The sequence below is a fragment of the Acinetobacter sp. YH12099 genome (assembly GCF_013419195.1).
GTDB lineage: Bacteria > Pseudomonadota > Gammaproteobacteria > Pseudomonadales > Moraxellaceae > Acinetobacter > Acinetobacter towneri.
Genome location: NZ_VPAP01000013.1, coordinates 1 through 57,671, shown reverse-complemented (window position 1 = coordinate 57,671; position 57,671 = coordinate 1). Strand labels below are relative to the sequence as shown.

The 57,671-nt window shown below is 40.1% G+C and carries 59 protein-coding genes, 1 other RNA gene and 1 pseudogene (1 of these 61 running past the window's edge); 46 read left to right on the top strand and 15 right to left on the bottom strand.

What is annotated here, in order from left to right; all coding sequences use genetic code 11:
- The 17 genes from FTU39_RS09300 to FTU39_RS09220 all read left to right on the top strand — a co-directional run.
- A protein-coding gene (locus FTU39_RS09300; RefSeq protein WP_004976800.1) for a TatD family hydrolase crosses the window boundary here: on the top strand, positions 1-719 show its 3' portion. It extends 55 nt beyond the left edge of the window; only the last 719 of its 774 coding nucleotides appear in the window; its start codon lies beyond the left edge, outside the window; it ends in the stop codon at positions 717-719.
- Between the two features lie 93 nt (positions 720-812).
- Positions 813-1,427: a TetR/AcrR family transcriptional regulator gene (locus tag FTU39_RS09295; protein ID WP_004976797.1), complete on the top strand. Its 615-nt coding sequence runs from the start codon at positions 813-815 to the stop codon at positions 1,425-1,427.
- 6 nt (positions 1,428-1,433) lie between these two features.
- The gene (locus tag FTU39_RS09290) at positions 1,434-1,985 is read left to right on the top strand and encodes a prepilin-type N-terminal cleavage/methylation domain-containing protein (RefSeq protein ID WP_131261481.1); all 552 of its coding nucleotides are present in this window, start codon (positions 1,434-1,436) and stop codon (positions 1,983-1,985) included.
- Positions 1,975-2,355, top strand: coding sequence for a type II secretion system minor pseudopilin GspI (gspI, locus tag FTU39_RS09285; RefSeq protein ID WP_179990279.1), 381 nt, complete (start codon positions 1,975-1,977; stop codon positions 2,353-2,355). The genes FTU39_RS09290 and gspI overlap by 11 nt, the downstream gene beginning before the upstream one ends.
- On the top strand, positions 2,352-2,975 hold the full coding sequence (gene gspJ / locus FTU39_RS09280; protein ID WP_180052082.1) for a type II secretion system minor pseudopilin GspJ: 624 nt from the start codon (positions 2,352-2,354) through the stop codon (positions 2,973-2,975). The genes gspI and gspJ overlap by 4 nt, the downstream gene beginning before the upstream one ends.
- A 13-nt stretch (positions 2,976-2,988) precedes the next feature.
- A complete protein-coding gene (gspK, locus tag FTU39_RS09275) occupies positions 2,989-3,972 on the top strand; it encodes a type II secretion system minor pseudopilin GspK (RefSeq protein ID WP_180052081.1) in 984 nt (327 codons plus the stop codon).
- 175 nt (positions 3,973-4,147) lie between these two features.
- Positions 4,148-4,744 (top strand): 6-carboxytetrahydropterin synthase, encoded by a 597-nt coding sequence (locus FTU39_RS09270; protein ID WP_104851897.1) that lies wholly within the window; start codon positions 4,148-4,150, stop codon positions 4,742-4,744.
- A gap of 37 nt (positions 4,745-4,781) precedes the next feature.
- Entirely contained in the window at positions 4,782-5,495 is a 714-nt protein-coding gene (gene ung / locus FTU39_RS09265; RefSeq protein ID WP_004976786.1) for a uracil-DNA glycosylase, read from the top strand.
- Entirely contained in the window at positions 5,492-6,613 is a 1,122-nt protein-coding gene (locus FTU39_RS09260; RefSeq protein WP_004976784.1) for an enoyl-CoA hydratase/isomerase family protein, read from the top strand. Before ung ends, FTU39_RS09260 begins: the two co-directional genes overlap by 4 nt.
- Positions 6,614-6,640: 27 nt before the next feature.
- Positions 6,641-7,132 (top strand): tRNA adenosine(34) deaminase TadA, encoded by a 492-nt coding sequence (gene tadA, locus FTU39_RS09255; RefSeq protein ID WP_004976782.1) that lies wholly within the window; start codon positions 6,641-6,643, stop codon positions 7,130-7,132.
- A 101-nt stretch (positions 7,133-7,233) separates the two neighbouring features.
- Complete coding sequence (locus tag FTU39_RS09250) at positions 7,234-7,665, top strand: SRPBCC family protein (protein WP_019836521.1); 432 nt, start codon at positions 7,234-7,236, stop codon at positions 7,663-7,665.
- Between the two features lie 16 nt (positions 7,666-7,681).
- Entirely contained in the window at positions 7,682-8,374 is a 693-nt protein-coding gene (gene cmk, locus FTU39_RS09245) for a (d)CMP kinase (RefSeq protein WP_154320795.1), read from the top strand.
- Between the two features lie 119 nt (positions 8,375-8,493).
- Positions 8,494-10,170, top strand: a complete 1,677-nt coding sequence (gene rpsA, locus FTU39_RS09240) for a 30S ribosomal protein S1 (protein WP_004976774.1) — start codon at positions 8,494-8,496, stop codon at positions 10,168-10,170.
- A gap of 159 nt (positions 10,171-10,329) precedes the next feature.
- A complete protein-coding gene (locus tag FTU39_RS09235) occupies positions 10,330-10,635 on the top strand; it encodes an integration host factor subunit beta (protein WP_004976773.1) in 306 nt (101 codons plus the stop codon).
- 17 nt (positions 10,636-10,652) lie between these two features.
- Positions 10,653-11,018: a lipopolysaccharide assembly protein LapA domain-containing protein gene (locus FTU39_RS09230; protein WP_179993845.1), complete on the top strand. Its 366-nt coding sequence runs from the start codon at positions 10,653-10,655 to the stop codon at positions 11,016-11,018.
- A gap of 182 nt (positions 11,019-11,200) precedes the next feature.
- Positions 11,201-11,881 (top strand): orotidine-5'-phosphate decarboxylase, encoded by a 681-nt coding sequence (gene pyrF / locus FTU39_RS09225; RefSeq protein WP_180052080.1) that lies wholly within the window; start codon positions 11,201-11,203, stop codon positions 11,879-11,881.
- A 110-nt stretch (positions 11,882-11,991) separates the two neighbouring features.
- Positions 11,992-12,189, top strand: a complete 198-nt coding sequence (locus tag FTU39_RS09220; protein ID WP_179997006.1) for a hypothetical protein — start codon at positions 11,992-11,994, stop codon at positions 12,187-12,189.
- A 62-nt stretch (positions 12,190-12,251) separates the two neighbouring features.
- Here the strand turns inward: FTU39_RS09220 and FTU39_RS09215 are convergent.
- Positions 12,252-12,392: pseudogene (locus FTU39_RS09215) on the bottom strand (LysO family transporter); the annotation flags it as partial.
- A gap of 95 nt (positions 12,393-12,487) precedes the next feature.
- Here FTU39_RS09215 and FTU39_RS09210 point away from each other — a divergent pair.
- Positions 12,488-13,255, top strand: a complete 768-nt coding sequence (locus FTU39_RS09210; RefSeq protein WP_180052079.1) for an META domain-containing protein — start codon at positions 12,488-12,490, stop codon at positions 13,253-13,255.
- A 49-nt stretch (positions 13,256-13,304) separates the two neighbouring features.
- Here the strand turns inward: FTU39_RS09210 and FTU39_RS09205 are convergent, their stop codons facing one another.
- Positions 13,305-14,810 carry an NAD(P)/FAD-dependent oxidoreductase gene (locus tag FTU39_RS09205; RefSeq protein WP_179997004.1) on the bottom strand — a complete coding sequence of 502 codons (1,506 nt, stop codon included), beginning with the start codon at positions 14,808-14,810 and terminating at the stop codon, positions 13,305-13,307.
- A 169-nt stretch (positions 14,811-14,979) separates the two neighbouring features.
- Between FTU39_RS09205 and FTU39_RS09200 the strand changes: the two genes are divergently transcribed.
- The 5 genes from FTU39_RS09200 (at position 14,980) to FTU39_RS09180 (ending at position 22,453) form a co-directional block, all read left to right on the top strand.
- Positions 14,980-15,987 (top strand): AraC family transcriptional regulator, encoded by a 1,008-nt coding sequence (locus FTU39_RS09200; protein WP_171501106.1) that lies wholly within the window; start codon positions 14,980-14,982, stop codon positions 15,985-15,987.
- Between the two features lie 89 nt (positions 15,988-16,076).
- Positions 16,077-17,231 (top strand): cell division protein ZapE, encoded by a 1,155-nt coding sequence (gene zapE / locus FTU39_RS09195; RefSeq protein WP_004976758.1) that lies wholly within the window; start codon positions 16,077-16,079, stop codon positions 17,229-17,231.
- 358 nt (positions 17,232-17,589) lie between these two features.
- Positions 17,590-19,755, top strand: coding sequence for a malate synthase G (locus tag FTU39_RS09190; protein ID WP_180052078.1), 2,166 nt, complete (start codon positions 17,590-17,592; stop codon positions 19,753-19,755).
- A gap of 465 nt (positions 19,756-20,220) precedes the next feature.
- Positions 20,221-21,660: an aldehyde dehydrogenase family protein gene (locus tag FTU39_RS09185; RefSeq protein ID WP_180052077.1), complete on the top strand. Its 1,440-nt coding sequence runs from the start codon at positions 20,221-20,223 to the stop codon at positions 21,658-21,660.
- 115 nt (positions 21,661-21,775) lie between these two features.
- Positions 21,776-22,453: an SOS response-associated peptidase family protein gene (locus FTU39_RS09180; protein ID WP_096901413.1), complete on the top strand. Its 678-nt coding sequence runs from the start codon at positions 21,776-21,778 to the stop codon at positions 22,451-22,453.
- 54 nt (positions 22,454-22,507) lie between these two features.
- Here the strand turns inward: FTU39_RS09180 and FTU39_RS09175 are convergent, their stop codons facing one another.
- The gene (locus FTU39_RS09175; protein ID WP_004976754.1) at positions 22,508-22,972 is read right to left on the bottom strand and encodes a MarR family winged helix-turn-helix transcriptional regulator; all 465 of its coding nucleotides are present in this window, start codon (positions 22,970-22,972) and stop codon (positions 22,508-22,510) included.
- 777 nt (positions 22,973-23,749) lie between these two features.
- Between FTU39_RS09175 and FTU39_RS09170 the strand changes: the two genes are divergently transcribed.
- Positions 23,750-25,273, top strand: coding sequence for a TerC family protein (locus FTU39_RS09170; protein WP_004976753.1), 1,524 nt, complete (start codon positions 23,750-23,752; stop codon positions 25,271-25,273).
- A 267-nt stretch (positions 25,274-25,540) separates the two neighbouring features.
- On the opposite strand, the gene FTU39_RS09165 is transcribed toward FTU39_RS09170, so the two are convergent.
- Positions 25,541-26,401 (bottom strand): alpha/beta fold hydrolase, encoded by an 861-nt coding sequence (locus FTU39_RS09165; protein ID WP_096901415.1) that lies wholly within the window; start codon positions 26,399-26,401, stop codon positions 25,541-25,543.
- Positions 26,402-26,541: 140 nt separating this feature from the next.
- On the opposite strand from FTU39_RS09165, the gene FTU39_RS09160 reads away from it, so the two are divergent.
- Positions 26,542-26,994 (top strand): hypothetical protein, encoded by a 453-nt coding sequence (locus tag FTU39_RS09160; RefSeq protein ID WP_004976749.1) that lies wholly within the window; start codon positions 26,542-26,544, stop codon positions 26,992-26,994.
- Positions 26,995-27,167: 173 nt separating this feature from the next.
- Here the strand turns inward: FTU39_RS09160 and FTU39_RS09155 are convergent, their stop codons facing one another.
- Positions 27,168-27,404, bottom strand: a complete 237-nt coding sequence (locus FTU39_RS09155; RefSeq protein WP_004976747.1) for a hypothetical protein — start codon at positions 27,402-27,404, stop codon at positions 27,168-27,170.
- 572 nt (positions 27,405-27,976) lie between these two features.
- The gene (gene brnQ / locus FTU39_RS09150) at positions 27,977-29,269 is read right to left on the bottom strand and encodes a branched-chain amino acid transport system II carrier protein (RefSeq protein ID WP_179990290.1); all 1,293 of its coding nucleotides are present in this window, start codon (positions 29,267-29,269) and stop codon (positions 27,977-27,979) included.
- Positions 29,270-29,635: 366 nt separating this feature from the next.
- Between brnQ and FTU39_RS09145 the strand changes: the two genes are divergently transcribed.
- From FTU39_RS09145 to map, 3 genes are all read left to right on the top strand, one after another.
- Positions 29,636-30,250, top strand: a complete 615-nt coding sequence (locus FTU39_RS09145) for an IS607 family transposase (protein WP_075167936.1) — start codon at positions 29,636-29,638, stop codon at positions 30,248-30,250.
- Entirely contained in the window at positions 30,247-31,404 is a 1,158-nt protein-coding gene (locus FTU39_RS09140; protein ID WP_154320786.1) for an RNA-guided endonuclease TnpB family protein, read from the top strand. The genes FTU39_RS09145 and FTU39_RS09140 overlap by 4 nt, the downstream gene beginning before the upstream one ends.
- 178 nt (positions 31,405-31,582) lie before the next feature.
- Positions 31,583-32,377: a type I methionyl aminopeptidase gene (gene map, locus FTU39_RS09135; protein ID WP_004976729.1), complete on the top strand. Its 795-nt coding sequence runs from the start codon at positions 31,583-31,585 to the stop codon at positions 32,375-32,377.
- 224 nt (positions 32,378-32,601) lie between these two features.
- Here map and FTU39_RS09130 read toward each other — a convergent pair whose 3' ends face one another.
- Together FTU39_RS09130 and FTU39_RS09125 are read right to left on the bottom strand one after the other, a co-directional pair.
- Positions 32,602-33,501, bottom strand: a complete 900-nt coding sequence (locus FTU39_RS09130) for a LysR substrate-binding domain-containing protein (RefSeq protein WP_004976726.1) — start codon at positions 33,499-33,501, stop codon at positions 32,602-32,604.
- Positions 33,502-33,564: 63 nt separating this feature from the next.
- On the bottom strand, positions 33,565-34,005 hold the full coding sequence (locus FTU39_RS09125; protein WP_136143954.1) for an HD domain-containing protein: 441 nt from the start codon (positions 34,003-34,005) through the stop codon (positions 33,565-33,567).
- Between the two features lie 120 nt (positions 34,006-34,125).
- Here FTU39_RS09125 and FTU39_RS09120 point away from each other — a divergent pair, with 120 nt between their 5' ends.
- Complete coding sequence (locus FTU39_RS09120) at positions 34,126-34,455, top strand: hypothetical protein (protein WP_004976724.1); 330 nt, start codon at positions 34,126-34,128, stop codon at positions 34,453-34,455.
- A gap of 94 nt (positions 34,456-34,549) precedes the next feature.
- On the opposite strand, the gene glnG is transcribed toward FTU39_RS09120, so the two are convergent.
- Entirely contained in the window at positions 34,550-36,028 is a 1,479-nt protein-coding gene (gene glnG / locus FTU39_RS09115; protein WP_154320780.1) for a nitrogen regulation protein NR(I), read from the bottom strand.
- Complete coding sequence (gene glnL, locus FTU39_RS09110) at positions 36,015-37,124, bottom strand: nitrogen regulation protein NR(II) (protein WP_004976718.1); 1,110 nt, start codon at positions 37,122-37,124, stop codon at positions 36,015-36,017. The genes glnG and glnL overlap by 14 nt, the downstream gene beginning before the upstream one ends.
- Before the next feature lie 350 nt (positions 37,125-37,474).
- On the opposite strand from glnL, the gene rimO reads away from it, so the two are divergent.
- From rimO to lpxA, 12 genes are all read left to right on the top strand, one after another.
- On the top strand, positions 37,475-38,818 hold the full coding sequence (gene rimO, locus FTU39_RS09105) for a 30S ribosomal protein S12 methylthiotransferase RimO (RefSeq protein WP_096901422.1): 1,344 nt from the start codon (positions 37,475-37,477) through the stop codon (positions 38,816-38,818).
- Between the two features lie 84 nt (positions 38,819-38,902).
- Positions 38,903-39,631 (top strand): UMP kinase, encoded by a 729-nt coding sequence (gene pyrH / locus FTU39_RS09100; protein WP_004976712.1) that lies wholly within the window; start codon positions 38,903-38,905, stop codon positions 39,629-39,631.
- An 88-nt stretch (positions 39,632-39,719) separates the two neighbouring features.
- Positions 39,720-40,274, top strand: coding sequence for a ribosome recycling factor (gene frr, locus FTU39_RS09095; RefSeq protein WP_004976711.1), 555 nt, complete (start codon positions 39,720-39,722; stop codon positions 40,272-40,274).
- A 3-nt stretch (positions 40,275-40,277) separates the two neighbouring features.
- On the top strand, positions 40,278-41,030 hold the full coding sequence (gene uppS, locus FTU39_RS09090; RefSeq protein ID WP_004976709.1) for a polyprenyl diphosphate synthase: 753 nt from the start codon (positions 40,278-40,280) through the stop codon (positions 41,028-41,030).
- 3 nt (positions 41,031-41,033) lie between these two features.
- A complete protein-coding gene (locus tag FTU39_RS09085) occupies positions 41,034-41,858 on the top strand; it encodes a phosphatidate cytidylyltransferase (RefSeq protein WP_004976707.1) in 825 nt (274 codons plus the stop codon).
- Complete coding sequence (gene ispC / locus FTU39_RS09080; protein ID WP_180052076.1) at positions 41,859-43,055, top strand: 1-deoxy-D-xylulose-5-phosphate reductoisomerase; 1,197 nt, start codon at positions 41,859-41,861, stop codon at positions 43,053-43,055.
- A 3-nt stretch (positions 43,056-43,058) separates the two neighbouring features.
- Positions 43,059-44,414: an RIP metalloprotease RseP gene (rseP, locus tag FTU39_RS09075; RefSeq protein WP_180052075.1), complete on the top strand. Its 1,356-nt coding sequence runs from the start codon at positions 43,059-43,061 to the stop codon at positions 44,412-44,414.
- 42 nt (positions 44,415-44,456) lie between these two features.
- Positions 44,457-46,967 (top strand): outer membrane protein assembly factor BamA, encoded by a 2,511-nt coding sequence (gene bamA / locus FTU39_RS09070; protein ID WP_180052074.1) that lies wholly within the window; start codon positions 44,457-44,459, stop codon positions 46,965-46,967.
- A gap of 41 nt (positions 46,968-47,008) precedes the next feature.
- Positions 47,009-47,509, top strand: coding sequence for an OmpH family outer membrane protein (locus FTU39_RS09065; RefSeq protein ID WP_004976699.1), 501 nt, complete (start codon positions 47,009-47,011; stop codon positions 47,507-47,509).
- 3 nt (positions 47,510-47,512) lie between these two features.
- Entirely contained in the window at positions 47,513-48,583 is a 1,071-nt protein-coding gene (gene lpxD, locus FTU39_RS09060; protein ID WP_180044309.1) for a UDP-3-O-(3-hydroxymyristoyl)glucosamine N-acyltransferase, read from the top strand.
- A gap of 2 nt (positions 48,584-48,585) precedes the next feature.
- Positions 48,586-49,074: a 3-hydroxyacyl-ACP dehydratase FabZ gene (fabZ, locus tag FTU39_RS09055; RefSeq protein ID WP_004976697.1), complete on the top strand. Its 489-nt coding sequence runs from the start codon at positions 48,586-48,588 to the stop codon at positions 49,072-49,074.
- The gene (lpxA, locus tag FTU39_RS09050; protein ID WP_004976696.1) at positions 49,071-49,859 is read left to right on the top strand and encodes an acyl-ACP--UDP-N-acetylglucosamine O-acyltransferase; all 789 of its coding nucleotides are present in this window, start codon (positions 49,071-49,073) and stop codon (positions 49,857-49,859) included. Before fabZ ends, lpxA begins: the two co-directional genes overlap by 4 nt.
- Before the next feature lie 70 nt (positions 49,860-49,929).
- Here the strand turns inward: lpxA and FTU39_RS09045 are convergent, their stop codons facing one another.
- Positions 49,930-50,775, bottom strand: coding sequence for a YbgF trimerization domain-containing protein (locus FTU39_RS09045; RefSeq protein ID WP_180050935.1), 846 nt, complete (start codon positions 50,773-50,775; stop codon positions 49,930-49,932).
- 348 nt (positions 50,776-51,123) lie between these two features.
- On the opposite strand from FTU39_RS09045, the gene ffs reads away from it, so the two are divergent.
- Positions 51,124-51,220: signal recognition particle sRNA small type (gene ffs, locus FTU39_RS09040), an RNA gene on the top strand.
- Positions 51,221-51,286: 66 nt separating this feature from the next.
- Here the strand turns inward: ffs and FTU39_RS09035 are convergent.
- The 4 genes from FTU39_RS09035 to FTU39_RS09020 form a co-directional block, all read right to left on the bottom strand.
- On the bottom strand, positions 51,287-51,976 hold the full coding sequence (locus FTU39_RS09035) for a regulatory protein RecX (protein WP_180052073.1): 690 nt from the start codon (positions 51,974-51,976) through the stop codon (positions 51,287-51,289).
- 81 nt (positions 51,977-52,057) lie between these two features.
- Positions 52,058-53,104 carry a recombinase RecA gene (gene recA / locus FTU39_RS09030; RefSeq protein ID WP_004976691.1) on the bottom strand — a complete coding sequence of 349 codons (1,047 nt, stop codon included), beginning with the start codon at positions 53,102-53,104 and terminating at the stop codon, positions 52,058-52,060.
- Positions 53,105-53,248: 144 nt separating this feature from the next.
- Positions 53,249-53,689: an RNA-binding S4 domain-containing protein gene (locus tag FTU39_RS09025; RefSeq protein ID WP_019836488.1), complete on the bottom strand. Its 441-nt coding sequence runs from the start codon at positions 53,687-53,689 to the stop codon at positions 53,249-53,251.
- Complete coding sequence (locus FTU39_RS09020; RefSeq protein ID WP_180052072.1) at positions 53,682-54,356, bottom strand: HAD-IA family hydrolase; 675 nt, start codon at positions 54,354-54,356, stop codon at positions 53,682-53,684. Before FTU39_RS09020 ends, FTU39_RS09025 begins: the two co-directional genes overlap by 8 nt.
- A gap of 285 nt (positions 54,357-54,641) precedes the next feature.
- Between FTU39_RS09020 and FTU39_RS09015 the strand changes: the two genes are divergently transcribed.
- From FTU39_RS09015 to FTU39_RS09000, 4 genes are all read left to right on the top strand, one after another.
- Positions 54,642-54,887: a hypothetical protein gene (locus FTU39_RS09015; protein WP_004976684.1), complete on the top strand. Its 246-nt coding sequence runs from the start codon at positions 54,642-54,644 to the stop codon at positions 54,885-54,887.
- A gap of 547 nt (positions 54,888-55,434) precedes the next feature.
- On the top strand, positions 55,435-55,614 hold the full coding sequence (locus FTU39_RS09010; RefSeq protein ID WP_180052071.1) for a hypothetical protein: 180 nt from the start codon (positions 55,435-55,437) through the stop codon (positions 55,612-55,614).
- A gap of 182 nt (positions 55,615-55,796) precedes the next feature.
- Positions 55,797-56,654: a 3'(2'),5'-bisphosphate nucleotidase CysQ gene (locus FTU39_RS09005; protein WP_131261461.1), complete on the top strand. Its 858-nt coding sequence runs from the start codon at positions 55,797-55,799 to the stop codon at positions 56,652-56,654.
- Between the two features lie 57 nt (positions 56,655-56,711).
- Positions 56,712-57,446 (top strand): histidine phosphatase family protein, encoded by a 735-nt coding sequence (locus FTU39_RS09000; protein WP_004976677.1) that lies wholly within the window; start codon positions 56,712-56,714, stop codon positions 57,444-57,446.
- The last annotated feature ends 225 nt before the right edge of the window (positions 57,447-57,671 follow it).

Genomic DNA, 57,671 nt, shown 5'->3' with positions numbered 1-57,671 from the left:
GTGACTTAGACGCAGCAATTGCTCAGGCACGCCTAGCGGGGGTGTCTAAAATTATGGGTATCTCTGTCGATTTAGACGATCATATTGCATTGTCAAAAATTGCAGCACGTCATGCCGATGTCGGTTATAGCGTGGGTGTGCATCCTTGTGAAAACGCTGAAAATATGGCACGCGCCACCACCGAGCAACTGATTGCTTTGGCACAAGCAGACAAAGTCTGGGCTTTGGGCGAAACAGGTCTAGATTATTTTCACAGTACCGATTTTGTCGCAGAGCAAAAAGCCTGTTTTGCACGGCATATTCATGCGTCACAAGCTGTAAAAAAACCTGTGGTGGTACATACCCGTGCTGCTAAGCAAGATACGGTAGATATTATCCGTGCAGAAAAATCGACACATGGTGTATTACATTGCTTTACTGAAGACTGGGCAACCGCCAAAGCGGTGTTAGATTGCGGTTATTATGTGTCGTTTTCAGGCATTGTTTCCTTTAAAAATGCACAAGATTTACGTGATGTGGCTAAGCAAGTACCTTTAGACCGTGTCTTAATTGAAACTGATAGTCCATATTTGGCACCTGTGCCATATCGCGGTAAGACAAATGAGCCAAAATACGTTCCGTATGTAGCCAAAGCCCTAAGTGATGTATATGATAAGTCCTTAGAGGAAATGGCTTTCATAACAACACAAAACTTTGAAAACCTGCTCAAAGGACATTAATTTGCATAGTGGAATGATGCAAAAATTTAATGTTCTGGTGATATTAAAAATTTCCATTGATTGAATAGTGAAAAGAGAGTTTATCGGGTGAAGATGGATCGTCAGGCTCAGTTTCGAGCAAGAGAAACGTTAATTTTCCAAGTGGCAGAGCAGTTGCTTTTGGAAAATGGTGAAGCAGGAATGACCCTTGATGCTTTGGCAGCAGAACTGGATTTGGCCAAAGGTACTCTATATAAACACTTTCAAAGTAAAGATGAACTATATATGTTGCTTATTATTCGTAATGAGCGCATGTTGCTAGAAATGATTAAAGATGCGGAAAAACAGTTTCCTGAACATCTAGCATTTTTTATGCTGCATCACTTACATCATCCTGAACGTACTGTGCTTTTTCATCAAATTGAAGAACGCCTTTCTACAACGGGTGTTGGCATTGGCTTGTTGTTTAGTGAACTATATCAGGTTCGTAAAAGCCGATTACGCATCATTATCCGTATGACTGAACAATATTTGGAATCTATTAATAGTCACATGGAAGTGCGTGATTATCTGGCTTCAATTTGGGCACTTACGCATGGTGCGGCAGCCATTTTAAACTCAAGTTTCTATCAGCGTTATTTAGGTTCCCGGGATACTTTACGTGTGGCCTATATCGATCAAGCGTTGGCGATGCCCAAACAAGCACAATCTTTCGAGCAATTGAATTAATACGCTATGAACACACCACTATCTTCGGTTCGCGGTTTTACGCTCATTGAATTGATGGTGGTGATAGTCATTATGGCGATTATGGCATCGCTGGTTTTAATGAATATCGGTGGTGTTGATCAGCGTAAAGCCATGCAGGCGCGGGAAGTGTTTTTATTGGATTTGCGTAAACTGAATCGTGAAGCCAATGATCAAGCGCGTATTTTTGCACTCAATTTGCATCAAGCAACCGATGTTTCACCTGCGCGATATGATGTACTGGAATATCAGCCTTATGCTTCAGAACAACAATTAACCCTGCAAAATAATCAAAAATGGCAAAACTATGGCGAATTTAAAAGCAGAACGTTGCCTGAACAAGTTTCTATCCAAATTTTATCTTTAGAACAAAGCTATCCGAATGCTAACAATAGTGAGTTGCTGCAAGGTAATGCACCCGCACTGATTTGGCTGGGCAATGGTGAAGCCAAACCTGTGCGTATTCAGTTCTATTTAGAACAGCGTCCTGTAGGTGCGGAAATAGAGGTCGATCATTTAGGAAAAATCCATGAAAGCTAAAGGATTTACACTACTTGAAGTTATGGTGGCTTTGGCAATTTTTGCAACAGTAGCTATGGCAATGACCAAAGTGGCGATGCAATATACCCAATCCACCGCCAATGCAATTTTAAGAACCAAAGCACAATTTGTGGCTTTGAATGAAGTGGCATTGATGGAAATGAATCGGCAATGGTTAAGTGGAACAGAGTCAAAGCAAGTGACACAACAGGGCGAAACATGGCAAATTGACAAGTCCACACAGCCAACCATTAGCCCGAATGTGCAACGTGTTGATCTCCAAATCAGTTTATATAATCAAGACACGGGGCAAGTTGAAGCAGGGGTGACTTCTTTGGTGTTTTTTAATGCCCGTGAGCAGCAATCATGAGTACAAAGAGAGGCTTCACTTTAGTTGAGTTGCTAGTCGCTATTGCAATTTTTGCAGTGCTGTCTGCTTTGGGTTGGAAAGTATTTGATTATCTCGCCAAAGTCAAAGATCGCAATGCGATGCATGAAGCCAATTTAGAGCAGTTGCAAGAAAGCTATCAACAAATTTTACGTGACACGATGCAGGCTGTTCCATTAACGGCCAATGTTAAAGGGCAGCAACAACCTGCTTTAGTTTTACAAAATGGACGCTTTAATTTCAGTAAAACAGGGGTGACCGATCCTTTGCAGCAGGGTATTTCACCCCATGAGCGTGTTGAATATCAATATCGTGCCGATGAAAAAAAATTGTATCGTTTAAAATATCGTAATTTGCATCAAACGGGCAATGATCAGCCTGAGTCGAGCGTGATGTTGGATGAAGTTGAAGCCTTTGAGATTATGGTATTGAATCCAAATGAATTAAGTAGTTGGCCTGAAAGCAATATTGATCCTCAGCAAACTGAACAATTAAGGCTACTCCCGAAAGGAATAAAAATAAATTTAACCGTGCGTGACGTGCAATATGAATGGATATTTAGCTTATTGCAGACTGATTTTTTAAAGAAGAAAGACAATTAAAGGCACAATGGCAATGTATTCGAAATCGACTCAGCGCTTAGGTAGCATCATCAAATCACAACAAGGCATCGCCTTGATTACGATTTTGATGTTGGTTGCTTTAGCCACGATTTTGGCAGCGACCATTGCCAAGCGGCAAATGTACACCAGTGAAAATACCGCGTATTTGATGCGTCAAAATCAGGCATTGTTATATGCCAAAAGTGCCGAAGTATTTTTTGCAGAATTACTGCAAGATGATGCTGAAAATGCTGGTCAAGTTGATCATTTACAAGAGAACTGGGCAAAACCGATGCCGCCATTTCCAGTCGAAGATGGTTATGTATCGGGCGTATTACAAGATGAGTCGGGGAAATTTAATTTAAATAGTTTGCTGACAACCGAAGATCAAGTGAACGAAAAAGCAAAAAAATATTTTGAAAAGCTGTTGCAGCGTGTTGGGCTACCTGCTCAATTAAGTGAAGCCGTGATTGACTGGCAAGATGCAGATGATGAGCCGAGTGGTGCAATGGGTGCAGAGTCGAGTTATTACCAAGGTTTAGCAATTCCTTATTTACCGCCCAATAGCTTATTTCACAGCGCAGAAGAATTAAAACAAGTCCGTGGTTTTGAAGGTACGAAGTATCAGCAAATTGCGCCTTATGTGAGTGCCTTGCCAAAACGGGATACCACTATCAATATTAATACCGCACCTGCTTTGGTTTTGGCGAGCTTAGATGAAAAACTGGATGTGGTTGTAGTGCAAAATCTATTTGATCGTCGTAATGCCAATTTGGAACACTTTAGCAATGTAAACGCTTTGTGGGAGTTAGATGGCTTTCAAGCTGTCGATAGCGCGATACGCAATGAATTTACAGGTTTATTGGGTGTACAATCACATTATTTTAAAGCCAAAATTGAAGTGGTATTGGGCGAGCGCAAACGTCAATTTAGCAGTGATTTGGTGCGTAGTGAAAAATCTGTCAATGTTAGTGGGCGAAGTCTGACGCCATTTTAAGTATCATCATTAACCTTGTGCTGCTATTTAGATGTAAATGCATTGCATGTCTGTGCTGAAACTGATCATTACGATTTTTGTCTGGCAATCTGTGGGCTAAAATTGGCTTATTGTTCACGTTTTGCATTATACTTAAAAAGAATATCCCCCAAATATTTTGATGACGTTAAGACCCATGTTAATTCGAAAGTTATTTAAGTTTGAAAATGCGCATATTGTGCGTAATTGCACTTCAGACCGCTGTAAGCGCTCGATTCATGGTCATAGCTATAAAGTAGAATTGTTACTGAAAGCTTCAAAACTCGATCATGGACAAATGGTGTATGACTTTGGTTTGCTTAAAGGTGTAATCAAAGAATTATTTGATGCTTTTGATCATGCCATTTGTTTTTGGGAGCAGGACGATCCTGCATATATTCAAGCCTGCAAAACGTTCAGCGCACGTTGGGTTTCTTTACCAGTATCGCCATCGGCAGAGCAGTTTTCACGTATTTTCTTTTATTTGGCACAGCAAGTTTTGGCATCGACCATCACACAAAATGGGGAGGGTGATGTAGAGGTCTATTCTGTAATTGTGCATGAAACTGATACAGGCTATGCACAAAGCTTTTTGGAAGATATTGAAAATGCGCAGATGGGATTGCTAAGTCTGGATCAAATTCATTTCTCTGAGCAAGTACAGACAGAATGGTCAGACCCACAAATGTATGAAAAATTAAAACAGGGGATGACATTCCAAAACCCGAATGTCGAGTTACAAGTTAAACTTTAAATCACATCATTAGACATCAACAAGGATTGATAGCGGTATGTCTTTTACTGAGCAGCAATATGCGAGCTTAAATAAAGTTCAGTTAGATGAGAGTTGGAAATACAATCTAGCTGAATTTTTATTGAGTCCACAAATGGATGCGCTACGCGATTTTTTGTTGCAGGAAAAACAACAGAATAAGGTGATTTATCCACCAAGTTCACTGATATTTAATGCTTTAAATACCACGCCTTTAAATCAGGTGAAAGTCGTGATTATTGGGCAAGACCCTTATCATGGACCTAATCAGGCACATGGACTTAGTTTTTCTGTACAAAGAGGGGTTGCATTGCCACCATCTTTGCGTAATATTTTCCATGAGTTACATACAGATTTAGGTGTGCCTATTCCAAGACACGGTGATTTAACGCATTGGGCAGAGCAAGGGGTATTGCTGCTCAACAGCGTGTTAACGGTAGAAGCAGGACAACCAACCTCGCACCAAAAGCAGGGTTGGGAAGATTTTACAGATCATGTGATTGATGTGTTAAATCAACAACGTGAGCATATTGTGTTTATTTTGTGGGGCGCGTATGCACAACGTAAAGGACAACGTATAGATCCAAATAAACATCTGATTTTGAAGGCAGCGCATCCATCCCCATTGGCAGCAAACCGCGGTGGTTTTTTTGGATGTAAAGTATTTTCAAAATCAAATAATTATCTTAAACAAAATGGCATTGAGCCTATAGACTGGCAGCTGGACGCATGACACATTCTCCCATTTCTAAAGAATATCATCCGGATTTAATTGTCGAAGAAGCAAATAACGGTTGGCGCATTGTACGTTTGAATCGCCCAAAATCTTTGCATGCTTTAGATGAATCTATTGTTTCTGCATTATTGGCAGTATTTGAAGACTTTCATACCGATGATAGCGTAAAAGCAATTTGGCTAGATTCGACCACACCAAAAGCATTTTGTGCAGGCGGTGATGTGCGTAAATTACGTCAGCTTGTCATTAATGATGAGGTTGCAACTGCCAATAAATTCTTTGAGCAAGAATATGCGTTGGACTTGTTGCTACATAACTATGCCAAGCCTGTTTTAGTGTGGGGTGAAGGTTATGTCATGGGTGGTGGCTTAGGTCTATTTATGGCTGCACCATTCCGTTTGGTGACACCGTATTCACGTTTAGCTATGCCAGAAATTAACATTGGTTTATACCCAGATGTAGGGGCAACTCGTTTCTTGGCTGACCGTGGTGCGATTGGCTTGTTCACAGGTTTAACGGGTTCAATTATGACTGCTGCAGGTGCGTATGGTATTGGTTGGGCAACCCATATTTGTGATGCACAACGCGCTTCTGTATTAGAAAAAGTCATTAATATTGACTGGAATCATTACCCTGCAGGTGACTTCCGTGCCATTGATGATACCTTGAACAGCATGCACCGTCCTGTAGGGCCTGGGCCGCTACAGAATTCTTTGGATGTGATTCAAAGCGTGTGCCGTGGTGTGAGTTTTGAAAGTGATTATGAATCCATCATTGGTCTAAGCGATGCACGTAGCGATTGGTTACGTCAAGCCAGTGAAAACTTGCAAAAAGGTTCACCAACCACAGCAGCTTTAACGTGGTTACTATGGCAATGGGGTAAGAAGGTTCACGCTTGGAATGAAGTGTTTGAACTGGAAACGCAAATTTCAGACTGGAAAATTCGCCACGCAGATTTTGTCGAAGGTGTGCGCGCACGTTTGGTCGATAAAGACCTTGCACCAGCTTGGCAGCAAAATGGGCCAGTGCAGCTCAAAACCATTTTTGCAGACAATCCACCTGTGACGAGCATTGAAAGCTGGAATGAGTTATTGAAACAATACGAGATTATTTAATTCGTATTGATTTTTACTCATATTTAAATGTCAGAACAGAACTATAGTGATGAAGACTGGATGCAGCTTGCCTATGCGCAGGCTGCTTTGGCTGCAGCACAGGGGGAAATTCCTGTGGGGGCTGTCATCGTTAGTCAAAATCAAGTGATTGGCGCGGGTTATAACGCGCCTATTTCCTTACACGACGCAACCGCACATGCCGAAATTGTGGCAATCCGTGCAGCATGTGATCATATTCAAAATTATCGTTTGCCTGAAGATGCCACGCTTTATGTCACACTGGAGCCTTGTACCATGTGTGTGGGTGCGCTCATTCATGCGCGAATCAAACGTGTGGTATTTGGAGCAACTGAACCCAAAGCCGGCTCATTGATCAGTGCTAGAAAGCTTTTAGAGTCAGGCTATTACAATCATATTTTTGAGTATCAATCAGGTTGTTTAGAGCAGCAATGTTCAGCCCAGTTGAGTGATTTTTTTAAGATGCGCCGTGCGCAAAAGAAACAACAAAAGCAGCAATAGTTGATAAATGACCTCCATGATCAAAACCAGTTCTGAGTTTTAGGCTTGATTTGCGTTAAACTAAATCAAACACAACATAGCATTCATCATCAGGGCAAACCATGCACGCTATTCAAATTAAAAAAGAATTTAATGCGCCAGTTGCGCAAGTATTTGAATTACTTTCTAAACATGCAACTTATAATATTGCGTTTGCACCAATGCAAGTGGTGCGCATTAAAGACTCTGCTGACCCTGAACGTCCAGATGGTGTAGGTTCGGTGCGTCGTATGGGGATTGGGCCAATTAAACCTTTGCAAGAGCAAATTACCGTGCTTGAACCGAATCAGCGGATTGAATATAAAATCATTAAAAATCCATTGATCAAACATCATTTGGGTACCATTGAATTTCAGCAAGTGGCAGATCACAAAACCTTGGTCACGTATAGCATTGAGCTACAAGCGCGAGTTCCGTTTGTGAGCAAAGCTATTCTTGCGCAGTTGAAAACTGCAATTAAAATTGGTTTATCCAAACTCGCAAAATCTCTCTAATCATTTCGGAAACAGCATGACGGTTCAAATTATTACCATTGATGGCCCTAGCGGTTCAGGTAAAGGCACACTCGCGGCAAAATTGGCAGCATATTATCAGTTTCATTTACTCGACTCTGGTGCGTTGTATCGTTTGTTGGGTTTGGCGTTACATAAGCAGAATTTGCTAGATCAACTTGATACTGAACTGAGTCAATGCGTTGCCATTGCAACACAGCTCAATATTCAATTTGTGACCCAGCCAGATGGCACACAAGTGTTGCTTGATGGTGAAGATGTCACGCAAACCATACGTACCGAACGTGTGGGGGAATATGCCTCAAAAGTTGCGGCAGTACCTGAATTGCGCACAGCATTACTTGCACGTCAGCATGCCTTTGCCCAAGCACCAGGCTTGGTTGCAGATGGACGCGATATGGCGACCAGTATTTTTCCAAATGCGCAGGCTAAAATTTATTTAACTGCTTCGGCAGAGTCGCGTGCACAAAGACGAGTAAAACAGTTGCAGGGTATGGGGCTGGATGCTAAAATAAGCGACATTTTAGCGAATATACAGGCTCGCGACAAACGAGACATGGAGCGCACAGTTGCTCCGCTCAAGCCTGCAGAAGATGCTTACATCATTGATAGTTCTGAGTTGAACATTGATGAAGTATTTGCATTAATGACAGCTTATGTCGATCAGAAGCTTGCTATTTGCCGCGCTTAACCGCGTGAAATAAACCTATTCAGCGAACGCATAGCTTGATCAGTTCTATACGGACTATGTAGACGCTTAACTAAACCGGCCTTGTCTGATCCAAGACCGCTGACTTTATCAGGTATATCATGACCGAATCTTTTGCAGCCCTCTTTGAAGAAAGCGAATTAAACCTCAACGTTGAAAAGGGTGCTGTCATCCAAGGCGTTGTAGTAAGCATCGACTCTGACTGGGTAACAGTTGATACTGGCCTTAAATCAGAAGGCGTTGTTGACCGCGCTGAATTCTTAAACGAACAACGCGAACTTGAAGTTCAAGTTGGTGACACCGTTGATGTTGTTGTTGAAGCACTTGACAACGGTATGGGCCAAACTGTTTTATCACGTGAAAAAGCGAAACGTGCTGAAACTTGGACTAAACTTGAAAAAATCTTTGAAGACGGCGAAATCGTTACTGGTGTTATCTCTGGTAAAGTTAAAGGCGGTTTCACTGTAGACATCGGTCCAGTTCGTGCGTTCTTACCAGGTTCTTTGGTAGACACTCGTCCTATCCGTGACACAACTCACCTTGAAGGTAAAGAGTTAGAGTTCAAAGTTATCAAACTTGATGCTAAACGTAACAACGTTGTTGTATCTCGTCGTGCAGTTATGGAAGCTGAATCTTCAGCTGACCGTGAAGCGCTTCTTGCTCAGCTTGAAGAAGGTCAAACTGTTACTGGTACGATTAAGAACCTTACTGACTACGGTGCATTCGTTGACCTTGGCGGTATTGACGGTCTTCTTCACATCACTGACATGGCTTGGAAACGTATCAAGCATCCATCAGAAGTGGTTGAAGTGGGTCAAGAAGTTACTGTTAAAGTACTTAAATTTGACAAAGAGCGTAACCGCGTATCTTTAGGTCTTAAGCAATTAGGCGAAGATCCATGGTTAGCGATCATGAGCCGTTATCCTAAAGGTTCTATCGTTAAAGCTCGCGTAACAAACTTAACTGACTACGGCTGTTTCGCAGAAATCGCTGAAGGCGTTGAAGGTTTAGTACACGTTTCAGAAATGGACCACACTAACAAAAACATCCACCCATCTAAAGTTGTTCAGATTGGTGACGAAGTTGACGTTATGGTTCTTGAAGTGGACGAAGAGCGTCGTCGTATTTCTCTTGGTATCAAACAAACTCGTGCTAACCCATGGGAAGAGTTTGCTAAGAACCACGACAAAGGTGAAAAAGTTTCAGGTACAATCAAGTCAATCACTGACTTCGGTATCTTCATCGGTTTACCAGGCGGTATCGATGGCCTAGTTCACTTGTCTGACATTTCTTGGAACGAGCAAGGCGAAGAAGCTATTCGTCGTTACAAGAAAGGTGACACTGTTGAAGCGGTTATCCTTTCTGTAGACGCTGAAGGCAACCGTATCAGCCTTGGTATCAAGCAATTGAACAGCGATCCATTCAACGATTTCTTAGCTGCTAACGAACGTGGTGCTTTGGTTAAAGGTACTGTAACTGCTGTTGATGCTCGTGGCGCAACTGTTAAGTTAGCTGACGAAGTTGAAGCAACACTTAAAGCATCTGAAATCAACCGTGATCGCGTTGAAGATGCAACTAAGTTCTTGGAAGTTGGTCAAGAAGTTGAAGCGAAAATCATCAACGTAGACCGTAAATCTCGCTCTATCAACTTGTCTATCAAAGCGAAAGACGAAGCTGAAGAGAAAGAAGCTGTTGCTAACTTGAAAACTGCAACTAGCGGTCAAGACAATGGTCCTAAGACAATTGGTGACTTGATCAAAGCTCAAATGGGCAACTAAGTTGCGGGTAAACTGTATGGTTAATGTAAATTAGCACATACTTTTTACACAAATACTGTAAACGGTAGCGTAGTATTCAATTATTACGCTACCGTTTTGTATTTAAACAGGTTATTATCAGTTTAGGTAAAAGTAGCTTGATAATTAAAGAGGTCGCAGATGACTACTGAAGCACTTAATAAGTCTGATTTGATAGAACGAATTGCTTTGAAAAATCCACATTTGGCTGAGCCATTGGTGGAAGAAGCTGTGAAGATCATGATTGATCAAATGATTGCATCACTATCGGCAGATAACCGAATTGAAATTCGTGGATTCGGTAGTTTTGCATTGCATCACCGTGAACCACGTGTAGGTCGTAACCCAAAAACAGGTAAGTCTGTAGAAGTTGCGGCTAAAGCTGTACCGCACTTTAAACCGGGTAAAGCACTACGTGATGCAGTAAACGAGTCTGTAAATAAATAAAATTCCTAGGGGTGTTTATGCGTTACGTTCTAGTCGCTATTTTAGTTATTCTATTTGGATATTCTCTGGCATTGGTTTTGCAAAACGGCACTGAACTTTCAGTTGACCTGTTATTTACTCAAGTGCCTGCAATGCGTTTGGGTCTATTGCTACTGATTACATTGGCACTTGGTTTGGTGCTAGGGTTATTGTTGGGCGTGCAGGTTTTCCGTGTATTCCAAAATAGTTGGGAAATTAAGCGACTACGTAAAGATATTGAATACCTACGCAAAGAGCAAATTCATGCAGCTCAACTGGCTGCTTCTGAAGCTGCTGCGCATACTCGTCATGAAAAAACGGTATTAGATGTGCATACTGAAGATCGTTCTTCTAATGCACTTTAATTTGCTCTGTTGAGCGAATTGATCATCAACACCTCAAGGTTATCTTGGGGTGTTTTTTTATGTGTGCCTTTGACGAATGGCTGATTATCGCTGCGATGGGGGATAAGCTGTCTTTTTGACTATCTGCTTGGCACGAATCACTTTATAATAGCGACTCTTTGTCAAATCCATAGGTAATTCTCTTGAGTATCATTGTTGCCCTCGATGCTAAAAGCCAATATGACGCCTTAACCATTGCAGAACAATTAGACCCTGCATTATGTCGAGTAAAAGTTGGTAAAGAGTTATTTACCCATGAAGGTCCTGCAGTCGTGAAAGCCTTGCATGACAAAGGTTTTGAGGTTTTTCTAGATTTGAAATTTCACGATATTCCAAATACAACGGCTCAGGCTGTATGTGCTGCAGCAGATTTAGGCGTATGGATGGTCAACGTGCATGCCTCAGGTGGTCGTAAAATGATGGAAACCTGTGTGGAGCGTTTAAAAGCAGGGAATTATCAGACTCAACTGATTGCAGTGACTGTACTAACCTCTATGGGGCGTGAAGATTTAAAAGATTTAGGTTTAGATATTGAGCCTTTTGAGCAAGTTCAGCGTTTAGCTAAACTCACTCAAGAAAGTGGTTTAGATGGTGTGGTGTGTTCTGCGCAAGAAGCCAAAATGTTGCGTGAAATCTTAGGGCAGGATTTTGCCTTAGTAACTCCAGGGATTCGTCCTGAGGGTTCGAATGCAGATGACCAGAAACGTATTGTGACACCTAAACAGGCAATGCTGAACGGTTCAACACATTTGGTTATTGGTCGTCCTATTACACAAGCTGCTAATCCAAATCAGACTTTAAAAGATATTTTAGCGACGTTGTAATTGTTGTACTTTTACTTTGTCACATGAGTGCGAAAAGCCTTTTTTAAGAAAGGCTTTTCATTTTGAATATAGTGTGATTTTATGAGATTTTTTTAATTGAGGATTTTTTCATGTCCCCTGAATTAAATACGGAAGATTTACAACAACAAGCCGAAGAAATTGTACAACAGTTAGAAGAAACCGAACAACAACAGGCACCTCAAAGTCAGAGTACAGATTGGACATCGGGCGTGGATGTGATTGAAATTGGGGCAGATATTTTGGATTTTTTGGGTGATGTTTTAAGCAATATTGATATTAATTTCTAAGATCAAGATGTCATAAAATGGGGGCAACTTATGGTTGCCTCTCATTTGCGTTGCAATACCATTTAAAACTTCAAATTTAAAAATAAACTAATCAATAGTGGTGCGAGTAGCGAAAGAATTAAGCCACTCATCATGGCATGTGGCACATAATGCGTGCCACATGATTGCTTCACCATGGCCAGGGTAACATCCATTGAAGTTGCTTAATTTTTTATTTTATCCCAGTATATGATTCATCCATTATGCCCAGATAAGTGCTATACAAAATATCAGCAGATAGATATGGAGGAGGGACTAAATGCAAGTTAAATCTATATTTTTCTTTTTATGCTGTAGTGTGGGTTTACTTGCTTGTACCCCAGTTGTACAGGAGCCAAAAAAGATTTCAGTAGATCCAGAGAAAATATTAACTTCATATTTTTGGCAATATCAACCCCCAAATGAGAATCCTCCAATTAAATTAATCTTTGAAAATAATAGTGTTGGGGTGAATACAGGGTGTAATGCTGGGGGTGCGCCTTATAAAATTCAGGGGAAAAAATTAATTGCGACAGAAGATTTTATGCTAACCGCTATGGGATGTTCTGATGAATTAGCAAAACAAGAAGTATTAGCGACAAATTTATTTGATCAAGACAAGCAGGCTATATTTACCTTGGATTCAACCAATATTGCTCAACCAACCTTAACATTTAAAATGTTAGATAGTCAGCAGTATTCATTTGTAGGAAAAATGACACCTGAAACAAAATATCAGTCTAAACCTGAAATTTTAACATTTGAGGTTTTTCCTCATTTCGTATCTTGTGAAAATAACAGCGCAGCTTCCGATCGACCACAATGCTTAAAGATTCGTGAAATTAAAGAGGTCGGATTATGGGAAAATCGGGAAAAAGGACAGTGGCAAATTATTAAACAAGATCAAATTGAAGATTATCAGCATATTGAAAATACGTATGCCATGATTTTAGTGAAACGTTTTCCCCTAAAAGATCACAAGCGTTCGTATGTGGATGTTTATTACACCATACCAAGGTCAGGTAATGGCGATTATTACGAACCTTAAAACAATAAAGGAGAGGATCATAAATTATCCTCTCCTTTATCATTACAATTTAAGCGACTTGTTTTTTTGATTGCTTAGCGTCATTACTCATAAAATTATAATCAGCAACATTGGCTTTACGCGTTTCTAACCAGTATTTCCAGGTATAAGTTGGCCATAGAGAGAAGTTTTTGCCATCCGCTGCCTGATACCAACTACTACAGCCACCTGCTTGCCATACCGTACCTTTAAGCTGTTCCTGTACACGTTCGTTGAACTGATCTTGTACATCATGCTTGATTTCAATCGCCTGAGTAGCAGTTTTATCCACGGTCTGGATCAACTGTAGAATATAGTTCACTTGTGATTCAATCATGAAAATCACAGAGTTATGACCTAAGATTGTGTTAGGACCAAGTAGCTGGAACAGGTTCGGGAAGTTCTTGGTGACAATGCCATAATAACTCTCAGCGCCATCTTTCCATGCCTGTTTCAGCTCAATGCCATTACGACCGACACAATCAAAATGCTTTAAGTAGATACGTGGATCGGTAATAAAACCTGTACCATAAATCAGGCAGTCAATCTGACGTTCTTTACCATCTTTGGTGATGATGCCATTTGCAGTAATTTCCTGAATAGCATCTGTAACCAGTTCAACGTTTTTACGGTTAAAGGTTGGAAAGTATTTGTTGGAAATCAAAATACGCTTACAACCCATGACGAAATCAGGAGTTAGTTTCTTGGCGAGTTCTTTATCTTTCACCTGAAAACGAATAAAGGCTTCTGCAAGCTTTTGACCATATTTCATGATCTGAGGTTGTACAATCGGCACGACACGAGACTCATTGGTCCAGTACAAGCGGGTACGATGGATTTGGCGATAAATATTCGATGCCTTGAACAAAGTCTTGCTGAGTTGTGAATATTTACGTTCATCGCGTGGAATGACCCATGCAGCCGTACGTTGCATCACATATAGTTGTTTGACTTGGGGTGCAATTTCAGGAATGTATTGAATTGCGCTGCCGCCAGTACCAATGGATGCCACAACTTTACCATTTAAGTCGTATTGATGATCCCATTGTGAGGAGTGAAAAACCTTGCCCTGAAACTTTTCAATCCCTTGAATGTGAGGGATTTGCGGCACATGTAGTGGACCAGAAGCAAAGATTAAATATTGACAACTCAATTGTCTGCCATCTTTTAATGTAACGTGCCACAGACATTCTTTTTCATGGTATTCCGTATGCACCACTTCGCTGTTAAATTGGCAATATTCACGCAGATTAAATTGTTGCACCACATCTTGAATATATTGAAAAATTTCTGGTGCTTCGGCATAGCGTTTTGACCAGTCAGTTTTGGGTGCAAATGACAATGAATACAGATGCGACTGCACATCACAAGCCGCACCAGGGTATTGATTTTCACGCCAAGTACCACCCACTTCATCAGACTTTTCTAAAATCACAAAGTTATGAATATTGCGTTGTAGTAAACGAATCGCCATGGCTAATCCGCCAAAGCCTGCACCAATAATTGCGACTTGATAATACGCTGCTGCATCCTGCATGAAGATATCCTTATATTTATTTTGTTTGATTTGAGTTTGTTTGAGTCAGGATAGAATAAGCCAGCATGCGGTAACATGATCGTGCTGACATAAAAATTGATATTTTCGGCAATTTCTATCTGTGGACGAATCGGGTAAAAAGGATATTCCGTTTCGCACTGTTCATTTTATGAAAAGATCCATACTTGGCTTAATGTATTTAATACAAGGCATGCGTAAAGCAGGCGTTGATGTCGATGCAAAATTGCAAAGTATCGGCTTGCGTGCAGATGCGCTAGATACCAGTTCAATCATTCATCCGAGTTTGGAATGGGATATTCTAAAAGTGATTGGTGAAGATGTAGAACCTGAAATGGGGCTGTTTATTGGACAGCATTATGCTTTGGCAGGTTATGGTCCTTTATTGATGTTATTGGTGACCAGTCCAGATATTGCCACTGCATTAGAAAAAGGGATTCAATATCAGGGATTGACGCATTTAAGCGGGAAACTAAGTTTACAACATAGCACGCGACATATTGCATTGTGTTATCAACCCAATGATTTACATAGTAGTTTAGGTGTATTACGTGCGCAGTGTGAAATTTCAGGCACATTCAAATTTATTCAAGACCTATATAAAATGATGGGGATGAGTGCGCCACGTATTCGCATAGAATTGCCATTTGTACAGCCGCAGCAAAGTGAAGTTTTGCAAACTTTTTATGATTATTACGGTCAAGATATTGTTTTTAATCAATCACAAGCAGCATTTTGGTTTGATGATGCAGTTCTCACAGCACGTATTCCCTCTGCCGATGCAGTCACTTTTAGCAGTTATGAAGCCAAGTGTGTGATTGAGTTAGAGCGACTTAAACTTGAAGATGATGCGCCTTCGGTAGTGCAGCGCGTAAAAGATTATTTGGAGTTACAACAGGGCAGTATGCCGAGCATGGCAGAAACAGCACATGCTTTGCAAATTCCTGAACGGACATTGCGCCATCAACTGCAACAACTTAACACCAGTTATAAACAAATTCGTGAAGATCTCATCAAAGATAAAGCATTGCGATTAATTGAATATCAGGAATATTCAATTGAAATGATTGCAGAGTTACTTGGTTATTCAGAACCCGCAGCATTTAATCATGCCTTTAAGCGGTGGTTTGGACAAAGTCCACGCCAATATACAAAATAGCCTAAGTATTTTGCAAACTATGCCAAAGTGCTATATCTCGTGATTCGATCTTCGTTATAATCTATTTGCCCAAATAAGTACTGATGAATATGTCTGATTTTAATTCGCCACAAACCACAGCCTTTACTCCATTATCGCCTGCGGAGCGTTATGCACAAGCGTTAGCCTCTGGACAATTTATGCCAGATGATGCGCAGGCGCAGGCTGTACACGAACTTGAGCGTGTGTGGCAGGAATTAATTCAACGCTATAAAGCATCAAAAAAAGCGTTCCGCCGTTTCCGCCGCCAAACAGCACCACAGGGTGTTTATATGTGGGGTGGTGTAGGTCGTGGTAAAACATGGCTCATGGATCAGTTTTACGACTCGATTCCATTTAGACGTAAAACACGTATGCACTTTCACCACTTTATGCAGCATGTGCATCGTGAACTGAACAAACTTTCAGGGCAGCGTAACCCGCTCGATTCTGTTGCAGACCAAATTTATAAAGATGCAGTGGTGATTTGTTTCGATGAATTTTTCGTATCTAACGTGACTGATGCGATGATTCTGAGTGACTTGTTCCAAAAATTATTCCATCGTGGCATTACTTTGGTGGCAACATCTAACATCGCCCCAGACGGTTTATATAAAAATGGTATCCATCGAGATCGTTTTATTCCAACCATTGAAATGGTCAAAAAACATTGCCAAGTGCTAAATGTCGATGCTGGTGTAGATTATCGCTTACGTGTTTTGAAACAGGCGCAATTATTTAAATCGCCTTTAACGCATGATAATCAAAACTGGATGGCACAGCGTTTCAGTGCTTTGAGTAATACACAACATTATTCTTCTGAGCCAATTATTATCAACCAACGTATTGTTGAAACAATTGCGCATACTGAAGATGTGTTGTGGTGTGAATTTTCAGAACTGTGCTTTAAACCGCGTAGTCCTGCAGACTTTATTGAAATTGCCAACATCTACAACACGGTTTTGGTGAGCAATGTACCGCATTTAACAGACTTCTTGTCTGAAGGAACACGTCGTTTTATTTATTTGGTCGATGAATTTTATGATCGTGGTGTCAAGTTATTACTGACTTCTGAAGATTCGATTATTGAAATTTATCAGGGCGAAAAACTGGCATTTGAAATTGAACGCACACGTTCACGTTTATTGGAAATGCAGTCTGATGATTACTTAAATGAAGAACATCGACAGATACAGGCCACCGAAGCCAAACATCAAATCAGTTGATCTTTTAAGCGCCTAGAACTAGGCGCTTTTTTATGATAGAAAAGATGTGACTGTTGGTTTTATCGACATTTTGTCATAAACATGGCTTAATCTTGAAGGGTTGCAATAAGACTGACGTCGATTTTTACAACAAAATCTGAACTTAAGTCTAATTTCGACATTTCAAAAACTTTATACACTGTAAAAGTGTATTTAGATGAGTAATAGTGTCGTGTTTCTGATCAGGATTTATGATGATTGTTGTCATTCATCTTGTAATAAATGATCGTTATTTTGAAATGTGATAATACTATTCAGCTAAATATAAATCAGTATACTAGAATCTCTTGTATAAAAAGTAGCAATATCAGGAAAGACAATGACTGCACGTATTCAAAAAGGCAAGTTAGCGATTGCTAAAGAACTTTACGATTTCATCGAAAATGAAGCATTACCAGGTTCTGGTTTGGACAGTGATACATACTGGAAAAACTTTGAGCAAGTCGTTGTCGATCTTAGCCCTAAGAACAAAACATTACTCGCAAAGCGTGATGAGCTTCAGGCTAAAATTGATGAATGGCACCGCAATAATACATTTGAATTAGAAGCTTACAAAGCTTTCTTGACTGAAATTGGCTACTTATTACCAGAAGTAGAAGATTTTCAAATTACCACCGAAAATGTTGATGAAGAAATCGCATTATTGGCTGGTCCACAGCTCGTAGTACCTGTACGTAACGCACGTTATTGCTTGAACGCAGCAAACGCACGTTGGGGTTCGTTATATGACGCACTTTACGGTTTTGACGTTATTTCTGAAGAAAATGGCGCAGAAAAAGGTAAAGGCTACAACCCAGTTCGTGGTGAAAAAGTAATTGCATTCGCGAAAAACTTCTTAAATGAAACTTTCCCATTGGCGCAAGGTTCACATGCCGACGCGACTCAATATGCTGTAGAAGCAAACAAACTTGTTGTTCGCCTAAAAGATGGTTCTACAACAACTGTTGCGGATAGCTCTAAATTCGTTGGTTACAATGGCGAAGCTTCTGCACCAACTGAAATCGTACTGAAAAATAACGGCCTGCACGCAGTCATCCAGATTGATGCAAACAGCCCAATTGGACAGACAGATGCAGCTGGCGTGAAAGATGTTGTGCTTGAAGCGGCTGTAACGACGATTCAAGACTTGGAAGACTCTGTTGCAGCAGTTGATGCTGAAGAAAAAGTTGAAGGCTACCGTAACTGGTTAGGCTTGATGAAAGGTACGCTTGAAGAGTCTATCGAGAAAAATGGCAAGACCATTACCCGTAAACTAAATGCTGACCGCACCTTCAAAAATGTTGAAGGCGGTGAGACCAAGGTTCATGGCCGTTCATTGATGCTGCTTCGTAACGTGGGTCACTTGATGACAAACCCGGCGATCCTTGTAGATGGCGAAGAAATTTATGAAGGCATCATGGATGCATTGGTCACTCCATTGCTTTCTGTGGCTGATATCCGTGGTGAGAACACGATCAAGAACTCACGTACCGGTTCTATGTATATCGTTAAGCCAAAAATGCACGGTCCAGAAGAAGTAGCATTTGCGGTTGAGCTGTTTGAACGTGCTGAACAAGCGCTTGGCTTACCTGCTAAAACCCTGAAAATCGGTATCATGGATGAAGAGCGTCGTACCTCTGTTAACCTGAAAAACTGTATTGCTCAGGCGAAAGACCGTACCATCTTTATTAACACCGGTTTCATGGATCGTACAGGTGATGAAATCCATACCTTCATGGAAGCAGGTCCATTTGTTCGTAAAGGCGAAATCAAAGGCCAAAAATGGTTCCCAGCTTACGAAAACCGTAACGTCATGGTAGGTCTACAAACAGGTCTACGTGGTAAAGCACAGATTGGTAAAGGCATGTGGCCAAAACCAGACATGCTGTTAGACATGTACAAAACCAAGACTGAACATCCTGAAGCAGGCGCAAGCTGTGCATGGGTTCCGTCTCCAACAGGTGCAGTGATTCACGCGATTCACTACCATCAAATTAATGTAGCAAACCGTCAGCAAGAATTGCTTGCAACTGAAGCATTGCCTTTAGATGATTTGTTAACTCCACCTCTTGCAACTGATACCAACTGGTCTGAAGAAGAGAAACTAAAAGAACTGGAAAATAACTGCCAAGGTATCTTGGGTTATGTTGTTCGTTGGGTTGATCTGGGTGTAGGTTGTTCTAAAGTTCCAGACATCAATGATGTGGGCCTGATGGAAGACCGTGCAACTTTACGTATTTCTTCTCAGCACGTTGCCAACTGGTTACGTCACGGAATTGTAACGCGTGAACAGGTTGAAGAAGTAATGCAGCGCATGGCGAAAATTGTAGATCAACAAAATGCGAATGATCCACTGTACAAGCCAATGGCTGCTGACTTTGACAACAGCATTGCATTCCAGGCTGCTTCTGATCTGATCTTCAAAGGTGGTGAACAGCCATCAGGCTATACAGAGCCGCTTCTACACGCAGCGCGTTTAAAACTTAAAGGTTATACAGGTGACTAATCCTGTAACTTAAAAAAAAGCCTCTTCGGAGGCTTTTTTTATTGCTCTTAAAAAAGATCTAAGGATAAAAATGTTCTTTTGGAAGGTAAACTAACTGACTGAACACCTAAAACAGAACAATGTCACAGAAGAAAACTTTAATAATAATTATCTGTTAAACAGTAGCTTTATATCTGCCAGTCGGTATTCCTATGAGCGTTTACAGCTCCTCATGCTGGGTAGTTGTAGAACTTTGGATCATGACATTTAAGACTCAATTTAATTCTCAATTTTTAATTTCTAAGAATCGTATTTTGGCTGATGTACTGGAAGATTTAGACAGCAAAGAATAAGATTCATGGATCAGTAAGTTTCATTCACTTAGAAAGCTCAAGATAAAAGCGTAACAATTCGTCGCTGTCACTTCCATCCTGAAATGGCTCTGCTAAAGTAAAAGCAAATCAATAAATTGCAGGGAAGAACAGCATGGCATATCAAAATTTGGATCAGCAGTTTATTGCGGGCCAGTGGCAACCTGGCCGTTCCCAGAAAATGATTCAGAATTTGAATCCTTATACTCAAGATACGATTTTTACTTTGCAGGCTGCCAGTACAGCAGATGTTGATGCGGCTTATGCGGCAGCTGATAAAGCCTTTCAACAGGGTGCTATTAAATCAGTTGAGTTAAGACAGCAAATCCTGCAAAAACTACAACAGGTGATTCAGGCATGCCAGGATGAAATTATTGACTGGTTAATTCTTGAGTCTGGAAGTACCCGTTTTAAAGCGGGTCTGGAAGTTGGCGCTGCTTTATCCATTATTCAGGAAAGTCAGAAATTTCCGGAGCAGATCAAGACTGAACAGCTGGAGAGCAAAGATCCCCAACGTAAAAGTCTGGTACTGCGTAAACCTTTGGGTGTGATTGGTGTCATTAGCCCATGGAATTTTCCATTTCATTTATCCATGCGTTCGGTAGCAACAGCGATTGCCTGTGGAAATAGTGTGGTACTCAAGCCAGCAAGTGATACACCAGTGACAGGTGGAACCTTATTAGGCAAATTGTTTGAAGAAGCTGGTTTACCCGCAGGTGTGCTCAATGTGGTTTCAGGTGCAGGCAGTGAAATCGGTGATTATTTTGTCGAACATCCGATTCCAAAAATGATCTCATTCACGGGCTCTACTGAAGTCGGACAGAATGTAGGAAGTAAAGCCTTAGCCAGCCCTCGAATTAAACGTCTGGCGCTGGAACTGGGCGGAAATGCGCCACTGGTGATTCTGGATGATGCTGATCTTGAGCTGGCAGTAGAACTGACAATCATGGGACGCTTTATGCATCAGGGGCAAATCTGTATGAGCACCAATCGGGTCATTGTCGATGCGTCTATTCATGATGCCTATGTGGAAAAACTTTTAGAGCGAGTGAAAACTGTTGCTGTGGGTGATCCAAATCTAGAAGAGACCATCATTGGGCCGATCATCAATCAGAGTCAGATCAAAAAACATCAGCAGATTATTCAAAGTGCAAAAGAGCAGGGTGCAGAGCTGGTATACGAAGGGGGGATAGAAGGTAATCTGGTCTATCCACATATTTTTACTGGGGTAGCACCTGAATCTCCACTGGCTCAGGAAGAAAGTTTTGGACCGATTCTGCCAGTACTGAAAGCTCGTGATGAAGCACATGCCTTAAAGCTGGCCAATGATACCCGTTTTGGCTTATCTAGTGCGGTTTGTACCTCGAATATTGAACGTGGTATTAGTTTTACAGAACAGCTGGATATCGGTATGACTCATATCAATGGTATTAGTGTGGCAGATCAGGCTAATGCTCCGTTTGGGGGAGAGAAAAACTCTGGGCTTGGGCGTTTTAATGGACGCTGGATTTTTGAGGAATTCACCCGCACGCATTGGCTGACATTGCCAGCTTAACGGTAATTATTTGTCCTGCGTTTTGTTTGAGTAAGAAGGAATGCGTGGGTGCGCACTTACTGTTCATGATCAAAACGCATAATATAGTGCGTGTGTCTAATCATCCAATTTGTATATGTGTGCCAATTTTAAACCAATAAGCATAGCGCAATTATCTGCATTAGGTCTGCCTGAAATTCCGTTTGAATATGCTGAAGAAGCGTATCCAAATTCGAGTGTGCCACTATTGTTTAAGTCTGAACAAGGTTTAGAGTGGCGCTCGGTGAATTTTGGCTTGATTCCCAAATGGGCGGAAGACAGAAGTATTGCGCAAAAAACCTATAATTGCCGTAACGAAACTTTATTAGAAAAACCAAGTTTTAGTGAAGCTGCTTATAAGTGTAAATTTGGCGCGATTGTTGTGTCAGAATTTTATGAATCCAAATATATAGACAGTAAACCGCAGCGTTGGGGTGTACGTCGTAAAGATGGACAGGCCTTTTTTATTGCAGCACTGTATGAAATTTGCCGTTTAAAGGATGGGCAAGGCACGGAAGAAATTGTCCGTTCTGCGAGTATGATTACCATGGACGCAATTGATCACGCGATGATGAAGGAATTTCATGAGCCTGGGCCAGTCAAACGTTCTGTTATTGTTATTCCACATGCACGTTTAGATGAATGGCTAAGTTTGAAAACACCGAACATACACAGCTTTGTGCAGGGCTTTCCTTTAGACGAGTTTGAGTGTTCACATGTACCAAAAGCAAAGATCGAAAAAGTAAGCCCCCAGCTCAATTTTTTCGATCTTTAAGTACATCTTGTGCTTATATAGGATAAGAACAGATGTGGAACAATAACGTGATGTTTAGCGTGCTAAATTATTAAAAATATGACGTAAACTTTCCATCATTTTTTCAATTTGTAGTGGAGTTAAACCATCAAATGACTGCTCTAAAACAACGCTAGTCAGATCATTAATTTTGTTGGTCATCTCATTACCTTTTTCAGTAAGCACGACACGAGTGATACGCGCATCATCATCACAAGAATAAGTTTCAACCAAACCTTCATCTTTTAAACGATAAACAATTTTAGTTGTAGTTGACATTTTTGACACCACCATGTCTGACAAATCAGACACACTCGCATGTGCTTTTGACCTTAATGCCAATAAAATACGACGGCGAGAATTATCTAAACCATACTTTTTAAGTGCCTGATCGACATTCTGTACATATTGAGCATGTACTTGTGTGACCCAATAATACGGAAATTGTTCAATATCATATTGGTCGGCGGATGGTAGAAATTTTGAATATTTCTTGGACATTGCATATTCCCTGCATTGTTTTAATTGTATTTTTGATATTTCACATTTTATGTGAAAACTCATGTGCTTAGCAAGATGCTTTCAGTGGCTAAAATTTGGTTGAAATCTGACGAAATATGATGAATCTCGATTTAGAAGCTGGCTTTGAAATGGCTATTTTTCCAAGCGCGTAGGCATTTGTTTAAGTTCAATCCATATTCATGTGTCATATCAATTAATCCTATAGAATTGTTTTAGTTTGGATTAGTAGTGAGTTATCTGGTTTTATAAGTTGAATTATCAATTTAACCATCAACTTAGGCTGCATTTTAGTTAAAAAAATACATTTGTACACTTGGCTTTTAGGTAAAAGTGCGGGTTATTGCGTTGAATTTTGCAAAAAAATTATAAGCTTTGGTCTAATCTTTTAACAATAGTTGTTTTTTATCAATATTTTAAGTTTAGATTAAAGTGTGGGTTGGCTTACAGTTGTAATCTATGACTAATGCGTCTAAAAATACATTACAATTCATTTGACATTTTTAATCCATTCTCACGGCTTTTGTTTGGCTGTCATCGCTCTAAAAAAATTAAGAATGTGAAAAATAAAGTAAAAACCTTCTTATAGATCGTACTGTTTAGTTTTATTCAAAAAAATTAAAAATTTAATTACAAATGTTCAAGATTGTGCATAATTAAGCTATCTATTGCTAAAAAGGTTACTTTTATGGATCCGTCGCCGTGCGCAGGTCTACTTTATATTTCGATTTCTGCTAACTATCTCGGAGCTATGAACTAATGGAGTTTTTATTAGATCCGGGAATATGGGTTGGTTTAATTACACTTATTATTCTAGAAATCGTATTAGGTATTGATAACCTAGTCTTTATTGCAATTCTTGCAGAAAAATTACCCCCAGAACAGCGTGATAAAGCCCGTGTGATTGGCTTATCTTTAGCGTTGTTTATGCGTTTAGGATTGTTATTTGCAATCTCTTGGTTGGTTACTTTAACCGAACCGTTAATTACCTTATTTGAAAAAACCTTTTCAGGGCGTGACCTCATTCTCTTGGGTGGCGGTTTGTTCCTCGTCTATAAGGCGGTAGGAGAGTTGCATGAGAAGATGGAAGGCAAACCCGAAGTCAAAGTCACGACCAATGTGGTTTATGCAAGTTTTGCCGCAGTTGTAGCACAAATTGTTGTTCTAGATGCAGTTTTCTCTTTAGACTCAGTCATTACCGCAATTGGCATGGTCGACAACATCTATGTGATGATGGTTGCCATGGTGGTTGCAATGTTGGTGATGTTACTTGCATCTAAGCCATTAACTGCTTTTGTGAACCGTCATCCAACAGTGGTGATTTTGTGTTTAAGCTTCTTACTATTAATTGGTATCAGCTTGATTGCAGAAGGTTTTGGCTTCCATATCCCTAAAGGTTATATCTATTCGGGTATTGGTGTTGCGATTGCTATTGAAGCGTTTAACCAATTTGGTCAGCGCAATGTTGCAAAACATGAAGCAAAAATTCCGTTACGTCACCGTACTGCAGATTCAATTTTAAAATTGATGGGGGGGCGAGTTGAAACCAGTAGCCCTGATTTGCATAACGAAGCGCAAGAAGCGTTTGCAGATGAAGAACGCTACATGATTGGTGGTGTCTTGACCTTGGCAGAGCGTTCAGTCGCATCAATTATGACGCCACGTAGCCAAATTTCATGGGTCGATATTGAAGATTCACCTGAACAAATCCGCGAACAGATTCTATCTGTACCACACAGCTTATTCCCAGTGTGTCGTGGTAGTTTAGATAAAGTCATTAGTATTGTACGTGCCAAAGAGTTGTTGGATGTATTGGACGAAGAAGAAGAGCTTAAAGCTTTAATTAAACGTCAGCGTCCAATTTACATTTTTGAAAAAATGAAAGTGATTGATGCGATCAATACGTTACGTACCTCTAAAGGTTCTTTGGTTTTAGTCAGCGATGAGTTTGGTAATGTTCAAGGTTTGATTTCACCGCTTGATGTGTTTGAAGCGATTGCAGGTGAATTCCCTGATGCAGACGAACAGTTAGATTTGGTTAAAACCAATGAAAACGAATGGAAAGCAACAGGTATGCTGGATTTATACCAGCTTGAACTTGAACTGGGTATGATGGATCTGATTGAAGAAGATGCAGGCTACATTAGCGTTGCAGGTTTGATTTTAGATAAAACCCAAGGTGAAGTTCAGGTCGGCACGCAGTTGGATTATCAAGGTGTGCACTTTGAAGTGACAGAACTTGATGGTAACCGTATTAAAACTGTGATGATTCGCTTACGCTAATTACTAAGCTTTGAATTAAATCACTCAAAAAGCTCTACCGAAATGGTGGAGCTTTTTTATGGTGTAATAAAAAGATTGTGATGTTTCATCCTGAAAATGTGTATCAGCGATAAGTCTGGATTTTAAAAGCTGAACATGAAATGTGGCATGGAATAGAAAAAAAGAAACAACCAAACAGGATTACAAATTTGGTTGCTTAAACAGGGAAAAGAAAAAGCGAGAAACTAAAACAAATGTTTAATTTGTATGTGACTTCGCCACTAAAAATTAAACTGCCAATTGATTTTCAATCACATTCCATAAATTTCGATGTGACTTTTTAAACATCGCCATATGCCCAATGGCTTTATGCTGATAACGCTTTGGTTTAAGTTCAATCATATTAGTCGATGCATGGGGATAGAGACGGAGTAAATCTTTCACATTGGCTTCGGTGGCAATCTCATCATCCGAACTCCAAATAGCAGTAATCGGGCAACGAATTTCATCGTGATAATGCTGTGAAACTGTTTTGCCTATAGCATTGATGACATAGCCGGGTTTGCTACAAAATTGTGCCCATTGTTGGGCCACATTTTTAGGTAGGTTTTCGCCCATGCCAATTGCATTGGTTGGGCCATAACCATGTGTGATTCTGGCAAGTGGAAAAATAACTTTAAACATCACAGGGGCAAGTAGGCGAGTACGACCTTTTAAACCTTTTGTGTGGCCTGTAGAGCCTGAAACAGCTACGACTTTTGCCACTTTATGATATTCAGGATTAATCCCCAGTAATTGTCCGCCTGCGCTGTGTCCCAATAAAACCACTTGTTCAGCTTGCGTTTTTTGCAGCAAAGTATTTACTGCTGCAGGAATATCTAACTGCCCCCAATCAACAATACTGGCTTCACATTGTTTCAATGGTTCGTGTAACGAATCACCAATACCACGAAAATCAAAACACAGCACAGCATAGCCTTGTTCATTTAGCCATGTGGCAAAAGCGTGATAAAAATTCTTGGTAATGCCTGTCGCGGGACAAATCAAGACGGGTAGACGCTGTGCTTGTGTATATTGATTTGGATAATAACGGGCAGCGAGGGCATAACCATCTGCACATATAATATTTAAGCTTTCAAATGTGCTCATAATGTTTTAAGGATGATGAGAATAAAGTTACTTTACACGAGTTCCAAAAAGAAACTTGTATTTATTCTGACTCTAAAGTCAAGCTTAGTAGTCTGCGAGTGTAGTTAAATAGCCACACGAAAAATAAAAGAGTGTTAAACATGGAAAGTTTATCTTTGGCAGTGCGCCTTGCGATTATTTTCAGTGGAATATTTTTGTGGGTGGGGATGCTTACAGGCGTGTGGAAATATTGGCAAATTCGTGCTTCTGCCCAAGCGCGTGCTCATTATTATGTGGATATCGCACATCGCAGTAGTTTGTTATATGCACCTGCAAGTTTAATTTTAGCGGTCTTGGCTTATTTTTGTATTTGGGATGCCACTGTAATTTTAATTTGTGTGATTCTAAATTTAGTATTTTTTAGCTTTTCTATTCTGAGTTATATCTTGCATGGATTGCTTAAAGATACCACTAATCAATTTAAACAACCGCATCAAATTGCAGCATGGACATTGCCAAGTTGGTGCATGAGTTTGGCGATGCTGTTATTGATTGTGGCTGAATTGGGTGGGACTAGTGTGTTATTGCTTGGCGCAATCTATGGATTGTTGTAATTCTAATTGCTCAGTTTAATTTTTTCTTGGTAGCCCGTAGAAGATTTTGAGATTTTTGTTGTAGATCAGGAATGATGATTAGAATCTACTTTTTGAGTTTGGCGGCAGAGGAGTGATCCATCTGCCGCAAAGTGAAAGCGAAAAAGCTAAAATGAGTGGGTGCTAGGGTATGATTAATGAACTTCTACGTTTTTATGTTCACGAAACTTTTGGTCAATGGATGTCCAAATCGCAAAGGCTATACATACCAATAAGGCATATAAAAAATAGGTTGGTTTCAAGTTGCCTTGAATTGAGCCTTGGAGCAATAGGGTCAGCATCAGTGCAAAAGTGGTGCTTAAAAAAGTAACTAGATTTTGGTTAGCCTTCAGAGCGTTAATGAAGACTTGCGTATTGAAATGTGAAAACATCTCCATCCCTCCTTGTTATAAATCACTAAAATCAGAGCATTTTAGTCAGATTGGTTTTATTGTTCTACCTTGTTTAGCAAACTATTTCAAGCCCTTATAGTCATATTTTGATAAAAAACATCATTTTCATATGAAATACTACTATTTGTTATCATTTATTTACAAAATAATAAAAAGTAGTGTGTTTTTTAAGCCATTTAAATACGATTTCAATCGTACTTGCATATTTTATGCCAGCTAATTTTGAGGGCGACTATACGACTTTAGCGTTAATTTGAGCTCTGCTTAAAATGGGTGAATGATTTATTTTGTTTTAGTTTTTTATTGAAAATATTTTAATTTCATTTGTTTATTTATACCAAATAATTATTTGGGTTGCTATTATCATGACTGATAAATTGCCTTAAAAAGAGGCAGTTTTAGCACAAGAAACAATAAGTGCGGGTTTGGGTAAAACCTGACAATTATTGTCTAACTTAAATTCGTATTTGGATAAAACACGACTTTAATACAATACAGCTCGAAAATAGAGCATGACTTGAAAAAATAGCCGAGCTCGAAGTCCGTACTGGCTATTTTTTCATTCGATCATGAATTGCAGCGAATACAAAAATCAGTAATGCAGGAATCAACCAAGCGAGGTTTTGTTCACTCAGGGGAAAATTGGTCAGTGTGGTTGGCAAGAATCTAGCTAAGTCTGCGGCCTTCATTGCATCAATGATGCCAAAGAGCAATGCAACTGCGGCAGTAGGTGCAATCACGCGGGTTGGAATACGGAATAATCCCCAGAAAAAGCTGAGTAGAATGACCACAATTGCAGGTGGATAAATCGCGCTTAAAATAGGCACTGAAACTGCAATGAGTTTGGTGAGTCCAAGATTGGAAATAACAAAGGCAAAGCCCACTAAAATAAATACCCAACGGCGATAATGAATTTTAGTAATTTGCTCAAAATATCCAGCACATGCGCATGTCAGTCCAATTGCCGTAACCATGCAGGCAATAAAAATCATTGCAGCTAAAAATACCGAGCCAAATCCGCCAAAAGCATGTTGCACATAGGCATGTAAAATGACTGCACCATTACTGGCATTGGCGGCAACATCGTGACTGCCCATCCCCAGTTTAAATAGGCTTAGATAAACTAACGTTAAACCAACCCCTGAAATTAAACTTGCCCATACTGCATAGCGGGTGATGAGTTTTTTATCAGTCACGCCACGTGAACGAATCGCATTAATAATCACAATCCCGAATACCAATGCACCTAAAGTATCCATGGTGAGATAACCATTAATAAAGCCTTCAGATACAGGACTGTTCACATAATTGTGAATGGCAGGTGAAATTGTACCTGTCGGAATAATAAATGCAGTGATGCCTAAAATTAGTAATGACAGAATTTTAAGCGGGGAAAGTACATAGCCCACTGTATCTAAAATTTTGTGTGGATACAGTGAAACTAACATCACCAAGGCAAAATAGATGGCGCTATAAATGAATAAGGTGTTCGCGGAATCGCCAAAATAGGCAGAGAAACCAATTTCATAAGAGACGGTAGCTGTACGTGGTGTAGCGAAAAGCGGGCCAACCGCTAAATAACAGACGACTGTTAAAATTAAGCTTGCGATTTTACCCAACGGCGAACTTAAAATTTGTATAGAACCTTCGACACGTGACAACGCCATAATGGTAATCACGGGTAAGCCAACAGCGGTAATGAGGAAGCCGAGCGCAGCAAGCCAGACGTGTTCGCCCGCTTGTTGTGCCACGATAGGTGGGAAAATAATATTACCTGCACCAATAAATAGCGCAAAGGTCATAAAACCCAAGGCAATAATATCCCGTGTGCGTAAATTCGTCATGGGAGAGAAATAAGATGTAAACAAAAGAAAGCGATTTTAGTAGATCGAGCTATGATTTTCTAATTTATTTTATAGGTCATATGAATATTTTTTATGATATGTGTTTGTAGGCTATTTTAATCTTCACTATAAAAATTAAATAACTTACTGTTTATCTGATGTATTTTTGAAAAATGCTGATCCCACATAGTATAGATGGCTTATCTAGTATAAGTTTTGGTTGCTATTTTAAATGCGCAGTTCTTAAACAAAACTGTTGGTCGCATGACGATGGATACTTGTTTGGCAGCTTGAGCTGATTTTACAAGCCGAAAGGGTTAATAACTGCTAGTTGAAATCTACCTATTTCTATATTATTATATACAAATGAGTAGATATGTTAGTATTGGCGTTGCAGCTAAAACACTGGGTGTTTCCATCCAAACCCTAAGAAGATGGGATGAGGAAGGCACTTTAGTCGCAGATAGAACCCCAAAAAATCACAGACGTTACGATCTAAGCAAGATCACACCTGAACTTATCCATGATCTATCAATTCAGAACAGCCGAAAAACTATTGCTTATGCAAGAGTATCTAGTCACGATCAAAAGGCTGATCTTGAGCGACAAAAACAAGTTTTGGAAATGTACTGTGCCAAGCAGGGATGGACATTTGAGATTATTAGTGATTTAGGCTCAGGGATGAATTATCACAAAAAAGGGCTTAAGGCTCTTTTGGATGGAATTATTAATAATGAAATTGGTCGATTGGTTTTAACCCACAAAGATCGATTATTACGTTTTGGTGCTGAATTGGTTTTTGCTTTATGTGAAGCTCGGAATGTTGAAATTGTAATTATTAATCAGGGTGAAAATTTGAGTTTTGAGGAGGAACTGGCTCAAGATGTCCTGGAAATTATCACTGTATTTTCAGCACGATTATATGGAAGCCGAAGTAAAAAGAACCAAAAGCTAATACAGGCGGTCAAAGAAGCACTATGAGTCGATTTATACGAGGGCATATCATTGAATTGATGCCCAATAATAAACAAGCAAGCCATTTTGCTCAGGCAAGTGGTGTTGCTCGTTTGTCGTATAATTGGGCTTTAAGAGAGTGGCAGCGACAATACAAGGCTGATAAGGAATATCGAGATCAGTGTGAGTATTATGATGTTGCGGTGAATGAAATGCTTCTTAATAGACCTAAAGAGAGTAAATTAAGAAAGCACCTAAACACTTTTAAATTTGAAAAATATCCTTTCATGAAGAAAGTGACTAAGTGCGCACCACAGTTGGCGATTAAGCAGTTGGGTAGTGCTTTTGATAGATTTTTTAACGGCAAATCAGGATACCCCAAGCCAAGAAAAAAAGGCAAGGATGACCGTTTTTCATTATCAAATGATCAATTTAGCGTAAAGGGTCGGTCTATTAAAATCCCTAATTTGGGTTGGGTGAAAATGACTGAGAATCTGCGCTATAAGGGTAAAATTCTCTCGGCCAAAATATTTAAACAAGGTGGTAAGTGGTTTGTATCAATCGCTGTCGAACTCACCCAGATCGAAAAGCTTAAACCGAAAACAGGTTTAAGTATCGGTGTTGATTTGGGTGTCTCTAATCTTGCCACCCTTTCAAATGGTGAGGTTATTCCTTCTAACGCACCACTTAAAAGACAGCTTGCAAAACTAAGACGACTCAACAAGTCTTTTAGTCGTAAGAAAAAAGGTAGTCAGAATCGAGAAAAAGCAAAAGCCAAGCTATCTCGCCTGCACTATAAAATTGCCTGTCTACGCAAGAATAATCTTCATCAAGTCACAACGGATTTGGTAACACGTTTTGATGTGATTGCGATTGAAGATTTGAATGTTAAAGGCATGTTGAGGAATCGTAAACTCGCAAGAGCTATATCCGATATGGGTTTTTATGAGTTTAAAAGGCAGTTGATTTATAAAGCCAAACAGCATGGAAAATCGGTACTTTCGGTTGGTCGATTCTTCCCAAGTAGTAAAATGTGTTCGTGCTGTGGTGAATTAAATCAATCTCTCACACTTTCTGCGCGAGAGTGGAAGTGCTTAGTTTGCCAAACCATCCAAAATCGTGATGTTAATGCATCAATTAATATCCTGCGATATGCGGATAAAGATTTAATCACTGCATAAGTGGTGATTAAGGCGGTGAGTTACACCGTGACAGCCTATGGAATTGAGGTAATCCCTAAAGCAAATGTTTTAGGTTCTTGATGGTGAAGTAGGAATTAAACATCAAACCCACATTGAGTAGGTTTGAGTAGGTTTTAAATAACGGCTATAATCTCAGGCTTCAGGTCAGGAGTTCATCATGCGCGCCCTTAAAGTCAGCATTAAATCAGAGCAAGATATTGAGAAATTACGCATTTCGGGGCGTTTGGCTGCTCAGGTGTTGCAGATGATTGGCGAGCATGTCAAACCCGGAGTCACGACAGAATACTTAGATGATTTGTGTCACGATTATATTGTAAATACCTTAAAAGTCATTCCTGCCAATGTGGGCTATCACGGTTATACCAAAACCACCTGTATTTCACCCAATGAAGTGGTCTGTCATGGTATTCCATCATCCAAAACCATTTTAAAAGATGGCGACATTATTAATATTGATGTGGCAGTGATTAAAGATGGTTTTTATGGTGATACCAGTCGTATGTACTATGTGGGTCAGGTGAAACCAGAAGCGAAAAAACTGGTCGATACCACTTATGAGGCGATGCGCGCAGGGATTCATGCGGTGAAACCGGGCGCGACTTTGGGCGATATTGGCTATGCCATTCAAAGTGTGGCGCATCGTGAAGGGTTTAGCATTGTGCGTGAATATTGCGGACATGGTATTGGGCAGGTGTATCACGAACAACCAAGTGTGCTGCATTATGGTCAGCCTGGACAAGGCTTGGTGCTTAAAAAAGGCATGGTATTTACCATTGAGCCAATGGTGAATGCGGGCAAAGCGCGTGTGAAAGAACTGAAAGATGGCTGGACGGTGGTGACGACAGATAAATCACTTTCTGCACAATGGGAACATATGGTTGCTGTGACTGATACAGGCTTTGAAGTGTTATCGCCGTGGCCAGAAGGTACGGGGAGTTATCCTGAAATTTAATGCACGAATGCTTTCAGGTTAAGACTGATAGATAAAACATCTTAGACTTTAGTTTTAAACTATTTGTTAAAAAATGAACAATCGCTATAATTGAAGTCAAAGATACTTGCTGTAGTTTCTTTGTTTTAGCTTTCTTATTTTAGATTGTAGTTTTCAAAGCTTATCTGTCTTAGATAAGCTTTTTTTTTTGCTGTTTCGTATCTGAAATCAAAAGATCCTATGTGCTAACGAATGGTTAGCTTTTCGACCAAATAGTCGATAAATACACGTACAGCAGGTAATAAACCACGGCGTGATGGATAGACGGCATGGAAAATACCATGCGGTGCGTGCCAGTCGGGTAAAACACGAACCAATTCACCCGATGCAACATAATCTTCAACAATCGTGTCAGGCAACAACACAATGCCACAATTTTGTCGTGCCAATTGCGCTAGCATCATTAAATCTGAACCCATGACTGTAGGGTTGACCTTAATTTTTTTCGGTTGCTGTTGTTGATCATGCACAACCATGTATTGATCTAAATGCTCATCCGACATGCTTAAAATTTTATGATGACTTAAATCTTCAGGTTTTTTCAAATCGCCAAATTCATTCAAATAAGCCTGACTGGCAAATAGATGTTGTTCGATGTTGCTGAATTTGCGAATCACCAAACTTGGATCATCATCTAAATTTGAGCGGACACGCAGGGCAATGTCGATCCCTTCGTTGACGATATCGACACGACGGTTGCTGACAATTAGCTGTACTTTAATTTCAGGGTAGGCTTTCAAAAACTCAGGCAAGATTTTGGCAATTTCATTTTGTGCAATTGAAACAGGTAAGCTGACTTTAATTACACCACGCGGTTGAATACTTAGGTGATCGACCAAGTCGTGCGCGGCTTGGGCAGCATTCATCATTACTTGCGCATGCCGATACACATTCATACCAATTTCTGTGACCGCAAAATGACGTGAGCTGCGCTGAATTAAACGCACACCTAAGCGTTCTTCTAGGTTGTGTACGCGTCGGCTAAGTTTGGATTTTGGAATATCGGTGGCGCGTTCTGCTGCACTAAATCCACCATGTTCGACCACTTGGGCAAAACAATAAAAATCATCCAAATCTGTAAGCATGACTAAATTCCATTTATGCAACAATACTTAAATTAAAGTGGCATCGTTGCATGTTGTCAATCTTTAATTGTGCTTTATTGCTGTGCTTTTTTGCAGAATCTCTAAAACTTGTCGGTATTCTTCTAAACGGGCTAAATCACGTGCTGTAGGATTGGGAATCCGCGTTAAATTCATGTTGTCTTGCACATCTGCAATTTTTACAGCACAGGCAAGCGGGTTTTGTGCAGTACGCATAGCCGCTTGAACACGAGTTTCATGCGGCAGTTTGGTGAGAGCCTGAATTGCTTGAATAATATGCGTTTGAAATCCTAAATTTTGCAGGTCTTGTGCTGTGGTGTGGGTATCTTCAAGAATGTCGTGCAGTACAGCGACAATTTGCTGATCGGGCTGTTGTAATTGCAACATTACACGTAAGGGATGCAAAATATAAGGCTGACCGCCTTTATCTAGCTGCCCTGTATGTTGTTGTACTGCAAGTGTAATTGCATTTTCTAGAGTTGCCATAAGTATAATTAAAAAAATTTCTATAATTATAAGCCGTGCTTAGCGCAAAATATAGAAATTGCTTGTTATGATGCAAACAGATTTTATGTTTATCTATTTTACTATTGGTGATGCTGCTCTATGCCATATCAACTCATTGAACTGAATACGCCTGCGACTGAAAATTTGCTTTGCCCACATTGCCAACATGCTGTTATTGATTGGGCAGAAGAACAATATATTCAGCCTTGCGAGCATACTTTGTTTGTCGCAATGGATTTGGGTTTTGAATATGCCTCAGATGTATTTGAACAAAGCATGCCACGCAGTGTCGATGAAATTCATGCACATGATGATCAGTTGGATATGTGGCAAGAACTGACTTCAAGTCGTTATCCGCAATATTTGATTTATAAAACGGATTTAGGCGTGCAAGGTTTATCTCGCTATGTTGGATTTACCGCGGCTTAATTGCACTTAACTTAGAGAGTCTAAGATATAAAAATAGGGAAATTCAAAAGCTGAATTTCCCTATATTTTGATGGATTAGATATTTTTTCTGCGTTTAGCTCTCCATATCTTCTTCTATTTCATCATCGGCACTGTCCATTCCTAATTCTTTGAGTTTTCGCGTCAAAGTATTACGTCCCCAACCCAATAATTCAGCGGCATGACGTTTACGTCCACGGGTTTGTTGCAGTGCAGCATTAATTAAGGTGCGTTCAAACATTGGAATGGCGATATCCAGAAGTTTCATCTCGCCATTTTTTAACTTTTGTACTGCCCATTGCCCAAGTAATTCATCCCAATGCTGCATAGATACCCGATCTGCCACATGAAGCGCAGAATGTTCGGCTAATTTTTCAATTGGAATTTGCTTGAGTTCGGTTGGTAAATCTTCAGGATAGACCTCACGTCCTGTAATCATCACGGTAAGCCAGCGACAAGTGTTTTCCAATTGGCGCACGTTACCTTGCCACGGCAATTGCTGCATATATTCGACTGTTTCAGGACGCAATATTTTTGGACTCACGCCTAATTCTTTGCCTGCACGTGCCAAAAAGTGCTGTGCCAACATTGGAATATCTTCACTGCGATGCGCCAGTTTAGGAATATGAATCCGAATGACGTTCAGGCGATGATATAAGTCTTCACGGAAGCGTCCATCTTGTACCAGTTTTTCCAAATCCTGATGTGTTGCTGCGACAATCCGTACATCCACTTTGACAGCAATATGTCCACCAACCCGATAAAATTCACCATCTGCCAAGACGCGCAATAAGCGGGTTTGGGTTTCAAAAGGCATATCACCAATTTCATCTAAAAACAAGGTGCCGCCGTTGGCTTGTTCAAAGCGTCCCTGACGTTGTGTATTGGCACCTGTAAATGCACCTTTTTCATGTCCAAAAAGTTCGGTTTCAATCAAATCTTTCGGAATGGCTGCCATATTCAGCGCAATAAATGGTTTGCTGCTACGCGGTGAGTGGCGATGCAGTGCATGCGCCACCAACTCTTTGCCTGTACCTGATTCACCATTAATGAGCACAGTAATGTGTGATTGCGATAAACGACCAATAGCACGAAACACTTCCTGCATGGCAGGCGATTCACCAATAATTTCTGTCGATTGAATTGGCTGCACTGTCGATTTTGCAGATTCTTGCTGTTGTAGTTTGGTGATATGCAAAATTGCACGATTGACTAAAGCAAGTGCTTCATCAATATCAAAAGGCTTGGGTAGGTATTCAAATGCACCTGTTTGATAGCTAGATACTGCCGATTCTAAATCGGAGTGCGCAGTCATAATAATCACAGGCAAGTCGGGATAACTGACTTTGACTTTGCCAAGAAAAGTTAAACCATCAATTCCAGGCATGCGAATGTCGGTCAAAATTACATCGGGTGCATCTTGGTTTAACTCATCTAGTGCAGACTGTGCTTCTTCAAAACTGGTGACTTCAAAACCTTCTTCTCTAAAAGTTTTTTCCAGTACCCAGCGCATTGCACGGTCATCATCAATCACCCAAATTTTATTTCGCGACATGACTCGCCTCCCAAGGTAAATATAAGCTAAATATTGTTTTTCCTGGAATGGATTGGCATTCAATCATTCCGTTATGTTGATGCATAATATTTTGTGCGATGCTCAAACCAAGTCCTGTACCGTTTGCGCGTCCAGTCACCAATGGATAAAACACGGATTCTAAAATGTCTTCAGGTACGCCTGGGCCGTTATCTTCAATATCAACACGTACGGTAGAACGATTCAGCACACCATTAATGGTAACCAAGCGTTGAATACGAGTTCTTAAAATCAATTCAGGTCGATGCTCGGTAAAGAAATCGGGATGTTCGGTCATGGCTTGTACTGCATTGGCGCAAATATTCAGCATGACTTGAATCAATTGATCGCGGTCTGCCATGACTTCAGGTAAAGAAAGGTCATAATCACGGATAATATTTATTTTGTTTTTAGTTTGATTGACGATCAGGCTGCGCACCCGTTCTAAAGGTTCGTGAATATTGACCAGTTCATAGCTTGGTAGTTGGCGTGAGCCGAGCATGGTATCGGCCAAGTTTCTTAAACGATCTACCTCGCTAATAATAATGTCGGTAAATTCATCATATTTCGGGTCATTTAAACTTCGTGCTAACAGTTGTGTCGCACCACGAATTCCTGCAAGCGGGTTTTTAATTTCATGTGCCACACCACGAATCAGCTGACGTGCGACTTGATGCTGTTGAATAAAGTTTTCTTCTTTGGAAATTTTGAGCATCCGATCAATCGGATTCAATTCAATCAGCAAAAGAGGATGATAAGGCTTGCCTGCATTTAACTGTGATGCAGTGTAATCGACATGAATATCTTTAAAATTGACATTAATGGTCGCTTCACGGCGGGTGTAGGGTTGACCAGTTTTGATGGTATTCAGGAAAGCCTCTTGCGTATTGAACTCATCATCAGGCATGTGCAGCAAATTTAAAACGGGTTGCCCCGAAGCGCGAATTAAACTGATATCAAACAATGCTTCACAAGACGAGTTTAAATAAAAAATATTCAGGTCACGATCAACCAGTAAAATTGCGGTGCTGAGGTTATCCACCAAAAGACGATAGTCAATGCTCTGGGTCTGATCCATTCGTGAATGCTTCCTGTATGAAATATTGTGCAAGGGCATTGTCATCTGTCAGCCATGTTCCAAATTTGGATCGAATTGAGGCGAATTAAGCAAAATGCACGCCAACTTTTCGTTTTTAGTGCATTTATCACTGAAGAATCGGAAAAATGCGCAGGAACTGGACTGAATTTTCAAGATATAACGGATAACAGAAACACTGTAAATAAAAAATGCATTAAAATGGTGCAATATTTAAATCATTCAGCCTGAATGGTTGTATTTTGGTGCATTATGCAAAGAGTCGGCTATTTCTCTATTTTTATGCAAAGAAAAGTCATACAATACGCGCATTCTAGTGGAGTGCAGATTCTATGAAATCCCCCAAAGTCGGTTTTGTTTCTTTAGGTTGTCCTAAGGCATTGGTAGATTCCGAACGAATTTTAACTCAGTTAAAAACTGAAGGTTATGATGTCGCATCTGATTATGAAGGTGCTGACTTAGTTGTTGTCAATACATGTGGTTTTATTGAATCTGCAGTACAAGAGTCCTTAGACGCGATTGGCGAAGCCATGAATGCCAATGGTCGTGTCATTGTGACAGGTTGCTTGGGTAAAGATGAAGATAAAATTCGTCAAATGCATCCCAACGTATTAAAAGTGACTGGCGCGGCTGCTTATCAGGACGTGATGGAAGCGGTGCATCAATATGTTCCTGAGCCACCAAAACATAATCCATTTATTGATTTGGTACCTGAACAAGGCATTCGTTTGACGCCTAAACATTATGCCTATCTTAAAATTTCAGAAGGCTGTAACCATCGCTGTACTTTCTGCATCATTCCAAGCATGCGTGGCGATTTAGTTTCGCGTCCTGTGGGTTCGGTATTAGAAGAAGCTGCGGCACTGAAACGTGCAGGCGTAAAAGAAGTATTGGTAATTTCTCAAGATACTTCTGCCTACGGCGTAGATACCAAATACAAATTGGACTTTTGGAACGGTCAGCCTGTTAAAACCAAATTCTATGATATGTGTGAAGCCTTAGGGCAATTGGGTATTTGGGTGCGTTTGCACTATGTCTATCCATATCCGCATGTGGATGCTGTAATTGATTTAATGGCACAAGGCAAAATTTTGCCTTATTTGGATATTCCATTCCAACATGCCAGCCCGAAAGTATTAAAGTTGATGAAGCGACCTGCGCACAGCGAAAACACGTTGGAGCGTTTAAAACTTTGGCGTGAAAAATGCCCTGAGCTGGTGATTCGTTCAACCTTTGTGGTGGGTTTTCCAGGCGAAACAGAAGAAGATTTCCAAATTTTGCTCGACTGGCTAAAAGAAGCGCAATTAGACCGTGTTGGTTGCTTTACTTATTCACCTGTTGAAGGTGCGGCAGCAAACGACTTGCCAGATCATGTGCCAGAAGAAATCAAGCAAGAACGCTATGAGCGTTTTATGCAGGTTCAGCAAGAAATTTCAGCAGCTAAACTGCAAAAACGTATTGGTCAAACCATGACCGTGTTGGTAGATGATTTGGAAGAAGAATTTCCAGTCGCAGTGGCACGTTCTTATGCAGATGCGCCAGAAATTGATGGCAACGTCTTTGTAGAAGATATTGACAAGAGCGTGATTAAAGCAGGTGATTTACTTGAAGTTGAAATTACCGATGCCGATGAATACGACTTATTTGCCAAGCTGATTCAGGTCAAATCTGCATAATGCTTTGCAGATTTGGATTGCTAGCTGTAAGCCATACAAATTGTAAAAAATTAAAGTTTAGAATTTAGAATTGGAGTAATGACAATGTTAGATTCAAAAAAGCCACGTTATGCACGTATCTTGTTGAAACTATCGGGTGAGGCACTTGCGGGTAATAAAGACATGGGGATTGATGCGCAAGTGCTCGATCAAATGTCTTTGGCAATTGCACACTTGGTCGGTTTAGGTGTGCAAGTGGGTATTGTTGTCGGTGGTGGTAACTTATACCGTGGCAGCCAATTACAAAAAGATGGTTTAGTCGGCCGTGTAACAGGCGACCAAATGGGTATGTTGGCAACGGTGATGAACGGTTTAGCCATGCGTGATGCCTTGGTGCGCCGTAACATCAAAACCCGTTTAATGTCTGCATTGCCTATTGGTACAGTGGTTGAGTCTTACTCAAGCCGTGATGCGATTCGTCACCTGACTCAAGGTGAAGTGTGTGTGTTCGTTGCGGGTACAGGCAATCCATTCTTTACCACAGATACAGCAGCATGTTTACGTGGTATCGAAATTGAAGCTAACTTGATCTTAAAAGCGACCAAAGTAGATGGCGTATATAACAAAGATCCAAGCAAATACGAAGATGCGGTGAAATATGACACACTTACATTTGACCAGGTGTTGGATGAAAAATTAGGTGTTATGGATTTAACTGCAATCTGCTTATGCCGCGATCACAATGTGCCGTTGCAAGTTTTTGATATGAATAAAGCAGGTGCATTGCTTTCTGTAGTGATGGGCGAAAAAGAAGGAACTCACGTTACGAACTAATGTACGTGAGCCACAAAGCTCTTTATACTACGGTTTAATTTAACCCTATATTTTGACTCAAATTTTAGAATACAGTAAGGAAGATCTTATGATTAACGATCTTAAAAAAGACAGCGAAGAACGTATGAGCAAGACTTTAGAGTCTTTAGAACATGGTTTTGCCAAAGTACGTACAGGTCGTGCACATCCATCAATTTTAAATGGTGTGATGGTTTCTTACTACGGTTCCGATGTGCCACTTAACCAAGTAGCCAACATTGGTGTAGAAGATTCACGTACCTTATTGGTTCAGCCATTTGAGCGTTCAATGGTGTCTGCAATTGATAAAGCAATTCGTGAGTCAGATTTGGGTCTAAACCCAATCACAGCCGATGCAATTCGTGTACCGCTTGCAGCATTGACTGAAGAAACTCGTCGTGACATGCAAAAAGTTGCGCGTTCTGAAGCAGAAAATGCCAAAGTTGCTATTCGTAACATCCGCCGTGATGTATTGGGCGACATCAAAGCATTATTGAAAGAAAAAGAAATTTCTGAAGATGATGAGCGCCGTGCAGCAGATGACATCCAAAAAATCACAGACAAATACGTTGCAGAAGTAGACAAGCGTCTTGCTGCAAAAGAAGCTGAGTTGATGAAGGTCTAATCAATGACCACATCGGAAGACAGCGCGTCTTTGCCAAAACATGTTGCCATCATTATGGATGGCAACAATCGTTTTGCAAAAAAAAATCAAATGCAAAAAGGGGAAGGACATCGCTCTGGTAAAGATGTACTTGACCCGATTGTTGAACATTGTAGAAAAAAACACATTCAAGCTTTAACCGTTTTTGCTTTTTCGAGTGAAAACTGGAATCGTCCGCAGTTTGAAGTGGATTTACTCATGCAATTGCTGGAAACCACAATTCATGAGCAATTACCACGCATGGAAAAATTCAATATTGCCTTACGTTTTATTGGTGACCGTTCACGTTTGTCGCCGCATTTGCGTGAGTTAATGTTGCATGCCGAACAAAGGACTGCTAATTTCAACAGCATGACACTCACAATTGCCATTAGTTATGGTGGTATGTGGGATATGGCACAAGCTGCAAAACAAATTGCTGCAGATGTTGTGGCGCATAAAATTGATATTGAACAAATAGATACACAACTTTTTGGTCAATATGTCAGTCTGGCAGACCTACCACCTGTCGATCTGTTGATTCGTACAGGTGGCGATTTTAGATTGTCCAACTTTTTACTTTGGCAAGCTGCGTATGCTGAATTGTATTTTACCCAAACCTTGTGGCCTGAATTTAGCATAGAAGAATTTGACGATGCACTGGCAGTATTTGGTGGTCGCGAACGTCGTTTTGGTAAAACTTCTGAGCAAATTCAACAAGAGAAAATTGAGAATTAATACATGTTAGAGCGGATTATTACCGCATTGGTATTGGTTGCTGTGGTGTTGAGTTGTATGTTTGCAACTCAGTCGCACTATCCAATGTTTATGCTGATGATTGTTGCAGCAGGGGTTGCGGGCTATGAGTGGTTCAAACTCATGCCAAGAAAAACTAAATATGTCCTCAAACCTGTGGCTTGGGGCTTTGGTGTATTGACTGCCGCTTTGGCAGCAATGGCACTTTATTTTAGTGATATTGCCTTGTTACTTTGGGCAGCTTCTATTTTGACATGGTTACTCAGTATTTATTGGGTCAAGTCTTATCCAGAATACGATGCATGGTATAACCCAAGCTTAAGTTTTATTGGTTTTATTCTAATTTCTGCTGCGGTCACTGCAATTTTTTCCGTATGGAATAGTTCGCCGTGGTGGTTAATGTACTTGTTCTTGTTGGTTTGGGGTGCAGACTCAGGTGCTTATTTTGTTGGACGCAAACTAGGCAAGAAAAAACTTGCACCAAATGTCAGTCCAAACAAGTCAGTAGAAGGCTTATATGGCGGTGTGTTTACAGCCATGCTAATTGTGATTGTTGTCGAAGTGGTGTATTTGGACCTAACTTTGGCACAACATATTTTATTTTTGATTCTTTCGGTATTTACGGTATTTAGCTCAGTATTGGGCGATCTGTTTGAATCCATGATCAAGCGCCGTGCAGGTATTAAAGACTCTGGGCGAGTTTTGCCAGGTCATGGTGGTGTGCTAGATCGGATTGATTCTTTACTTGCAGCAGCTCCAATTTTTGCTGCAGGTATGTATGTTTTAAAACTTATTGGCGTAGATTTATAAATGTCACAAGCTGTTTGTATCTTGGGTGTGACAGGTTCAATTGGACAAAGCACCCTAAAAGTACTGCAACAACATCCTGAGCAGTATTCAGTTTTTGCCGTGACGGCACATAGCCGAATTCAAGAACTGGTTCAAATATGCAAACAGTACCATCCTAAAATTGTGGTTGTACCTGCGGCAAAAGTTGATGAATTGCAGCAGTTACTTGCACAGCAACACATTTCAGGGATTGAAATTTTAAGCGATGAGGCGGGTTTAATCGCAGTTGCCGAACATCCTGAAGTGGATGTGGTCATGGCAGCTATTGTAGGTGCTGCAGGCTTATTGCCAACATTGGCAGCAGTTAAAGCAGGTAAGCGTGTATTATTGGCCAATAAAGAAGCCTTGGTGATGTCGGGTGATATCATGATGCAGGCAGCACGTGAACATGGCGCTTTGTTGTTGCCAGTAGACTCTGAACATAATGCGATTTTTCAGTGTTTACCTGAACATTATTTACAAGCAGAACGCAATGGACAGCCTAAATTGGGCGTATCACAAATTTTATTGACCGCTTCAGGTGGCCCATTTTTAAAACATAGCCTAGAAGAATTACAACACGTTACTCCTGCACAAGCCTGCAAACATCCAAACTGGTCTATGGGACAAAAAATTTCAGTTGATTCTGCAACCTTAATGAATAAAGGGTTGGAATTAATCGAAGCGTGCCATCTTTTTGCAATTTCAGAACATTTTGTTACAGTCGTTGTGCATCCACAGAGTATTATTCACTCCATGGTTCAATATGTGGATGGTTCAACTTTGGCGCAAATGGGTAATCCTGATATGTGTACGCCAATTGCGCATGCTTTGGCGTGGCCGCAGCGTATCCAAACGCATGTTCCGCCTTTAGATTTGTTTGTCAATCATCAGCTTGATTTTCAAGCACCCGATACCACCCGTTTTCCTGCTTTAAGTCTGGCACGTCAAGCCATGCAAGAAGGTGGTTTAGCACCTGCTATTTTAAACGCAGCAAACGAAATTGCAGTTGCAGCATTCTTGCAGCAAAAAATTCGTTTTACCGAAATCGCGACAGTGGTTGAGCATACCCTGAACCAAATACAAAATTCAGCCGCAGAAAGCATTGAACTGATTTTGCAGGCAGACCAAAATGCCCGTGCTGTTGCACAGCATTTTGTGTTGAATAAAGGAAGCTAAAGCATGAGTGCCTTATTTATTGTGGTTGCAGCGATTCTTTTGCTAGGACCTTTAATTGCAATTCATGAGTTTGGGCACTACTTTGTTGCACGTAAATTAGGTGTCAAAGTTTTGGTGTATTCCATCGGCTTTGGACCGACCATTTTAAAATGGACTTCTAAAAAATCGGGGATTCAATATCAGCTTTCGGCATTGCCTTTGGGTGGCTATGTCAAAATGCTAGATGAACGCGAAGAAAGCGTTGCAGAAGAAGACCTACCTTATGCCTTTAACCGTCAGCATCCGTGGAAACGTATTGCGATTGTGGCAGCAGGTCCGTTAATCAACCTGATTTTTGCCATATTATTGTTCTGGCTATTATTTTTACCCTCTCAAGAACAGTTGAATACCCGTGTGGGTAAGGTACTGGCAGATACACCTGCGGCGGCAGCGCAAATGCAAGTAGGTGATAAGATTACCGCCATTGATGGTACGCCTGTGACGACATGGGAAAAGCTGAACTTTGCCTTGGTAGATCGTGTAGGTGAAACAGGCAAGATTCAGGTACAGGCCGAACGTGCAGGTGAAATCAAAACATTTAGCTTACCCATTCAAAATTTCTTAAATGATCAATCCCAATCACCTTTAGATATCTTGGGTTTTACACCGTATCGCCCACAAATTCCTGCAATTGTCAGTAAGTTAAGTGAAGATGGTGCGGCCATTCGTCAAGGTATGCAAGTCGGCGATCAAATTATTGCGATTGATGGCGTCAAAATGAATGACTGGTACGATGTGGTACAAGTTGTTCAAGCATCGCCAGAAAAATTACTGAAAGTAGATGTGCTGCGTAACAATCAAGTACAGCAACTGGAAGTGATGCCGCAAGGCAAACGTGACAATATGGGCAATGTTTCGGGTGTATTGGGTGTGCAAAGTGATCCTGGAAAAATTGTCATTCCAGAAGATTTTAAGCAAACCATTCAATACAGCCCGAGTGAAGCTTTATTTATGGCGGTAGATAAAACAGGTCAGCTGTCTAGCATGATTCTGAATTCTATTGTCAAAATGGTACGTGGTTTAATTGGTTTAGATAACTTATCAGGCCCAATTACTATTGCCAAAGTCGCAGGGCAAAGTGCGGAAATGGGGTGGCAAACTTTTATTTCCTTTATGGCACTTATGAGCGTAAGCTTAGGAATTCTAAATTTATTGCCAATTCCAATGTTGGATGGCGGGCATTTAGTTTATTATTTTATCGAGCTGATTCGTGGAAAACCTGTTTCTGAACAAATACAATTAGTTGGTTTAAAAATTGGTATGGTACTGCTTGGAAGTATGATGCTCCTTGCATTATTTAATGACATTATGCGTTTATAACAACGTAGATACGAAATAAATTTAACACTGGAAAAGACTGGCATGCAGCACACACATTTATTTATGCCCTTGGCACTGGTTAGTGCAATGGCGGCAACACAACAAGTATATGCAGCAGATGAATTTATTGCGCGAGATATAAAAATAGATGGTCTTGTTCGTTTAACGCCAGCCAATGTCTATGGAATGATTCCAGTGAATAGTGGTGATCGTGTCAATGAAGCAGTGTTGGCCAATGCGATTCGTTCACTCTATGCCACAGGTTTGTTTGATGACATTCAGGCCAGTCGTGAAGCCGACACTTTAGTGTTTAAAGTGGTTGAGCGCCCAATCATTTCTAAGGTTGAATTTAAAGGCAATAAACTGATTCCAAAAGAAGCGTTGGAAGATGGTTTAAAGAAAATGGGTGTGGCTGAAGGTGAAGTACTGAAAAAGTCAGCACTACAAACTTTAGAATCTGAACTTGAACAGCAGTATATGCAGCAAGGTCGTTATGATGCGGATGTACGTGTCATTACCACAGCACGTCCAAATAACCGTGTAGATTTAACTGTAGAGTTTGTTGAAGGCAAAGCTGCCAAAGTGGTAGATATCAACATCATTGGTAATACGGTATTTAAAGAAAGCGACATTAAGCAGGCGTTTGCAGTTAAAGAAAGTAGCTGGAGTTCGATTGTTACCCGTAATGACCGCTATGCACGCGAAAAAATGGCAGCAAGCTTGGAAGCATTACGTGCGTTATATCTTAATAAAGGTTATATCAACTTCAATATCACTAACTCTAGCTTGAATTTGAGCGAAGACAAAAAGCATATTTTTGTTGAAGTTTCGGTGGATGAAGGCGAGCAATTCAAGTTTGGCGAAAGCAAGTTCTTGGGCGATGCTTTATACAAACCAGAAGAACTTACGGCACTGAAAATTTATAAAGATGGTGAAACCTATTCACAAGAAAAAGTGAATGCGGTGAAACAATTGTTGCTGCGTAAATATGGTAATGCAGGCTATTACTATGCCGAAGTGAATATTGTTCCGCAAATTGACAAAGAAACTAAACTGGTCGATTTAAACTACTACATTAATCCAGGTCAGCAAGTTACAGTGCGTCGTATTAACTTCGCAGGTAACAGTAAAACTGCCGATGAAGTGCTACGTCGTGAAATGCGTCAAATGGAAGGCGCATTGGCAAGCAATGAAAAAATTGACTTGTCTAAAGTTCGTTTAGAACGTACAGGTTTCTTTAAAACCGTCGATGTTAAGCCAGTACGTATTCCTAATGTGCCAGACCAAATTGACTTAAATGTTAATGTAGAAGAACAGCACTCAGGTACCAGTACTTTAGCGGTAGGTTTCTCGCAAAGCGGTGGTGTGACGTTCCAAGCTGGTTTAAGCCAAACTAACTTCTTAGGTACGGGTAATTCGGTTTCGATTGATTTATCACGTTCTGAAACACAAGATTACTATAACCTGAGTGTGACTGATCCATACTTCACGATTGATGGTGTGCGTCGTGGTTACAACATGTACTACCGTAAAACCAAGTTAGATGATAACTATAACGTTAACAACTATGTGACTGACAGTTTAGGTGGTGGAATTAACTTCGGTTACCCAATTGATGAAAACCAAAGCATTAGTGCAGGTTTAAACATTGATCAGACCGAAGTAACCACAGGTCCTTATGTTTCAACTTATGTCGCAGACTATTTAGAGCGCCATGGGGGTAAAGAAACCAAAAGTGACGAATATTGTCCAGATGATTTAGTCCCTATTAAAGATGCAAATGGTGATGTAGTAGGGTATGAGCCTTGTGCAAATCCAATTCCTTACGGCAAAGAATTTAAAGGTGATTTCCTTACGTATAACCTAAATTTAGGTTGGTCATACAACACTTTAAATCGTCCGATTTTCCCAACCAATGGTATGTCGCATCGTGTTAATGCTGAAATTGCTTTACCCGGTAGTGATGTGGAATTCCAAAAAGTGACCTATGATGCACAGGCTTATATGCCATTAGGTCATGATTTTGTCTTACGTGGCTACGGTAAGTTAGGTTTTGGTAATGACTTACCGTTCTATAAGAACTTCTATGCAGGTGGTTATGGTTCAGTACGTGGTTATGACAACAGCACCTTAGGCCCGAAATATCCAGGTGTTTATTTCTCTGATACAAGTCAAACGGATCGCTCACCTGAAGAAGTTGGTGGTAATGCTCTAGTACAGTTCGGTACAGAATTGGCTCTACCAGTGCCATTTAAAGGAGATTGGACGCGTCAAGTCCGTCCAGTAATTTTTGCAGAAGGCGCACAAGTTTTTGATACTCAGTGTAATGTTTCTGATTCAAATATTTTTGTGAATGGTGCTTCTGTGAATGCCAAGCAATATTGTAAAGACAATTATGGCTTCGACTTCGGTGAAATGCGTTATAGCGTGGGTGTAGGCTTTACTTGGATTACCATGATTGGCCCATTATCACTCAGCTATGCGTATCCGTTGAATGATAAACAAGGCGATGACACTAAAAATATCCAATTCGAAATTGGTCGTACTTTCTAAGTACGACCCATGTTGGATTGTTTAAACACAGGATGTAGCACATGAAAAAAACAATATTGAGTTTGGCATTGTTGGGTTTATCTACAATGGCTGCAGTAGCACATGCTGCAGGCTATGGTGTGGTAAGTTTAGAGCGTGTTGTAGAAAATAGCAGTTATCTCAAACAGCAAAATCTCGCTTTGCAACAGTCTGTCAAACCACAAACCACTAAGCTTGAGCAACTGACAAAAGAGTTAGAAACCATGCAGCAACGCGCGCAACAGACTACGAATTTATCAGACGCTGAAAAGCAAAAAATGAATACACAGTTTCAAGCCAAATTGAAAGAATTTAATAGTTTGCAACAAGCGGTACAAACTAGTGTCCAGTCAGAATTGCACAAAATTAACGATGGTTTTGAAACTCGTTTAAAGCAAGTTGCTGAACAATTGCGTAAAGAAAATGGTTTAGATGTGGTTTTGAATAAAAACTCAGCACTTGCCTATGACCCGAAGTATGATTTAACTGATAAAATGATCCAAAAGGTCAACGCACTTAAATAATCAATGAGTTCCCAATATTATCGCTTAGAAGAAATTGCTGGTTTAGTTCAAGGTCAATGCATTGGACAAGCCGATTTACGTTTGCAAGGTTTGGCAAGCCTTGAGTCTGCTCAGGCGCATCAACTTGCATTCGTGAATGGCGATAAATATTTAGCGCAAGCACGTAGCTCTCAGGCGGGGGCTTTAATTGTGACCGCTTCACTACAAGCCGAGTTAGACAATCATCACAACTTTATTGTGGTCGATAATCCGTATTTAGCTTTTGCAATTTTAACCCATGTATTTGAGCGTAAGCATACGCAACGTGGTATAGAAAGCACAGCCCAAATCCATCCATCAGCCATCATCGCCGATAGTGCTTATATTGGTCATTACGTCGTAATTGGTGAAAATTGTGTGGTGGGTGACAATACGATTGTGCAATCGCACTGTAAAATTGATGACTTTGTCGAAATTGGTCAACAGTGTTTTATTGATTCACACGTGACTTTGACAGGCGCAGCCAAGCTTGGACATCGTGTGCGCATACACGCCAATACTGTAATTGGCAGTGAAGGCTTTGGCTTTGCACCTTATCAAGGCAAATGGCATCGTATTGCACAGTTGGGTTCGGTGATTATTGGCAATGACGTTCGTATTGGCTCGAATTGCAGCGTAGATCGCGGTGCACTAAATGATACAATTTTGGAAGATGGTGTCATTATTGATAACCTTGTGCAAATCGCACATAACGTCAAATTAGGTGCTCATACGGCCATTGCAGCAAAAACTGCCGTGGCTGGAAGTGTGACAATTGGCAAAAACTGTATCATTGGTGGTGGAAGTGCAATTTCAGGGCACTTAAATATTGCTGATAATGTGACTTTGACAGGAATGTCAATGGTCACAAATAATATTTCTGAATCAGGAAAATATTCGTCAGGTATAGGCTTGTTTGAAAATCAAAAGTGGAAACGTACTGTTGTGCGCCTCAGACAATTAGCAGATGTGCCATTGACCCAATTGGTGAAAAGACTTGATGATATGCAATCTCAAATTGAGTCCCTTGAATCAACTTTTAAATTGCGTAAATAATTATGATGACTGAGTCGAATTCTAGCACCTTCACTAAACCTGAATTGCCAATGCACATTCAAACCATTCGTGAATATTTACCCCATCGCTATCCGTTTTTATTAGTAGACCGTATTGTAGAAGTCACTGATAACGGTATCGTGGGTTATAAAAACGTATCTATCAATGAAGAATTCTTGCAAGGACACTTCCCGAATTATCCGATCATGCCGGGTGTTTTAATCGTTGAAGCGATGGCACAAGTGTCGGGTATTTTAGGTTTTATCATGAATAATGAGAAACCGAGCGCAGGTTCTTTGTTCCTTTTTGCAGGCGCAGAAAAAGTTCGATTTAAAAAACAAGTCGTTGCAGGCGATCAACTTGTATTAAAATCTGAATTAGTTATGCAAAAACGAGGCATTTACAAATATAATTGTATCGCCACCGTTGATGGCGTCGTCGCAGCAACCGCGGAAATTATGGTTTCGCATCAGAAAACAGAGCAAGCATGAGCAATAACCCACTCATTCACCCAACCGCTATTATTGACTCATCTGCAGTAATCGCTTCAGATGTCACGATTGGTCCATACTGTATTATTGGCCCAAATGTAACGATTGGTGAGGGTACAAAACTTCATTCGCATGTGGTGATTGGTGGTTACACCCGTATTGGTCAGCACAATGAAATTTTCCAGTTCGCCAGCGTAGGTGAGGTCTGTCAGGACTTAAAATATGCAGGTGAGGAAACTTGGCTAGAAATTGGTGATCACAACAAAATTCGTGAACACTGCAGTTTGCATCGTGGTACGGTGCAAGACAATAGCCTGACCAAAATTGGTAGTCACAACTTACTTATGGTCAATACGCATATCGCACATGACTGTATGGTGGGTGATCACAATATTTTTGCCAATAACGTGGGTGTGGCAGGTCATGTGCATGTTGGGGATTATGTGGTTGTCGGTGGAAACTCTGGTATTCACCAATTCTGTAAAATTGACTCTTATAGCATGATTGGTGGTGCATCGCTCATTCTTAAAGATGTGCCTGCGTATGTCATGGTTTCTGGTAATCCTGCACATGCATTTGCAATGAATGTGGAAGGAATGCGTCGTAAAGGCTGGTCGAAGGATGTGATTCAAGGTCTTCGTGAAGCCTTTAAACTCATTTACAAATCTGGATTAACCACTGAGCAAGCCATTCAGCAAATTCGCATTGATATTTTGCCAAATGTGGCAGAAGCGCAGCGTTTAATTGATTCTTTAGAGCAATCTGAACGTGGTATTGTGCGTTAAGCTTTGAGTTTGTCGAATGCGGCAAGCTTCAGAATATTAAAAGACATCCTCGGATGTCTTTTTTATTGGCTTATTTAAAGAATCTTGCTTCTTCAGACTTTGGGTATTGGCTCAGAATTTTACTTTTGTATTGCGCTGCCAAAGCAGGTTTGTGATCTACATCTTGCGCAATACTATATAAACGATATAGGGCACTTGATGCTTTTGCAGATTGGGGATACTTTGTTGCTACAATTTCAAAATTCTTTTTGGCTTCGGTGTAATTGGTTGGCTCAATTGCTAAATTAAATTCAGCTAACCAAAAATACGCATTGCTGATATACACACTGTTTGGGTGGTTTTTAATAAAGTTTTGCATAGGTGCAATCGCTTTTTTGGCGCCACCTTGTTTATAGGCATCCAATGCAACAGTATAGGCTGCTTTTTCCAGCTCAATATTGGTATTTAAACCTTGAGCTGTTGGACTCACATGCGTTGTATTTTGCACAGATTGCGTGGCATTGTTGTTTAACTGGTTGTTGCTGGCGCTGGGTGCAGTATCTTTTTGGTTATCCTCCTCAGCGGCAGGAGCAGATTCAGGGTCTATTTTTTGTTGGAGCAGTTCTAGACGTTGATCTAAATCGGTATAGCGATTTTGCAATTCATGTTTGAGCTGCGCAATTTCATTGTCTTGTTCTTCAATTTTGCCACGTAACTGGCGGATGTCATTTTCAAGTTGCTGATTTTTTTGCATCAACTGCCAATTGATATTGGTGGGTACATTAGCAGTTGCCATATTACTCGTTGCAATCGCAGGGCTATTGGCATAGCCAGCACTGCTTTGGCTGAGGTTGTGGCTTTCAATTGGAATATTGGCAAATACAGACGTTGAGCACAGTAGGGCAAGAGCACAAAGTGCATGCTTTTTTAGCATAATTGAATATCCATCTTAATCTTGTATAAGTGAGTCCTTGTAAGCGTATTGGACTCAACCTGTTGATTTAGTCATTTTCCACATTTAAAACGTCCGCGCGTGGAATTGCAATAAGCTTTTACAAACTTATCATCAATCTCAGCGCAATATGGGTAAATCTAGGATTTAAATCTCAAAATAATTTTATGATGGTTTAGTTAGACTAAGTTTTGAATTTTAAGTGAGGTTATTCTATAAATGTCTTCAATTGTTTTTAAAATAATCAATTGGATAGCATTATAAAAGGAAATACAGAACAACGCTTGCAAGTTTGTTAAAAATCTCTATACTCTGTTTTTGCAATGGTAGCCCTGCTGGTTACTTCGCAATTGTACTCTACGAACCCCGTCAGGACCGGAAGGTAGCAGCGGTAGTGGAACTATGATGTGCCGAAGGCTTGCTGGTAGGGTTGCCACCAGTTTTGAAATAATAATTCTATTTATCTTCTACTTATTTTGATCTTATATCCACTATTTTAAAAATCCTGCTCTTTCCTACGAATTGCTTTCATAATCGCATCCATATCAAAGCCCCGATACTGTAAAAAACGAATTTGTTTGGCTTTAAGTTTTGGCTCGTTTGCGACTTCTGTGCCGAATTTTTTCACTTTCAGTTGATAGGCTTGTTCTGTCCAATCAGTTTCTTTAAGTTCTTCTGAAATTAAACTGCTATCCACTTTTTTGTTTTTAAGTGTCATTTTAATGCGATTTGGGCCTTTACCTTGGCGCTTTTGGCTAGCCAGTAACATTTCTGCAAGACGCTGATCACTCTGATAATTTTCGCGTGCCAGTTCATTGACTAATTCAATCACTTCATCACGGTTTTCTGCATATAAAGCCAATTTTTCAATTAAGTCATTTTTAGAATATTCTTTACGCGTTAAGACAGCAAAGGCGTAGCTGCGTAGACGAGAACCTGTTAGTCCTGGGCGTTTGTTTTGCTGTTCGTCTTGGTCTTCATTGTGATTGTGTTCTTGATCATCAATGGCTTCCGTATGAGCAGGGTATTGTTTATTAATGTTAGGCGCAGAATTTGAGGCAAAATGCAGGGCAGACGTTGTTTCGGAATATATCTGCTCAGTTCGGCTACATGATTGCTCATCTTCGCCAAATTGTTGTTTTAGCGCAGCATAATCAATCAGTTTGGGGAATTTATTTTCAGACATGGTAATGCTTCCATATACAATAAAACGCTCCGTAGAGCGTTCTATTTAATTCAGTTTGTTGTGTTCATCTTAGCGCATGCTTTAAACATCAAGTAAGTCGAATTCTTCTTCGTCTTTATCTTCTACAGGTGCAGCTTGACCTGTCGTGAGTAGTTGTTCACGAATAATCGCTTCGATGCCTTTAGCAAGCTCTGGATGTTCTTCAAGATGGCGAATGGTGTTGTTTTTACCTTGACCAATTTTATCGCCTTGATAAGAATACCAAGCACCAGCTTTTTGCACGATATTTTGTTGAACAGCTAAATCGACCAGCTCGCCCAAATGGTTAACACCTTTACCGTAAAGAATTTGGAACAATGCTTCTTTAAATGGAGGTGCCATTTTGTTTTTCACAACTTTGACTTTGGTTTCAGAACCAATAATCTCGTCACCTTCTTTCACTTGACCTACACGGCGAATATCTAAACGAACAGAAGCATAGAACTTCAATGCGTTACCACCAGTTGTGGTTTCTGGGCTACCAAACATTACACCAATTTTCATACGAATTTGGTTAATGAAGATCACCATACAGTTCGAGCGTTTGGCATTACCTGTGATTTTACGCAAGGCTTGGCTCATTAAGCGCGCTTGTAAGCCCATGTGTGAATCACCCATTTCACCCTCAATCTCGGCGCGAGGGGTTAAGGCAGCCACGGAGTCGACTACAATCATGTCAATTGCACCAGAACGTACCAACATATCGGCAATTTCAAGGGCTTGTTCACCGTTGTCTGGTTGCGATACTAAAAGATTGTCAATATCTACACCAAGTTTACGTGCATATTGAGGATCAAGCGCGTGTTCGGCATCAATAAAGGCACAAGTTCCACCAGCTTTTTGACATTCTGCAATGGCTTGCAAGGTCATAGTCGTTTTACCTGATGATTCAGGGCCGTAAATTTCAATGATACGACCTTTAGGTAAGCCACCAATACCCAATGCAATATCTAGGGTCAATGAGCCTGTAGATACGGCTTCTACCGCTTGCACAGTGTTGTCACCAAGACGCATGACTGTGTTCTTACCAAATTGCTTTTCAATCTGGCTTAACGCAGCGTTTAACGCCTTGCTTTTATTCTCATCCATCTTACAACCTCAATACGATGTCACGAAACAATATACTCAAGTGGATGCATTTACTTAAATCTTTTCCACATGCAATATAGTGACAGAATTTGTCCTGTAGTTCTATTTATATCACGGGCTGTACGACAGCCTGTGACGCTCTATTTAATCATCATTATATGACCAAAATTGGTCAAATTGCTGATCATTCTCTTGTTTAAATTTGCTGATGTCACGACGGTCTTTTTTACTTGGTCGATGATCAGGTCGTGCTAGATTATGCAACTTTCTTTGGGTCGCAATCAATTCCCTGCGTGCAATACTCACTTCAGTTTCTTCATAAAGTTGCTGAGCGATGGGCGCAGGGCCACGTACGCCAGATAATGCCTTGACCAATACGGTTTTCTTATCAAAACCTTGTTGAATGGTCAGCTCAGTTCCTACACGAATTTCTTTGGAAACTTTAACACGCTCGCCATTGTGGTGTACTTTGCCGCCTTCAATGGCAGCTTTTGCAATAGAGCGAGTCTTGAAAAAACGTGCAGCCCATAGCCATTTATCAATTCGGATCGTTTCGATGGCTTCGTGGGACGAAGTTTTAGGCATATTTTTGAGTGTCCTCAAATTGTTCTAAGATAGGAATTAAATCAGTTAATTGGTGCAACATAGGGTAATTACAAGTCTGACGCGCAGGTTTTGCTGAGGATGGCTGGGCAATACTATATAAGTGTCCAATCCCAAAGGCTTTAGCACCATTAAGCACCTTTTCGGTGTCATCTATAAAATAGCAATCTTCAGGATTAAATGCATGTTGTTGTTGCAATGTTTGCCAAAATTCAACGCGCTCTTTGGCATAACCAATACTTTCAGAACTAACAATCACTTCAAAATACTTTGCTAAACCTGTATGTGCTAATTTAAAGTCTAAACCTGCACAATCGGCATTGGTGGTGAGCCAAATGTGATAGCCATTATTTTTTAAATATTCCAGTAATTCAATAGCTTGTGGACGCAGCATGACTTGGTCTTTATATTCAAGTTGCAGAGTAAGCATATCTACACCCACTTTGGCCGTCCAAAAACGAGAGGAATACCACTCTAAGGTATGGCTATGCGCTTGATAAAAATCGTATAAAATTTCTTTGCTGCGTTCTAAAGAGCAAGCGTGTAATTCTGCATAGCGAATAGGCAGTTGTTCATTCCAAATAAAATCATCATAAGCGAGATCTAACAGCGTTCCGTCCATGTCAAACATGATGATATTTTTGTGCATTTAGATATCCTAAACCATAAAGCAATTGCCAAAAGGCAAATAAAACTGGCTCATTTAAACATGCTTGAGGCATAACTCAAAATGCTGTCTGATTATTCGCCAAATTGTGTTAGGCTAAACAGATAAGCACTGTGCAGGTGTTGCATATAAATAGGTGAGATGGGGCAGTTGTAAAAAGTAACTGTAGTGTTCACAAAAAACAATTTTTTTGACATATTTCTGTATTTGTTTGTCTGTATAAGCATAGAAATTGAGTGGTAAATTTTTTAAATTAGGGAGCTAGTAATGGCTGAACAACAGTATTTAGATTTAAAACACTTAGATAAACAACTCGATGAGTTTGAGAAAAAGAAGAAAAAAATTAAGAAAATGCGTATCGGCTATAAATTATTTGCGCATTTAATGGGCGATGAAAAATTCGCCCATCATGTTTCAGAGTCGGCATTAAACCCAGATAAACGTAGTTATCGTAAAGTGAAAATTAAAATTACCTCAGATGAAGGGGAGTTAACTTTTTTGGAAAAGGATTGATTAATTTTTGATTTAAAATCTAGGTTGATTTTTATTATGTGTACAAATTTGTGTACCTTTAAATCTAGCCCGATTGATGCAGATCGGGCTTTTTTATACCTTAATTCTATGAATGGTTTGGAATGAATTGGAATTCTTTTATAAGTCAAAATTTGATCATAAATCATTAGTAAAATTAGTATTGAAAGTTTCTTCTCTTGCGCCATGTATGGCTCAAGATGAGGAATATTCCGCAAGAGGATGAGGGTGCTGAATTAGAGGCTTAAAATCATGTATGAAAAAAACTTATTTCAGAGGAAGTACAGTTATTTCGTTTGTTTAAATAAAATGCATCAAGTTGTCATAATCTGCACTTAAGCTATTCAGCAAACTCAGTGAAATGTAATAGGTCGTGTTTAGTCTATTTCAGTATAAGTTCTGTATATAAATGTGGCAAAGTGCGCTCAAATGTTACGCTTTAACTATCAAAAGAGGCATGAATATGACAGAACGATACCTGAGAATATTGACAATTTTTCATGATTAAATAAATTTAAAAGGAATTGTGATGTCTATTTTAGGAATTGCCATTACCACTATTTTGGGTTTATTGGGTATTGCTGCAATTATTATTGGTTTTTTTGGTGGTGAAACTTATTTGGTGATTGTGGCTATTTTATTATTGGTTAGTGGTGCACTCACTTTATCGATGTTTAAAAAAAGATTATCCAATCCATTTAAAGATTAATTAACTAAGCACTCAATAAATAAAAAACTCAAGTAAAAATGAATTGCCTTGACACATAAAGTCTTGATTTAGCATATCTAGCCACTAAATTTTATCTACGCATCAGCCGTAAATTTTATTACAATGTTTTTATGAAAGTAATGAAAAATTAGACCTTTAGATACAGTCTAAAAAGGATAGTTATGTTTATAAAAACAAAGGCGCCAACGCATACTTTAATTTTACAGTTATTGCCAATCGTGCAGCAGGCGTGTGAAATTTTAAATCAGGAATTTCAAGATTATTGTTCAGGTGCTGCTTTTGATGTAGAAAAGAAAACTGATGATTCTCCTGTTACGCAAGCCGATTATCGAGTCAATTATTATTTAATGCAGGCTTTGGCAAAAATCTCCAATTTACCTGTGTTGTCCGAAGAAGGTGAGCAAGACCAACGTCAGCAATGGCAGCAATTTTGGTTGCTTGATCCTTTAGATGGCACGAAAGAGTTTTTACATCAACGTCCTGAATTTACCATTAATTTAAGTTTAATTTGTGGTGTGCAAACAACTTTTGCAGTACTTGCAGTACCAGGCGAGCAAACTATTTATTTTTGTCCTGAACAGGGTATGCCATTGAAATATCATATTTTAACTCAGCAATGGTATCTCTATCAGTCTGAACCCACGGTAACATCTTCAGTTCTAAAAATTGGATTAAGCCACAGTAGTCAAAAAAAATCACACTATGCAGACTATTTAAAAAGCTTGGCGCAGTTGACCAATTTTGAAGAACTAAAAGCAGGTAGTGCTTATAAATTCTGCATGATTTTGGAAGATCGTGTCGATATTTACCCACGTTTTCATCCGACTTCTGAGTGGGACACCAGTGCAGGACAATGTTTATTGGAACGAATAGGTGGTGGATTGGTCGATTTTCAGGGGCGGGCATTTTTATATAATCAGCGCGATACATTGTTAAATGGTGGTTTTATCGCCTATAAAAATACGCAGATGAAACAGATTGCCTTACAAGCACTTGGACTTATGGCGAAGTCAGATTGAGCAAAGTGCTGAACATGGTATAGTGTCAAGCAACCAAGTTAAAATTTTGGCTAGATCATGGCATTAGAACTACTCCCTGCAAGTATGCTTAAAGCAATTGATTTATTGCCTGATGCTCAGACGCCTGTGACTTTGTTTACCCGTCATTCTATTCGTGAAATTGTCGTTGGTCAGGGTTTGGCTGGCTATAATTTACAATTGACCGAACAAGGTCGCGATTTAGCCGAAGCATGGGGAGGCTACTTGGTTGGAAATACAGATCGGGTGATTCAACACTGTATTTCAAGTCCTATTCAGCGTTGTGTCGATACGGCTGCTTTAATGATTCGTGGGGCAGATGGCATTACCCTCGAACCCAATACCCATCACATTGAAATTATAGAACAAGGTTTATTGGTGGAACCAGGAAGCTTTGTACTTGATATCAAACAGGCAGGCCCATATTTTCAGAAACAGGGTGCTTTAGGCTTTATTAATAGTTTTGTGAATAATGCCTTGCCCGGCATGAAACATCCGATTCATGGTGTCGTGGATGTCCTTGAGCTGATTTATAACACCCATCCAACCAACCAATACGGACTGAGTTTGGCTGTGAGTCATGATACGATTTTAGCTGCAATTATCGCGGTAATTTCTGGACGTAATGAAGTCACGCAAGCCGATTGGCCAGACATGATGGAAGGTTTATTCGTTTGGTTTGAAGGTGATGAGTTTTTAGAATCCAAGCTAAAATGGATTTGGCGCGGTCAGATTCACACTTTAGATATCTCGCAATTTCGTCAGAAAGTTTAAGCAGAACATTGAACGCATATTCTAGTGCTATCCATTCAGTACGATAGAATACCGTCTGTCAGAAATTAAAAAAAATAATTCAAATTTTATTCTCTTTTGGTAATACCCCCATTTTTAATTGAATTAATGGGTAGAAAATCTAAAGCCTTGTTATTGTTTAAAAATAGGTGGACAACCATTTACTGACATATGAGGTCGTTCATGATTATAAAAGTACTGCCAGTC

Coding starts and splice junctions, on each gene's coding strand:
- FTU39_RS09295 (WP_004976797.1), top strand. CDS start 813: ATGGATCGTCAGGCTCAGTTTCGAGCAAGAGAAACGTTAATTTTCCAA.
- FTU39_RS09290 (WP_131261481.1), top strand. CDS start 1,434: ATGAACACACCACTATCTTCGGTTCGCGGTTTTACGCTCATTGAATTG.
- gspI (WP_179990279.1), top strand. CDS start 1,975: ATGAAAGCTAAAGGATTTACACTACTTGAAGTTATGGTGGCTTTGGCA.
- gspJ (WP_180052082.1), top strand. CDS start 2,352: ATGAGTACAAAGAGAGGCTTCACTTTAGTTGAGTTGCTAGTCGCTATT.
- gspK (WP_180052081.1), top strand. CDS start 2,989: ATGTATTCGAAATCGACTCAGCGCTTAGGTAGCATCATCAAATCACAA.
- FTU39_RS09270 (WP_104851897.1), top strand. CDS start 4,148: ATGTTAATTCGAAAGTTATTTAAGTTTGAAAATGCGCATATTGTGCGT.
- ung (WP_004976786.1), top strand. CDS start 4,782: ATGTCTTTTACTGAGCAGCAATATGCGAGCTTAAATAAAGTTCAGTTA.
- FTU39_RS09260 (WP_004976784.1), top strand. CDS start 5,492: ATGACACATTCTCCCATTTCTAAAGAATATCATCCGGATTTAATTGTC.
- tadA (WP_004976782.1), top strand. CDS start 6,641: ATGTCAGAACAGAACTATAGTGATGAAGACTGGATGCAGCTTGCCTAT.
- FTU39_RS09250 (WP_019836521.1), top strand. CDS start 7,234: ATGCACGCTATTCAAATTAAAAAAGAATTTAATGCGCCAGTTGCGCAA.
- cmk (WP_154320795.1), top strand. CDS start 7,682: ATGACGGTTCAAATTATTACCATTGATGGCCCTAGCGGTTCAGGTAAA.
- rpsA (WP_004976774.1), top strand. CDS start 8,494: ATGACCGAATCTTTTGCAGCCCTCTTTGAAGAAAGCGAATTAAACCTC.
- FTU39_RS09235 (WP_004976773.1), top strand. CDS start 10,330: ATGACTACTGAAGCACTTAATAAGTCTGATTTGATAGAACGAATTGCT.
- FTU39_RS09230 (WP_179993845.1), top strand. CDS start 10,653: ATGCGTTACGTTCTAGTCGCTATTTTAGTTATTCTATTTGGATATTCT.
- FTU39_RS09220 (WP_179997006.1), top strand. CDS start 11,992: ATGTCCCCTGAATTAAATACGGAAGATTTACAACAACAAGCCGAAGAA.
- FTU39_RS09210 (WP_180052079.1), top strand. CDS start 12,488: ATGCAAGTTAAATCTATATTTTTCTTTTTATGCTGTAGTGTGGGTTTA.
- FTU39_RS09205 (WP_179997004.1), bottom strand. CDS start 14,810: ATGCAGGATGCAGCAGCGTATTATCAAGTCGCAATTATTGGTGCAGGC.
- FTU39_RS09200 (WP_171501106.1), top strand. CDS start 14,980: ATGAAAAGATCCATACTTGGCTTAATGTATTTAATACAAGGCATGCGT.
- zapE (WP_004976758.1), top strand. CDS start 16,077: ATGTCTGATTTTAATTCGCCACAAACCACAGCCTTTACTCCATTATCG.
- FTU39_RS09190 (WP_180052078.1), top strand. CDS start 17,590: ATGACTGCACGTATTCAAAAAGGCAAGTTAGCGATTGCTAAAGAACTT.
- FTU39_RS09185 (WP_180052077.1), top strand. CDS start 20,221: ATGGCATATCAAAATTTGGATCAGCAGTTTATTGCGGGCCAGTGGCAA.
- FTU39_RS09180 (WP_096901413.1), top strand. CDS start 21,776: ATGTGTGCCAATTTTAAACCAATAAGCATAGCGCAATTATCTGCATTA.
- FTU39_RS09175 (WP_004976754.1), bottom strand. CDS start 22,972: ATGTCCAAGAAATATTCAAAATTTCTACCATCCGCCGACCAATATGAT.
- FTU39_RS09170 (WP_004976753.1), top strand. CDS start 23,750: ATGGAGTTTTTATTAGATCCGGGAATATGGGTTGGTTTAATTACACTT.
- FTU39_RS09165 (WP_096901415.1), bottom strand. CDS start 26,401: ATGAGCACATTTGAAAGCTTAAATATTATATGTGCAGATGGTTATGCC.
- FTU39_RS09160 (WP_004976749.1), top strand. CDS start 26,542: ATGGAAAGTTTATCTTTGGCAGTGCGCCTTGCGATTATTTTCAGTGGA.
- FTU39_RS09155 (WP_004976747.1), bottom strand. CDS start 27,404: ATGTTTTCACATTTCAATACGCAAGTCTTCATTAACGCTCTGAAGGCT.
- brnQ (WP_179990290.1), bottom strand. CDS start 29,269: ATGACGAATTTACGCACACGGGATATTATTGCCTTGGGTTTTATGACC.
- FTU39_RS09145 (WP_075167936.1), top strand. CDS start 29,636: ATGAGTAGATATGTTAGTATTGGCGTTGCAGCTAAAACACTGGGTGTT.
- FTU39_RS09140 (WP_154320786.1), top strand. CDS start 30,247: ATGAGTCGATTTATACGAGGGCATATCATTGAATTGATGCCCAATAAT.
- map (WP_004976729.1), top strand. CDS start 31,583: ATGCGCGCCCTTAAAGTCAGCATTAAATCAGAGCAAGATATTGAGAAA.
- FTU39_RS09130 (WP_004976726.1), bottom strand. CDS start 33,501: ATGCTTACAGATTTGGATGATTTTTATTGTTTTGCCCAAGTGGTCGAA.
- FTU39_RS09125 (WP_136143954.1), bottom strand. CDS start 34,005: ATGGCAACTCTAGAAAATGCAATTACACTTGCAGTACAACAACATACA.
- FTU39_RS09120 (WP_004976724.1), top strand. CDS start 34,126: ATGCCATATCAACTCATTGAACTGAATACGCCTGCGACTGAAAATTTG.
- glnG (WP_154320780.1), bottom strand. CDS start 36,028: ATGTCGCGAAATAAAATTTGGGTGATTGATGATGACCGTGCAATGCGC.
- glnL (WP_004976718.1), bottom strand. CDS start 37,124: ATGGATCAGACCCAGAGCATTGACTATCGTCTTTTGGTGGATAACCTC.
- rimO (WP_096901422.1), top strand. CDS start 37,475: ATGAAATCCCCCAAAGTCGGTTTTGTTTCTTTAGGTTGTCCTAAGGCA.
- pyrH (WP_004976712.1), top strand. CDS start 38,903: ATGTTAGATTCAAAAAAGCCACGTTATGCACGTATCTTGTTGAAACTA.
- frr (WP_004976711.1), top strand. CDS start 39,720: ATGATTAACGATCTTAAAAAAGACAGCGAAGAACGTATGAGCAAGACT.
- uppS (WP_004976709.1), top strand. CDS start 40,278: ATGACCACATCGGAAGACAGCGCGTCTTTGCCAAAACATGTTGCCATC.
- FTU39_RS09085 (WP_004976707.1), top strand. CDS start 41,034: ATGTTAGAGCGGATTATTACCGCATTGGTATTGGTTGCTGTGGTGTTG.
- ispC (WP_180052076.1), top strand. CDS start 41,859: ATGTCACAAGCTGTTTGTATCTTGGGTGTGACAGGTTCAATTGGACAA.
- rseP (WP_180052075.1), top strand. CDS start 43,059: ATGAGTGCCTTATTTATTGTGGTTGCAGCGATTCTTTTGCTAGGACCT.
- bamA (WP_180052074.1), top strand. CDS start 44,457: ATGCAGCACACACATTTATTTATGCCCTTGGCACTGGTTAGTGCAATG.
- FTU39_RS09065 (WP_004976699.1), top strand. CDS start 47,009: ATGAAAAAAACAATATTGAGTTTGGCATTGTTGGGTTTATCTACAATG.
- lpxD (WP_180044309.1), top strand. CDS start 47,513: ATGAGTTCCCAATATTATCGCTTAGAAGAAATTGCTGGTTTAGTTCAA.
- fabZ (WP_004976697.1), top strand. CDS start 48,586: ATGATGACTGAGTCGAATTCTAGCACCTTCACTAAACCTGAATTGCCA.
- lpxA (WP_004976696.1), top strand. CDS start 49,071: ATGAGCAATAACCCACTCATTCACCCAACCGCTATTATTGACTCATCT.
- FTU39_RS09035 (WP_180052073.1), bottom strand. CDS start 51,976: ATGTCTGAAAATAAATTCCCCAAACTGATTGATTATGCTGCGCTAAAA.
- recA (WP_004976691.1), bottom strand. CDS start 53,104: ATGGATGAGAATAAAAGCAAGGCGTTAAACGCTGCGTTAAGCCAGATT.
- FTU39_RS09025 (WP_019836488.1), bottom strand. CDS start 53,689: ATGCCTAAAACTTCGTCCCACGAAGCCATCGAAACGATCCGAATTGAT.
- FTU39_RS09020 (WP_180052072.1), bottom strand. CDS start 54,356: ATGCACAAAAATATCATCATGTTTGACATGGACGGAACGCTGTTAGAT.
- FTU39_RS09015 (WP_004976684.1), top strand. CDS start 54,642: ATGGCTGAACAACAGTATTTAGATTTAAAACACTTAGATAAACAACTC.
- FTU39_RS09010 (WP_180052071.1), top strand. CDS start 55,435: ATGTCTATTTTAGGAATTGCCATTACCACTATTTTGGGTTTATTGGGT.
- FTU39_RS09005 (WP_131261461.1), top strand. CDS start 55,797: ATGTTTATAAAAACAAAGGCGCCAACGCATACTTTAATTTTACAGTTA.
- FTU39_RS09000 (WP_004976677.1), top strand. CDS start 56,712: ATGGCATTAGAACTACTCCCTGCAAGTATGCTTAAAGCAATTGATTTA.